61 protein-coding genes, 6 tRNA genes and 1 riboswitch are annotated in these 57,671 nt (G+C 35.9%); of the genes, 16 read left to right on the forward strand and 51 right to left on the reverse strand.

All coding sequences use genetic code 11. The annotated features are described in order from the left end of the window. Nucleotides 1-25: 25 nt before the first annotated feature. The 7 genes from JFU54_RS02815 to JFU54_RS02845 all read right to left on the reverse strand — a co-directional run bounded on the left by JFU54_RS02815 (nt 26) and on the right by JFU54_RS02845 (nt 1,108). Nucleotides 26-101 (reverse strand) — tRNA-Asp (locus JFU54_RS02815). Nucleotides 102-105: 4 nt separating this feature from the next. After that, nucleotides 106-182, reverse strand: a tRNA-Met gene (locus JFU54_RS02820). A 24-nt stretch (nt 183-206) separates the two neighbouring features. Next, nucleotides 207-282 (reverse strand) — tRNA-Val (locus tag JFU54_RS02825). Nucleotides 283-286: 4 nt separating this feature from the next. Beyond that, nucleotides 287-361: transfer RNA gene (locus tag JFU54_RS02830), tRNA-Glu, on the reverse strand. Between the two features lie 8 nt (nt 362-369). After that, nucleotides 370-460: transfer RNA gene (locus JFU54_RS02835), tRNA-Ser, on the reverse strand. Between the two features lie 3 nt (nt 461-463). After that, a tRNA-Asn gene (locus JFU54_RS02840) sits at nt 464-538 on the reverse strand. 114 nt (nt 539-652) lie between these two features. Continuing rightward, nucleotides 653-1,108 (reverse strand): SprT family protein, encoded by a 456-nt coding sequence (locus JFU54_RS02845; protein WP_016095131.1) that lies wholly within the window; start codon nt 1,106-1,108, stop codon nt 653-655. Between the two features lie 209 nt (nt 1,109-1,317). Here JFU54_RS02845 and cmpA point away from each other — a divergent pair, with 209 nt between their 5' ends. Continuing rightward, nucleotides 1,318-1,434, forward strand: coding sequence for a cortex morphogenetic protein CmpA (gene cmpA, locus JFU54_RS02850; protein WP_001143642.1), 117 nt, complete (start codon nt 1,318-1,320; stop codon nt 1,432-1,434). A 57-nt stretch (nt 1,435-1,491) separates the two neighbouring features. Here cmpA and JFU54_RS02855 read toward each other — a convergent pair whose 3' ends face one another. The 6 genes from JFU54_RS02855 to acpS form a co-directional block, all read right to left on the reverse strand. Continuing rightward, nucleotides 1,492-3,660: a Tex family protein gene (locus tag JFU54_RS02855; RefSeq protein ID WP_201063740.1), complete on the reverse strand. Its 2,169-nt coding sequence runs from the start codon at nt 3,658-3,660 to the stop codon at nt 1,492-1,494. Between the two features lie 68 nt (nt 3,661-3,728). Further along, on the reverse strand, nt 3,729-4,079 hold the full coding sequence (gene ndoA, locus JFU54_RS02860) for a type II toxin-antitoxin system endoribonuclease NdoA (protein WP_000635965.1): 351 nt from the start codon (nt 4,077-4,079) through the stop codon (nt 3,729-3,731). A gap of 4 nt (nt 4,080-4,083) precedes the next feature. Then, the gene (locus JFU54_RS02865) at nt 4,084-4,371 is read right to left on the reverse strand and encodes an antitoxin EndoAI (RefSeq protein WP_000004570.1); all 288 of its coding nucleotides are present in this window, start codon (nt 4,369-4,371) and stop codon (nt 4,084-4,086) included. Between the two features lie 311 nt (nt 4,372-4,682). Then, complete coding sequence (gene alr, locus JFU54_RS02870) at nt 4,683-5,852, reverse strand: alanine racemase (RefSeq protein ID WP_061675821.1); 1,170 nt, start codon at nt 5,850-5,852, stop codon at nt 4,683-4,685. A 117-nt stretch (nt 5,853-5,969) separates the two neighbouring features. Further along, nucleotides 5,970-6,920 (reverse strand): LolA family protein, encoded by a 951-nt coding sequence (locus JFU54_RS02875; RefSeq protein WP_002124820.1) that lies wholly within the window; start codon nt 6,918-6,920, stop codon nt 5,970-5,972. 156 nt (nt 6,921-7,076) lie between these two features. After that, nucleotides 7,077-7,436 (reverse strand): holo-ACP synthase, encoded by a 360-nt coding sequence (gene acpS, locus JFU54_RS02880; RefSeq protein WP_002029438.1) that lies wholly within the window; start codon nt 7,434-7,436, stop codon nt 7,077-7,079. A gap of 92 nt (nt 7,437-7,528) precedes the next feature. Here acpS and JFU54_RS02885 point away from each other — a divergent pair, with 92 nt between their 5' ends. After that, complete coding sequence (locus JFU54_RS02885; RefSeq protein ID WP_002167128.1) at nt 7,529-8,101, forward strand: rhomboid family intramembrane serine protease; 573 nt, start codon at nt 7,529-7,531, stop codon at nt 8,099-8,101. On the opposite strand, the gene uvsE is transcribed toward JFU54_RS02885, so the two are convergent. The 14 genes from uvsE to JFU54_RS02955 form a co-directional block, all read right to left on the reverse strand. Then, nucleotides 8,094-9,056 carry a UV DNA damage repair endonuclease UvsE gene (gene uvsE / locus JFU54_RS02890; protein WP_088038197.1) on the reverse strand — a complete coding sequence of 321 codons (963 nt, stop codon included), beginning with the start codon at nt 9,054-9,056 and terminating at the stop codon, nt 8,094-8,096. The two genes, JFU54_RS02885 and uvsE, sit on opposite strands and share 8 nt — an antisense overlap. A gap of 92 nt (nt 9,057-9,148) precedes the next feature. Further along, entirely contained in the window at nt 9,149-10,720 is a 1,572-nt protein-coding gene (cshA, locus tag JFU54_RS02895) for a degradosome RNA helicase CshA (protein ID WP_201063704.1), read from the reverse strand. 306 nt (nt 10,721-11,026) lie between these two features. Further along, the gene (gene murF / locus JFU54_RS02900) at nt 11,027-12,403 is read right to left on the reverse strand and encodes a UDP-N-acetylmuramoyl-tripeptide--D-alanyl-D-alanine ligase (protein ID WP_201063706.1); all 1,377 of its coding nucleotides are present in this window, start codon (nt 12,401-12,403) and stop codon (nt 11,027-11,029) included. Between the two features lie 60 nt (nt 12,404-12,463). Beyond that, nucleotides 12,464-13,552, reverse strand: a complete 1,089-nt coding sequence (locus tag JFU54_RS02905; RefSeq protein WP_002029433.1) for a D-alanine--D-alanine ligase — start codon at nt 13,550-13,552, stop codon at nt 12,464-12,466. A 300-nt stretch (nt 13,553-13,852) separates the two neighbouring features. Further along, on the reverse strand, nt 13,853-15,127 hold the full coding sequence (locus JFU54_RS02910) for an MDR family MFS transporter (protein ID WP_002029432.1): 1,275 nt from the start codon (nt 15,125-15,127) through the stop codon (nt 13,853-13,855). Nucleotides 15,128-15,234: 107 nt separating this feature from the next. Beyond that, a complete protein-coding gene (gene bcaP / locus JFU54_RS02915; protein WP_098635050.1) occupies nt 15,235-16,650 on the reverse strand; it encodes a branched-chain amino acid transporter BcaP in 1,416 nt (471 codons plus the stop codon). Nucleotides 16,651-16,907: 257 nt separating this feature from the next. Beyond that, the gene (locus JFU54_RS02920) at nt 16,908-18,080 is read right to left on the reverse strand and encodes a homogentisate 1,2-dioxygenase (RefSeq protein WP_002140161.1); all 1,173 of its coding nucleotides are present in this window, start codon (nt 18,078-18,080) and stop codon (nt 16,908-16,910) included. After that, entirely contained in the window at nt 18,046-19,002 is a 957-nt protein-coding gene (locus JFU54_RS02925; protein ID WP_201063707.1) for a fumarylacetoacetate hydrolase family protein, read from the reverse strand. Before JFU54_RS02925 ends, JFU54_RS02920 begins: the two co-directional genes overlap by 35 nt. A 66-nt stretch (nt 19,003-19,068) precedes the next feature. Beyond that, entirely contained in the window at nt 19,069-20,187 is a 1,119-nt protein-coding gene (hppD, locus tag JFU54_RS02930; RefSeq protein WP_000810917.1) for a 4-hydroxyphenylpyruvate dioxygenase, read from the reverse strand. A gap of 310 nt (nt 20,188-20,497) precedes the next feature. Beyond that, nucleotides 20,498-20,608, reverse strand: coding sequence for a DUF3948 family protein (locus tag JFU54_RS02935; RefSeq protein ID WP_001083697.1), 111 nt, complete (start codon nt 20,606-20,608; stop codon nt 20,498-20,500). Nucleotides 20,609-20,650: 42 nt separating this feature from the next. Continuing rightward, nucleotides 20,651-20,767 (reverse strand): DUF3948 family protein, encoded by a 117-nt coding sequence (locus JFU54_RS02940; RefSeq protein WP_002029425.1) that lies wholly within the window; start codon nt 20,765-20,767, stop codon nt 20,651-20,653. A gap of 35 nt (nt 20,768-20,802) precedes the next feature. Next, on the reverse strand, nt 20,803-20,910 hold the full coding sequence (locus tag JFU54_RS02945; protein WP_000664237.1) for a DUF3948 family protein: 108 nt from the start codon (nt 20,908-20,910) through the stop codon (nt 20,803-20,805). Between the two features lie 44 nt (nt 20,911-20,954). Further along, entirely contained in the window at nt 20,955-21,071 is a 117-nt protein-coding gene (locus JFU54_RS02950; protein WP_000654250.1) for a DUF3948 family protein, read from the reverse strand. Nucleotides 21,072-21,106: 35 nt separating this feature from the next. Next, complete coding sequence (locus JFU54_RS02955) at nt 21,107-21,217, reverse strand: DUF3948 family protein (RefSeq protein WP_001058532.1); 111 nt, start codon at nt 21,215-21,217, stop codon at nt 21,107-21,109. A gap of 473 nt (nt 21,218-21,690) precedes the next feature. On the opposite strand from JFU54_RS02955, the gene JFU54_RS02960 reads away from it, so the two are divergent. Then, a complete protein-coding gene (locus JFU54_RS02960; RefSeq protein ID WP_201063709.1) occupies nt 21,691-22,563 on the forward strand; it encodes a Cof-type HAD-IIB family hydrolase in 873 nt (290 codons plus the stop codon). A 181-nt stretch (nt 22,564-22,744) separates the two neighbouring features. Here JFU54_RS02960 and JFU54_RS02965 read toward each other — a convergent pair whose 3' ends face one another. The 6 genes from JFU54_RS02965 to JFU54_RS02990 form a co-directional block, all read right to left on the reverse strand. Continuing rightward, a complete protein-coding gene (locus JFU54_RS02965) occupies nt 22,745-23,710 on the reverse strand; it encodes an ABC transporter ATP-binding protein (RefSeq protein ID WP_088293676.1) in 966 nt (321 codons plus the stop codon). Next, on the reverse strand, nt 23,707-24,687 hold the full coding sequence (locus JFU54_RS02970; protein ID WP_002091396.1) for an ABC transporter ATP-binding protein: 981 nt from the start codon (nt 24,685-24,687) through the stop codon (nt 23,707-23,709). Before JFU54_RS02970 ends, JFU54_RS02965 begins: the two co-directional genes overlap by 4 nt. A 10-nt stretch (nt 24,688-24,697) precedes the next feature. After that, the gene (opp4C, locus tag JFU54_RS02975) at nt 24,698-25,621 is read right to left on the reverse strand and encodes an oligopeptide ABC transporter permease (protein WP_000451066.1); all 924 of its coding nucleotides are present in this window, start codon (nt 25,619-25,621) and stop codon (nt 24,698-24,700) included. Between the two features lie 12 nt (nt 25,622-25,633). Next, nucleotides 25,634-26,590 carry an ABC transporter permease gene (locus JFU54_RS02980; protein ID WP_201063711.1) on the reverse strand — a complete coding sequence of 319 codons (957 nt, stop codon included), beginning with the start codon at nt 26,588-26,590 and terminating at the stop codon, nt 25,634-25,636. A 103-nt stretch (nt 26,591-26,693) separates the two neighbouring features. After that, a complete protein-coding gene (locus JFU54_RS02985) occupies nt 26,694-28,421 on the reverse strand; it encodes an ABC transporter substrate-binding protein (protein ID WP_201063712.1) in 1,728 nt (575 codons plus the stop codon). 243 nt (nt 28,422-28,664) lie between these two features. Beyond that, a complete protein-coding gene (locus tag JFU54_RS02990) occupies nt 28,665-30,368 on the reverse strand; it encodes an ABC transporter substrate-binding protein (protein WP_201063713.1) in 1,704 nt (567 codons plus the stop codon). Between the two features lie 233 nt (nt 30,369-30,601). Here JFU54_RS02990 and JFU54_RS02995 point away from each other — a divergent pair, with 233 nt between their 5' ends. Then, on the forward strand, nt 30,602-30,799 hold the full coding sequence (locus JFU54_RS02995; RefSeq protein ID WP_201063714.1) for a hypothetical protein: 198 nt from the start codon (nt 30,602-30,604) through the stop codon (nt 30,797-30,799). Between the two features lie 15 nt (nt 30,800-30,814). Here the strand turns inward: JFU54_RS02995 and JFU54_RS03000 are convergent, their stop codons facing one another. The 7 genes from JFU54_RS03000 to JFU54_RS30185 form a co-directional block, all read right to left on the reverse strand. Then, nucleotides 30,815-31,960, reverse strand: a complete 1,146-nt coding sequence (locus JFU54_RS03000; RefSeq protein ID WP_002124789.1) for an ABC transporter permease — start codon at nt 31,958-31,960, stop codon at nt 30,815-30,817. An 11-nt stretch (nt 31,961-31,971) separates the two neighbouring features. Beyond that, entirely contained in the window at nt 31,972-33,168 is a 1,197-nt protein-coding gene (locus tag JFU54_RS03005; protein ID WP_201063715.1) for an ABC transporter permease, read from the reverse strand. Between the two features lie 15 nt (nt 33,169-33,183). Next, the gene (locus JFU54_RS03010) at nt 33,184-34,116 is read right to left on the reverse strand and encodes an ABC transporter ATP-binding protein (RefSeq protein ID WP_000960163.1); all 933 of its coding nucleotides are present in this window, start codon (nt 34,114-34,116) and stop codon (nt 33,184-33,186) included. Nucleotides 34,117-34,254: 138 nt separating this feature from the next. Continuing rightward, entirely contained in the window at nt 34,255-34,911 is a 657-nt protein-coding gene (locus tag JFU54_RS03015; RefSeq protein ID WP_201063717.1) for a response regulator, read from the reverse strand. After that, the gene (locus tag JFU54_RS03020) at nt 34,908-36,101 is read right to left on the reverse strand and encodes a sensor histidine kinase (protein ID WP_201063718.1); all 1,194 of its coding nucleotides are present in this window, start codon (nt 36,099-36,101) and stop codon (nt 34,908-34,910) included. Before JFU54_RS03020 ends, JFU54_RS03015 begins: the two co-directional genes overlap by 4 nt. A gap of 153 nt (nt 36,102-36,254) precedes the next feature. After that, a complete protein-coding gene (abc-f, locus tag JFU54_RS03025; RefSeq protein WP_201063719.1) occupies nt 36,255-38,141 on the reverse strand; it encodes a ribosomal protection-like ABC-F family protein in 1,887 nt (628 codons plus the stop codon). Nucleotides 38,142-38,265: 124 nt separating this feature from the next. Beyond that, entirely contained in the window at nt 38,266-38,400 is a 135-nt protein-coding gene (locus JFU54_RS30185) for an RAxF-45 family protein (protein WP_002139888.1), read from the reverse strand. Between the two features lie 411 nt (nt 38,401-38,811). Between JFU54_RS30185 and JFU54_RS03030 the strand changes: the two genes are divergently transcribed. Together JFU54_RS03030 and JFU54_RS03035 are read left to right on the forward strand one after the other, a co-directional pair. Next, nucleotides 38,812-38,940 (forward strand): hypothetical protein, encoded by a 129-nt coding sequence (locus JFU54_RS03030; protein WP_002029408.1) that lies wholly within the window; start codon nt 38,812-38,814, stop codon nt 38,938-38,940. 135 nt (nt 38,941-39,075) lie between these two features. Further along, nucleotides 39,076-39,870, forward strand: a complete 795-nt coding sequence (locus JFU54_RS03035; protein WP_201063720.1) for a DUF4931 domain-containing protein — start codon at nt 39,076-39,078, stop codon at nt 39,868-39,870. 11 nt (nt 39,871-39,881) lie between these two features. Here the strand turns inward: JFU54_RS03035 and JFU54_RS03040 are convergent, their stop codons facing one another. Further along, nucleotides 39,882-40,415, reverse strand: a complete 534-nt coding sequence (locus JFU54_RS03040) for a transglycosylase SLT domain-containing protein (protein ID WP_000713256.1) — start codon at nt 40,413-40,415, stop codon at nt 39,882-39,884. A 249-nt stretch (nt 40,416-40,664) separates the two neighbouring features. Here JFU54_RS03040 and JFU54_RS03045 point away from each other — a divergent pair, with 249 nt between their 5' ends. Beyond that, nucleotides 40,665-42,314, forward strand: a complete 1,650-nt coding sequence (locus tag JFU54_RS03045) for a DUF2334 domain-containing protein (RefSeq protein ID WP_201063721.1) — start codon at nt 40,665-40,667, stop codon at nt 42,312-42,314. Between the two features lie 31 nt (nt 42,315-42,345). Here JFU54_RS03045 and JFU54_RS03050 read toward each other — a convergent pair whose 3' ends face one another. From JFU54_RS03050 to JFU54_RS03070, 5 genes are all read right to left on the reverse strand, one after another. Then, complete coding sequence (locus tag JFU54_RS03050) at nt 42,346-43,116, reverse strand: TatD family hydrolase (protein ID WP_061689750.1); 771 nt, start codon at nt 43,114-43,116, stop codon at nt 42,346-42,348. Between the two features lie 745 nt (nt 43,117-43,861). Further along, entirely contained in the window at nt 43,862-44,218 is a 357-nt protein-coding gene (locus tag JFU54_RS03055; protein WP_002029403.1) for a YxeA family protein, read from the reverse strand. Between the two features lie 261 nt (nt 44,219-44,479). Next, nucleotides 44,480-45,316, reverse strand: coding sequence for a YitT family protein (locus JFU54_RS03060; protein ID WP_002009911.1), 837 nt, complete (start codon nt 45,314-45,316; stop codon nt 44,480-44,482). Nucleotides 45,317-45,433: 117 nt separating this feature from the next. Further along, complete coding sequence (locus JFU54_RS03065) at nt 45,434-45,763, reverse strand: PH domain-containing protein (protein ID WP_002139893.1); 330 nt, start codon at nt 45,761-45,763, stop codon at nt 45,434-45,436. 160 nt (nt 45,764-45,923) lie between these two features. Next, entirely contained in the window at nt 45,924-46,901 is a 978-nt protein-coding gene (locus JFU54_RS03070) for a LacI family DNA-binding transcriptional regulator (RefSeq protein ID WP_085308652.1), read from the reverse strand. A gap of 305 nt (nt 46,902-47,206) precedes the next feature. Here JFU54_RS03070 and JFU54_RS03075 point away from each other — a divergent pair, with 305 nt between their 5' ends. Then, entirely contained in the window at nt 47,207-47,299 is a 93-nt protein-coding gene (locus JFU54_RS03075; protein ID WP_012260201.1) for a DUF3948 family protein, read from the forward strand. A gap of 156 nt (nt 47,300-47,455) precedes the next feature. On the opposite strand, the gene JFU54_RS03080 is transcribed toward JFU54_RS03075, so the two are convergent. Then, complete coding sequence (locus tag JFU54_RS03080) at nt 47,456-48,061, reverse strand: lysophospholipid acyltransferase family protein (protein ID WP_002091412.1); 606 nt, start codon at nt 48,059-48,061, stop codon at nt 47,456-47,458. 336 nt (nt 48,062-48,397) lie between these two features. On the opposite strand from JFU54_RS03080, the gene JFU54_RS03085 reads away from it, so the two are divergent. Next, on the forward strand, nt 48,398-48,493 hold the full coding sequence (locus JFU54_RS03085; RefSeq protein WP_002124767.1) for a DUF3948 family protein: 96 nt from the start codon (nt 48,398-48,400) through the stop codon (nt 48,491-48,493). A 69-nt stretch (nt 48,494-48,562) separates the two neighbouring features. On the opposite strand, the gene JFU54_RS03090 is transcribed toward JFU54_RS03085, so the two are convergent. Beyond that, nucleotides 48,563-48,703, reverse strand: a complete 141-nt coding sequence (locus tag JFU54_RS03090; RefSeq protein ID WP_002063481.1) for a YrzO family protein — start codon at nt 48,701-48,703, stop codon at nt 48,563-48,565. A 21-nt stretch (nt 48,704-48,724) separates the two neighbouring features. After that, the gene (locus tag JFU54_RS03095; RefSeq protein WP_002124765.1) at nt 48,725-49,693 is read right to left on the reverse strand and encodes a DMT family transporter; all 969 of its coding nucleotides are present in this window, start codon (nt 49,691-49,693) and stop codon (nt 48,725-48,727) included. Nucleotides 49,694-49,820: 127 nt separating this feature from the next. On the opposite strand from JFU54_RS03095, the gene JFU54_RS03100 reads away from it, so the two are divergent. Together JFU54_RS03100 and JFU54_RS03105 are read left to right on the forward strand one after the other, a co-directional pair. After that, nucleotides 49,821-50,687: a LysR family transcriptional regulator gene (locus tag JFU54_RS03100; RefSeq protein ID WP_002063480.1), complete on the forward strand. Its 867-nt coding sequence runs from the start codon at nt 49,821-49,823 to the stop codon at nt 50,685-50,687. 255 nt (nt 50,688-50,942) lie between these two features. Then, complete coding sequence (locus tag JFU54_RS03105) at nt 50,943-51,044, forward strand: DUF3948 family protein (RefSeq protein WP_001060020.1); 102 nt, start codon at nt 50,943-50,945, stop codon at nt 51,042-51,044. A gap of 65 nt (nt 51,045-51,109) precedes the next feature. On the opposite strand, the gene JFU54_RS03110 is transcribed toward JFU54_RS03105, so the two are convergent. Then, nucleotides 51,110-52,057 (reverse strand): substrate-binding domain-containing protein, encoded by a 948-nt coding sequence (locus tag JFU54_RS03110; RefSeq protein WP_201063741.1) that lies wholly within the window; start codon nt 52,055-52,057, stop codon nt 51,110-51,112. Nucleotides 52,058-52,178: 121 nt separating this feature from the next. On the opposite strand from JFU54_RS03110, the gene modA reads away from it, so the two are divergent. From modA to JFU54_RS03125, 3 genes are all read left to right on the forward strand, one after another. Continuing rightward, nucleotides 52,179-52,976, forward strand: coding sequence for a molybdate ABC transporter substrate-binding protein (gene modA, locus JFU54_RS03115; protein ID WP_002140142.1), 798 nt, complete (start codon nt 52,179-52,181; stop codon nt 52,974-52,976). Between the two features lie 5 nt (nt 52,977-52,981). After that, on the forward strand, nt 52,982-53,656 hold the full coding sequence (gene modB / locus JFU54_RS03120) for a molybdate ABC transporter permease subunit (protein ID WP_002029397.1): 675 nt from the start codon (nt 52,982-52,984) through the stop codon (nt 53,654-53,656). A gap of 297 nt (nt 53,657-53,953) precedes the next feature. Then, entirely contained in the window at nt 53,954-54,805 is an 852-nt protein-coding gene (locus JFU54_RS03125; protein WP_201063722.1) for a GRP family sugar transporter, read from the forward strand. Between the two features lie 66 nt (nt 54,806-54,871). Here JFU54_RS03125 and pnuC read toward each other — a convergent pair whose 3' ends face one another. Next, the gene (gene pnuC / locus JFU54_RS03130) at nt 54,872-55,522 is read right to left on the reverse strand and encodes a nicotinamide riboside transporter PnuC (protein ID WP_088038181.1); all 651 of its coding nucleotides are present in this window, start codon (nt 55,520-55,522) and stop codon (nt 54,872-54,874) included. A 196-nt stretch (nt 55,523-55,718) separates the two neighbouring features. Between pnuC and proC the strand changes: the two genes are divergently transcribed. Both proC and JFU54_RS03140 read left to right on the forward strand, forming a co-directional pair. Next, nucleotides 55,719-56,522 carry a pyrroline-5-carboxylate reductase gene (proC, locus tag JFU54_RS03135; RefSeq protein ID WP_002029400.1) on the forward strand — a complete coding sequence of 268 codons (804 nt, stop codon included), beginning with the start codon at nt 55,719-55,721 and terminating at the stop codon, nt 56,520-56,522. Nucleotide 56,523: 1 nt separating this feature from the next. Continuing rightward, on the forward strand, nt 56,524-57,357 hold the full coding sequence (locus JFU54_RS03140; protein WP_002063472.1) for an aldo/keto reductase: 834 nt from the start codon (nt 56,524-56,526) through the stop codon (nt 57,355-57,357). A gap of 148 nt (nt 57,358-57,505) precedes the next feature. Then, a riboswitch (SAM riboswitch) is annotated at nt 57,506-57,610 on the forward strand. Nucleotides 57,611-57,671 lie beyond the last annotated feature (61 nt).

Genomic DNA, 57,671 nt, shown 5'->3' on the forward strand with positions numbered 1-57,671 from the left:
AACTGCTATATAGCAGAAGTTAAAATGGCGGTCCCGACCGGGGTCGAACCGGCGATCTCCTGCGTGACAGGCAGGCATGTTAACCACTACACCACGGGACCATTTTGGTTGCGGGGACAGGATTTGAACCTGCGACCTTCGGGTTATGAGCCCGACGAGCTACCGTACTGCTCCACCCCGCGATAATATTATTTATATAATTTATATGGTGGAGGATGACGGGATCGAACCGCCGACCCCCTGCTTGTAAGGCAGGTGCTCTCCCAGCTGAGCTAATCCTCCGAAGTGGTGACCCGTACGGGATTCGAACCCGTGTTACCGCCGTGAAAGGGCGGTGTCTTAACCGCTTGACCAACGGGCCAATATGTATGGCAGAGAAGAAGGGATTCGAACCCTCGCACCGCGTTAGCGATCTACTCCCTTAGCAGGGGAGCCCCTTGAGCCACTTGGGTACTTCTCTGTATGGCTCCGCAGGTAGGACTCGAACCTACGACCGATCGGTTAACAGCCGATAGCTCTACCACTGAGCTACTGCGGAATAATGAAGACAATTTGTATCTTATAAAAATTCTCATCGTAAGTCAAGAAGTTTTTTCACAACATCTTGCGCAAACGTGACATGTTTATAATATACTGGATTGCGTTTTCACTGTCAAGATGTTTTCACTACCAGTTTTAGTTGTCCTTTACACTTTCCACATACATATCTTTGTGTATTTATTTGACGTCTTCTTACATATTGAAAAGAACACCCCATACATTCATACATAGAAACTCTCGTTTCCTCCTCACTAATCATTCGTTTACAAAAACGTGGTGCACCTACTTTCTTTAATAACTCACGAAAATCTCTATCTCGATGCTTATACCCTTTTCCTGTGATATGTAAGTGATAATGACAAAGTTCATGTTTAACAATCCCGACTAACTCTTCTTTACCATATACTTCGTAATATCGATAATTCAATTCTATATTATGATTCTTCAATAGATAGCGCCCACCAGTTGTACGTAACCTACTATTAAACATCGCTTTATGTAAAAACGGCATTCCAAAGCATTGTAACGATACCTCTTCCACTAACCGCTGAATTTCTTGCTCATCCATTCTCATCCCTCCTAAACTAAAAAATATTTTCACACTTTTCTCCCTTCTTATACATATAGTAAATAGTACATATACCCATCCTCATTCAAGAAGCGCGATTTCTAAAAATGCAGCATTGCTAGAAATCCACTCACCAACCTCTCATCAAAGTTACTTTAACTAAAAGGAGCTACTTTTTTGAGAGCAGGATTAAACAAGGAGGGATTCCTATGCCCACGTGGCTAAAGAAACAAATGCAACGTGCATATTTTGAGAAAAACCGGTATCAAATCAAGTTACTAAATGAATGCTGGTTTTATTATAGTAAAATACATCAAAGCTCATAATCAATTAAACTTTCCAGTTCATAAAAAAAGAGCAGTTTCATCTGCTCTCTTTTCTTACTATTCAATCGGTAACATTGATAATGCAACACGACCTTTTTTCGTATCAATATCATCTACCCATACCTTTACAATTTGTCCCACGGATACAATATCTAATGGATGCTTTACAAATTGTTTGCTTAGTTTAGAAATATGTACTAAACCATCTTGCTTCACACCAATATCAACAAAGGCACCGAAATCAACAACATTGCGGATCGTTCCCTCTAGTTCCATACCACGCTTTAAATCTTCTAATTTTAAAATCCCTTTTTTCAAAAGTGGCTTTGGCAACTCATCCCTCATATCTCGCTCCGGGCTAATTAAAGCATCCATAATATCAACTAATGTCGGCTCACCAATCTCCGTCTCTTGAGATAATTTAGAAATATCTACTCCTTCGAAACTCTTTTGCAAGTTTGGTTTCCCCACATCATTCTTTGATAACCCTAAGCTCTTCAATAGCAATTCAACATTTTTATATTGTTCTGGATGAATCCCTGTGCGATCTAACGGATTCGCTCCTTCTAATATACGTAAAAACCCGATACATTGTTCATATGTTTTTGCACCTAAACGCGGGATTTTTTTTAACTCAGTTCGCTTCGTGAATTTCCCATCTTCCTCACGCTTAGCTACAATATTTTTCGCAACTGTTTTTGATAACCCCGAAACATATTGCAACAATGCAACTGAAGCTGTATTTACATTAACACCAACTCGGTTAACTGCCGTCTCTACTACAAATGTTAATGATTCATTTAATCTCTTTTGAGATACATCATGTTGATATTGCCCCACTCCAACAGATTTAGGGTCAATTTTCACAAGCTCTGCAAGCGGATCTTGTAGACGTCTCCCAATTGAAACAGCACTTCTTTCTTCAACCTGTAAATTTGGAAACTCCTCGCGAGCTACATCAGATGCTGAGTACACACTAGCACCCGCTTCATTTACAATAATGTAAAATACATCTCGCTCTACATTTTGTAATACATCTACTATAAATTCTTCCGTTTCCCTCGAAGCTGTACCATTTCCAATTGCTATCATTTCAACTTCATATTTATCTATAATTGAAATGATTTTCGTTTTTGCATCCTCATATTTACGAGCAGGCGGATGCGGATAAATAACATCTATGTGAAGAACTTTTCCTGTATCATCTACTACAGCTAATTTACAACCGGTTCTATATGCTGGATCTACCGCTAACACAACTTTCCCTTTCATTGGAGGTTGTAATAATAAATTACGTAAATTCTCAGAGAAAATATGAATTGCTTGTTCTTCGGCCGTTTCCATTAATTCTTTACGAATTTCTCTTTCTATTGAAGGTTGAATTAATCGCTTATATCCATCTTCCATCGCTAATTGTACATAATGCGCACTTTTAGAAGCTTCATCAAGAATCATTTTTTTATGTAAAAACTGAAGAATTTCTTCAATTGGCGTGATAACAGAAACTCTTAATACGTCTTCCTTTTCACCACGATTCATAGCTAGTACACGATGCGGCACTACTTTTTGCAACGGTTCTTCATAGCCATAATACATTTCATATATATTCTTTTCATCTTTTTCTTTATCTTTTACAGATGAAGACATAATCCCTTTTCGGAAAGTAGTATTGCGAATCCAACTACGATATGCCGCATCATCCGAAACAAGTTCCGCAATAATATCTTGCGCACCTTGCAACGCATCTTCTGCAGACGCCACTTCCTTTTCTGCATTAACAAATTCCATAGCCTTCTCTGCTGGATTTTCTTTTTTATATAATAATAGCCACTCAGCTAACGGTTCTAATCCCTTTTCTTTAGCAATTGTAGCTTTCGTTCTTCTTTTTTCTTTATATGGACGATATAAGTCTTCTACTTCTTGAAGTTTTATTGCAGCAACAATATGACGACGCAACTCTTCGGTTAGTTTACCCTTTTCACCAATAAGACGAAGAACCTCTTCTTTCCTATCTTCTAGTTGCATCATATATTGCCATCTTTCTAAGATTGCACGAATTTGCACCTCATCAAGAGACCCTGTCCATTCTTTTCGGTAACGAGCGATAAATGGAACTGTGTTACCTTCTTCTGTTAATTGAATAACATGACGAACTTGCTTTTCTGTAAAGCCTAATTCTTTCACTAACATTTTCATTAACCCTTGTCGATTATCTACCATTTCCATATCCAACCGTAACCTCCTCTATAATAAAAAAAAGTTGCCCTGTAAAGAGAGCAACTTAAACTGCCGATTTAAAAATCTATTAGTCCTAAACTAATTTGTAACGCTTCATCTACACGACTCATCATCACTTCATCCAAATGAGTGATTTTGTCCGTTAAGCGTTGCTTATCGATTGTTCGAATCTGCTCAAGTAAAATAACAGAATCCCTCTCAAAACCGTACTTTTTCGCATCAATTTCCACATGAGTGGGTAATTTCGCTTTTTGAATCTGTGCAGTAATAGCCGCTACAATCACAGTCGGACTAAAACGATTTCCGATGTCATTTTGAATGACAAGAACCGGACGAACGCCTCCTTGCTCAGAACCAACAACTGGGGAAAGGTCTGCAAAATACACGTCGCCGCGTTTTACAATCAAAATATTACCCCCCGCTAACTAAGCGTTCTACTGTATGAGCTGCTTCATACTCTGCTAAGAAAGCTTCAGATGCAATACCAAGATTAATTTTTCCCATTTCAATGTACCCACGTCGCATTGATTCATGTTGGTAGCGTTTCTTCGTCTTATGTTGACGCAATAACAGTTGTGTTGCCTGGCAAATTAGTTCATGGCGATTCTTATTCTCTTGTTTTCCAATTCCGTCCAATTCCGTTACCATTTGCTTTGGTAACCGAACCACGATTTCAGTAGTTACACTTGATTCGGACACAAAAATACACCTCCACCGTCAACTACACACCCAAATATATATATGACACCTATTGTAATAATACCATTGTATGGAGCCTGTTGCAAAGACTTCCTTATTCCTTGCTTATGTTTTCCAATTCATAAATAAAACATTCATCTTCTTTTACTTTTTATCTCTTTCAAACAAGAAATAAAGCAATCCTTCAGTAATATTTCATTGCAACTTATATTAATAACAAGTATAAAAAGAAGCTCCCCAGCGAAAAAGAGCCTATTCTTTATTAGTGAAACTCCTCCAAATCACGAGATGCTGAGTAATAATACCTTCTTCTATATATCGTTCAAATAATTGATTACTTCTACAACTTTACCGTGTCGTATAAATATTCTCGGTACACGGAAGCTTATCGTTGCAATAATTTCATAATTAATAGTCCCGGAATATTCAGCAACCTCGGTAGCACTAATATACTCATCACCTTGTCTCCCAATGAGTGTAACTTTCGTACCAAGTGGCACTTCACAAGGAAGATGTATCATGAATTGATCCATTGTCACTCGCCCTACAATCGGTACTCTTTCACCGTTTACAAGTACCTTAAACCCTTGCAATCTTCTAAGCCAGCCATCTGCATACCCAATCGCAACTGTCGCAATCCATTCTTCGGTTCTCGTTCGGTATGTGACATTATAACTAATCCCATCCCCTTTAATCACTTGCTTAATATGAGCAACTTTCGTATGAAGTGACAACGCCGGTTCCAATTTAAACGGTAAAAAAGGACGTATTTCTACAGATGGGGATAGTCCATACATCGCAATACCAATTCGCACTGCATTAAATGTAATCCCTTGAAATCTTAACGTTGCAGCACTATTGGCTGTATGGACAAATTTAGGGTTCACTCCAAATTCTTTCAACCAACGTAACTGCTGCAAGAACGTATTATATTGCTTATCAAAGTAAGAAGTCTCAACCTCATCGGATGTTGCAAAATGTGTATATACTCCTTCTAACTCTAAAAATGGCGCGCCTTCTAAACTCTTTAAGAACCCCTTTAATTCTTTGCGTTCGCGTATTCCAATTCTCCCCATACCACTATCAAAATTAATATGGAATTTCATTATTGATGAACCATCCCAGAGCTTTATCGCGTCTTCTACCCATTCTTTTTGAAAAACAGTTAATGCTACATCATTTTCAGCAGCAACATTTACATCACGGGGAGGGGAAGGACCTAATACTAAAATCGGTGCAGTAATACCAGCCCTCCGAAGCACTAAAGCTTCATCTAAAAAAGCAACTGCTAATCTTGTTGCCCCTGCTTCTAATGCGGTTTTAGCCACTGGTACATAATCGTGCCCATATGCATTCGCTTTAACTACAGCAAAAATTTCTACATCACTTGGAATGAACTCTTTAATATGCGTAACATTGTTATAGATCGCATCTAAATCCACTTCCACCCACGTGTCACGGTAAAACGGTGCTTCTTCCATAAATACACTTCCTTATACACGATATGCGAAGCTTATTCTTTTATATGCTTCTTTTATGAAATCCACCTTCAAACTAAGAAAAGACGTGGTGCACATATATCACCACGTCTAAGAAGTTTACTTCACCTGCTTCGCTGTAACCGAACGAGCAACCATCAACAACTCATTCGTCTCTAAACCTTTAGACACGAGCATATATTCTACTCCGTTATGTGACCACGTTACAGAGTCTTTCGTCAATGCACCAATCGTGAAACCAAGATCAACCGGCTCTCCACTTACACTTACCGCCGATGAGGCCTCTGCAACTTTTGACTTTTCTTGTATTAAAGTAAAGGATTTCTTACTTCCAGTGTATGTGAGTATTGCACGCTTGCCACTGTCTGTCTTCAACTCTTCTTCCTCTTTCAAAGTCATACCTTGCGGTGTATCACGTGGATACAAAATAGCAAACGGTTTGTCTTCCTTCGCTGCCGTCTGAACATCTACTTGTGCTCTAGACATATTTTGTTTCGTATCAAATGCACCTTTATCAAACTTTGCATCAAACTTTACTTTAGTGAAATCTACTTTTACAAGGACATTTTGATCATTATCCATCAGTTTCACAGAAACTGGTGTTAAATCACTTTTATTCAGCTTAATTTCTTGTTTCGGTAACATATTTTGATGTTGATAATTTGTTTTTGTTTTAAACACATAATACTTATCCGTTTTCTCGAAAGAGAGATTTTTCTTATCTTGCAAAATATCTCTTACAAGTGATTCATATAAATAAGCCTGGCTACTATTTTGCGGCCAATCACTTTGAAAACGGAAACTCTTATTAAGTGCCGGTGTTAATACAAATACACCCTCATCATTCCTTAAAATAATTTGACTCTGATCCTTTTTCGCATTCTGCAAATTCACACGATAATACGAAGGTTCTTTATGCCAAATTTCTACATTGTACTCTTGAGGTTCATTTCCTGTTTTAATAGATAATTTCGCTTCAGCTTGATAACTCTTCATACTTTTAACTTTCGTTTCTAAATCTCTCACAACATCTTCCTGTTTCTTTTCCATACAACCCGCCAACACAAAAACGGTCAATAAACCGACAAGAACTAAAAACAGACGCCTTTTCATCACTTCAGCCCCTTTGCCCCTATAAATGAATGGAAGATATGCCTTCCTTATCGCTACCTCAAATATATGAGACAAAGATATAAAATATGCAGACTAGCGTGACGAGCTTTCCAAAACAACTTGAGCAACGGCAAATTCTTTACTATGACTAATTGATAAATGAACAATATGCTCTGTATTTGTAATGATAATCGGCTTACCTCTATCATCATTCCTTACTTCAATATCTAAAAAACTCACTTCTTTCCCGATACCGGTCCCTACCGCTTTAGAATACGCCTCTTTTGCTGCAAATCTTCCAGCTACGAATTCTGTAAGACGACTTCCTTTCAGCCCCTCGGCAACACCACGTTCTCTTTCAGTTAAAATACGTTCCATAAATTTAAGCTTTCCATCTAGCATTTTTTCAATTCGATTTAACTCAATAATATCGATTCCAATCCCTATAATCATTTCAAAATCCCCTTCTTCTATTTAGCTTTCTTCATTCATATTGTAAGAATAACAGAGAATCTTTCTGATGCAAAAGGAGTGATACTAACAACATGCTAATACCATCCACTCGCATTTCCTTACAACCGATTATCATTTCTTTACTTCTTATACAATTAGTCATGATTATATTGAGCGACTTTTCCCTCTTTCACCTGGCAGCCTACAATGAATATATCGCTAAAGGAGAATGGTGGCGTGTCATAACTTCCTTACTTGTACACGTAGACTTACAACATTTCCTTTCTAATAGTATTTGTTTATTCGTATTTGGTTCTTCTATCGAAAAACAACTAGGACACTTTTCTTTCATCATTATTTTTTTCCTTTCTGGCATTCTCGGGAATATTTCTTCTTATATTATTATGCCTCTTGAATATATTCACGCCGGAGCATCTGGTGGTATTTTCGGATTACTAGGCGCCCAATTATTTTTATTGTATAGTCGATATCGTTCTTCAAAACCAAGAGACATCGCTATTTTTTCAATAATGATACTTATATTACTACTATTTACTTTCTTTAATCCCTCTGCCAATCCTATAAGCCATTTAACAGGACTAATCATCGGCGGCATGTGCACCCCTTTTTTAACAAAAAAAAACGATGGCGCAGAGCTTATTTAATATAGAAGCTCGCACCATCGATAATTTCCACATCTGTTTGTTTACTTAACTCTCTCATTAGTTGAAATAAAGACTCGTCCTTTTTCTTCGCCTCAATCATACAATCAATTCGCGGAACACTCCCCTTTATCTTTTTCAAAAAAGATAAGAAAGTATCTACATCAATAAAATCTGCATGTGCTCTCGGGTTTTTTCCATCTCTAGGACTGGAGATGTGCATTTTAACCGGTAACAAAGACGATTCCCACGTATGTACAACACGCGCCCAATCTTCATGCCAATCTTCCTGGTCATTATTCATCATATGATGGTGCAAATCAAACACGACTGGAATGTCTAATTTCTCACCTAAATACAATGTTTCTTCTAAAGAAAAGGTCGTGTCATCATTTTCTAATATAATCATCTCTTGAATACCTCTTGGAACAGTTGACCAATTTTCTATAAAGCGTTCTAATGCAAGCTCCTTATCTTTATAACCTCCTCCCACATGTAATACACATCGTTGCTTATGTTCAATTCCCATACCCTTTAACAATTTTTTGTGCATCTGCAATGTCTTTACAGATTGTTTGAGAACACTCTCCTCAGGTGAATTTAGTACAACAAAGTGATCTGGATGGAAGTCAATTCGCATATTCATACGAATTGCATATTCACCTAATTCTTTCAGATTTTCTTTTAACGGACGAATATAGTTCCAATCTAACAACTCCTCATGATTCGCTAAAGGAATAAGCTTGGAACTAAGTCGAAAGAAAGATATATCATGCCCTTTATTATGTTTTAATAACCGTAAGCAATTTTCCAAATTCGAATTAGCGATTCTTTCAAGTTTACGAATCGCAGCCTCTCGATCATCAATCCGCTGAAACTGTGCATACGTCATCGTTTGAGATGGAGAAGCATTCTTCAAATGTACACTCATCGCAACATACCCAAGTCTTACAAGCATATAGCACCTCATTTCTATACGAGTTACTATGTAGTATGCACAATTACAGAAATAAAAAAAGAGAATGCCAGCAAAGGGCATTCTCTTTTTTATTAAGCTTGTGGACGGCTATGATGTTTTCTTTCGCCGCGTCCATTTGAAGATCCAGGGCGACCTTCACCTTTACGACCACGGTTGCCATCACGGCTACCAGCATCACGGCTACCGCCATCACGATTACGATCACGGTTACGACCATCGCCACCGCCGCGTCCATCACGACTACGATTACGATCACGGTTACCATCACGGTATCCACTTCCGTTACCACCGCGTTTTTTAGAACCGCCACCGCCACCTCTTGAAACAACTGGTGGTTCTGATGTTAAAGCGATCGGAGTTGTATCCGGCTCTTTTGTCATCATTTTTAAAGCAGCAGCTACTACTGTTACAGAATCATTCTCTTCTAACATTTCTTCTGCAATACGCTTGTAGTATGATAAGTTATCATTTTCAATTGTGCTTTGAAGTTTTTCAGCGATTAAACGTTGTTGACCTTCTAACGCCTCGTCAAGTGTCGGTGCGTCCATACGATCAACTTTACGTTTTGTTGTACGCTCGATATTTTTTAATTGTCCTGATTCACGTGGTGTTACAAATAACATTGCAATACCTTTTTTACCGGCACGGCCAGTACGACCGATACGGTGAACGTATGATTCTGGATCTTGTGGGATATCGAAGTTGTATACGTGTGTTACGCCTGAAATATCAAGACCACGTGCAGCAACGTCTGTTGCAACAAGAACTTCAATAGTACCTTCTTTAAATTTACGTAATACAGACATACGCTTCGCTTGTGTTAAGTCACCGTGAATACCTTCTGCTGCATAACCACGTAAGTTTAATGCTTCTGATAATTCATCAACACGACGCTTTGTACGACCGAATATGATTGCAAGCTCTGGAGATTGAATATCTAGTAAGCGTGTTAACACGTCAAACTTTTTCTTTTCTTGCACTTCTAAATAGAACTGCTGAATGTTTGGCATTGTTACTTCTTTTGCTTTTACTTTAATGTGTTGAGGCTCAGTCATGAAACGCTCAGCAATACGACGGATTGGATCTGGCATTGTCGCTGAGAATAATAATGTTTGATGTGTTTCTGGCACATCTGTTAAAATCGCTTCAATATCTTCAATGAAGCCCATGTTTAACATTTCATCCGCTTCGTCAAGAACAACAGTCTCTACGTTTTGTAAGCGAAGTGTTTTACGGTTGATATGATCTAAAATACGACCCGGCGTACCTACAATAATGTGTGGGTGTTTTTTTAGAGCACGAATTTGGCGGTTAATATCTTGACCACCATAAATTGGTAGAATACGAACACGTTTATGTTTACCAATTTTGTATAGCTCTTCTCCAACTTGAATTGCTAATTCACGCGTTGGCGCGATAACAATACCTTGAACTGCTTCTTTATTTGTATCCACTTTATCTAATAGTGGTAATCCGAATGCTGCTGTTTTCCCTGTACCTGTTTGCGCTTGCCCAATAATATCCTTACCTTGCAATGCATGTGGAATTGTTTCAGCTTGAATCGGCGTAGCCTCTTCAAAGCCCATACTTTCAACAGATTGTAGTAAAGACTCACTTAATCCTAGTTCTCGAAATGTTGTCAATGTTACTTCTCCTTTTCTATCCTATACTTATCATTTAAAAAAAGGCGTTTTCCGAACTTGCGGAAAAGCCATTTTCCTGAATACTTACGTATATAACCGGGCGTATATTCTTCACGAAAATACTTCTAAACGTTATTACACTTTATCAATTATAAGTTTTGTAGGTGTAAAAAGCAAACCCCAACTGTTACCTTATTTCATATTCAGAGCTTTTTTCTTTACTTTTATTTTTTTATCGTTTACTGTAAGCGCTTATTATAAGTTTCCACTATTTTCGTGGCTATCATCCCTATTTATATACACCAATTATTTCAACATCGTAATTACTTCTTCTAATTTCATGCCGCGAGATGCTTTTACTAATACAACATCTTTCGTACCGACTACTGCTTGCAACTCTTTTATTAACTCTTCTTTACTATCATACGCTTTTACACGGTCTTTAGGGAAATTAATTTTTGCACCTTCAGCAATTTGAGCCCCTAATTTACCATATGTGAATACATATGAAATTTTTGCTGGATCAATTAATTTACCTACTTCATAATGAAATTGCACTTCTTGATTTCCAAGTTCTAACATATCACCAAGCACAACAATTTTTTTAGCAAATCCATCTAAACCATTCATTAGGTGGAACGCAGCTTCCATAGCTGTTGGACTAGCATTATAAGCATCATTGATAATTGTTAAACCACTATCTGTTTTTACAATTTCCATACGCATACCTGTCATTTGAAGTGTTACTAAACCTTGTTTCATTTCTTCCCACGTTACACCAAAATGTTTTGCAATTGCCATTGAAGCAAGCGTATTATATACATTATGCTTTCCTAGTACTGGCAAATAGAATGACGAAGTTTCATCCCTGTTCATCTTAAAGTGTGTCCCAGTAGCCTGCAATGTTACAGTAGTTGGATAGTAATCATTTGCTCTCGCATCACCAAATGTAACTGTTTCAGCTGCTAAATTCATTTCTGGAACACGATTCGTTAATAGCGGCTCATCTCCATTATATACGAACACGCCACCCTTTTGTAAACCTGTAACAATTTCTAACTTCGCTTCAGCAATCGCCTCACGAGAGCCTAAATCCATTAAGTGCGCCTCACCAATGTTCGTGATAATAGCTGCATTAGGACGAGCTAACTTAGATAGAAATTCAATTTCTCCTCGGCTTGACATGCCCATTTCTAATACAGCTACTTCTGTATTTTCCTCTAAATTTAAAATAGTAAGAGGTAAACCGATGTGGTTGTTGAAATTACCTTCTGTTTTTTGAACTTTAAATCTAGTCGCAAGAATACTTGTTACAATATCTTTCGTAGATGTTTTACCATTACTACCCGTTACACCAATAACTTTTACATCCAATTGATCACGATAGTTTTTCGCTAACATTTGCAATGCTGCTAGTGTATCTTCTACAAAAATAACCGGAAGATTTTCAGGTGGGTTTTCTAAATCTTTCATCCATAATGTAGCAATCGCCCCATTTTCAACAGCTTTGTCTACAAAAGCATGTCCATCGAAACGTTCACCTTGAATTGGAACATATAAATTTCCATTTTCAATTTTCCTCGTATCAATAGACACTCCTTGTATAGTAATTCCCTCATACTGCTCTGCTAATCCAGTACCATTTATCATCTGCTCTACTTGTTTTAACGTTCGATTTATCATGAAAACACTCCTTACATAGAGGAAGCACTATTCCTTCGAATAGTGCTTCCTCCTTTTTTGTTAGATTGTATATTTAATTTTTTGTTTTTCTTCGTGACGCTCAATCGCTAAGCGAATTAGCTCTTCAATTAATTCCGGATACGGTAACCCTGTATGTTGCCATAATAGAGGGAACATACTAAACGGCGTGAATCCTGGCATTGTGTTTACTTCGTTAATATATACTTCTCCATCTTTCGTTAAGAAGAAATCAGCTCGTGTTAAGCCCGAACCATCTAATGATTGGAATGCGATAATTGCATCTCGCTTAATTACATTAGACTCTTCTTCTGTCATTTCAGCTGGAATAATTAACGCTGTATCACCATCGATGTATTTCGATTTATAATCATAAAAATCTTTTTTCGGTACAATTTCACCTACAACTGAACATTTCGGCTCATCATTACCTAATACACCAACTTCTACTTCACGACCTATAATATTTTCTTCTACAATAATTTTACGGTCAAATTGGAATGCCTCTTCGAATGCATTCTCAAGCTCTTCACGATCATTACACTTATTAATACCAACACTTGAACCAAGGTTTGCTGGTTTTACGAAGCAAGGATATCCTAATACTTCTTCTACTTTTTCATACGCTGTTTCACGATCTTTTTCCCATGCGCTACGAATGAAAGATGCATATTTCGCTTGTTTCAATCCAGCTTCTGCAAAGATATTTTTCATAACAACTTTATCCATACCAGCAGATGATGCTAATACACCGTTACCTACATATGGAATGTTTAGTAATTCTAATAACCCTTGTACTGTTCCATCTTCGCCATTCGGTCCATGTAATAATGGGAAAATAACATCAATTGCATCTTCTTGTTTAGAAGTTGCCGTTGGGATAATTTCTGTACTTAATGATACAGGAGAAATTGTATTCTCTTCCCCACTCATTTGTAATGCCTCAACATTTGTTACTTCGCCTTCAATACGCTCTCCACGCATCCATTGGCCTTGTTCTGTAATATAAATTGGATGAATCTCGAATTTATCTTGATTTAATGCTTTAATAGCAGCAAGAGCCGTTTGTAACGAAACTTGATGCTCAGCTGATTTTCCACCGTATAATAAACCTAATTTAATTTTTGTCACTGAAATCACCCTAACCAATTGTTTTCATTTTTCTATTTTAGCACTTTTTATAAAAATAGGTAGTTCCTATTTGAAATAAAATGTAACTTCCACAAATAATTAAAAGACACCACTTATTGGTTTTCTACACTTTTTCTCTTTAATTTCTACACACCTAAACACAATTAAACTTTAGAGCAAAATTGCTATCTAATCTAGTTATGTACCTAAAATATGTAGAAATCCACTTTGTGTGTATGTCATCTATATTACCCTACCATTTGTGGAGAATGAAAAAACACTGATTAAAGTTTCATTTTATTAAGAAGACTGTTTTGTAGGCGTATCTTTTTGCCTCTGCTCAACAAGACGATCTAAAGAAACATATACAAAGCCTGCAACTACACACCCTACACTTAAAATTGTAAATAAGTAGTGACCAAGCAAACGATCCAATAAAAAACCACCAAGAAGTGGACCGAATGCACTTCCTGTAATCCACTGCAAACTCGCCGCCCCCATATAGGTTCCTCTCAAATGCTCAGGGGCCAAATTCGCTACAAACGTCATCTGTACAGGTGACATAATCATCTCGCCTAACGTATATATGGCATAAACAAACATTAACGTCATTAAAATAATTGTAGCATTTGTATCATATTCTCCAAACCACTTCGGTAACCATCCTATAAAAAACAAACCAATTCCGAACAAACACGCACCGTATAACATCGTCTTTCCAACAGGTTTATCTGTCGCCCATTTTGAAATTTGAAATTGAAATAAAACAACTAATAGACCATTTAATGCCATTAAATATGGGTATGGATTGTTGACTCCAAAAATATCCTTCATTTCGTTATCAAAGTGAAGCGGTAACATGCCTTCTGTTTGAGAAAACCCCATAGAAATAATGATCCCCGCTAACAAATAAATCATTAACGCCTTATCTCTCATTAAAATTTTCCAAACTGCTCCGGATTCCTGCTCTTTACTTTTTTCCGTCATATCCGTAATTTTTGGCATTGTTTCTTTAATAAGTACTAACACTAGTAGCGCATAAAACAACATAGCGGATGAAGCAATAATAAACACGAGGTTCTTTGATAAAACAACTACTGATGCTCCCATTATCGGTCCAATTGCAGCACCAATATTGTGTCCCATTCGCAATAAACCATATGCTTCTGTTCTTTTTTCTGGCGCCGTCACATCTGCAACCATCGCTGATGCCGCTGGGTGGAATAGCGAATTACTTAACCCTAAAAAAATAGATAAAATGGCATATGGAATAAACCCTTCTATAAATAAAAAACCGAGCATTAGTAATGCATTACTCGCCATTGAAAATATCATAATTGGCTTTCTTCCATATATATCAGCTATTCTTCCGCCTATAAGCGAACCAAAACTTGCAGCTATTGGAGAAAGCGCCATAATGATTCCAACTTGTAATAAAGAATCTACCTTATCTTTTAAATATAGTGCAAAAAAAGGCATTAACATCATCATCGCAATTCCGTTCAAAGTCTCACCGATAAATCGAATCCATACGTTACGATCCATCCCTCTTAACTCACGCCATGTATTTTTCACATTTTCACCCCTTTAGTTCGCCAACAATTATCTTATAATACATTCAGAAAAATGTAAATTTTCAAAATAAAAATCCATCCTAACAGAATTAGAATGGATTTTTCCATTTATAAATTTGCTACATCTTCTTCTTTTTTACTATTATTTAAAACACTACGCTTTCTACTATAGGCGAAATAAACTACTATACCGATAACCATCCAAACACCAAAACTAATCCAAGCTGTCGCTGATAATTGAAGCATCAAATATAAGCAAAAGATAACTGTTAATGCTGGTAAAAATGGTACGAGCGGCGCCTTAAACGCCCTTGGTAAATCAGGATGAGTTCGTCTCATCACAATGACAGCAACAGCTACAAGTGCAAATGCTGACAAAGTTCCCATATTTACAAGATGTGCTAAAACATTTAAATCTATTAATCCTGAAATAAGTGCTGCAATAATACCTGTTGTCCATGTATTTAAAAATGGTGTTTTAAATTTCGGATGAACTTTAGCAAGACGCTTCGGTAACAATCCATCTCGGCTCATTGCATATGAAACACGAACTTGCCCATACATCATAACTAGCATTACAGTTGTAATTCCTGTAATTGCTCCTACTGATATCACTCCCGCCAAACTATCTTGTCCAATAAATTGAAGTGCGAAAGCAACTGGATCTGATATATTCAACTGACCGTATGGAACAATCCCTGTCAAAATAAGTGAAACAACAATGTAAAGAACCGTACAAACTAGTAATGATGCAATAATTCCAATCGGCAAATCGCGTTGTGGGCGCTTCACTTCTTCTGCGGCTGTTGATACAGCATCAAATCCAATGAATGCGAAGAAAACTGTAGCTGCTCCAGCCATTACACCATCTAACCCAAATGGCATAAAAGGTGTCCAATTTTCAGGTTTTACATAATTAAATCCGGCGAAGATAAAAATGAGAACAACTGCCAGTTTAATAAATACCATTATATTATTTACACGTGCACTTTCACGAACACCTCTAGATAAAAGAGCCGTCATAACTAGAATAATTAGAACTGCAGGTAAATCAATTATTCCACCCTTTCCAGTACCAGGGGCCGAGGAGAGAATGGTCGGAATATGAATCCCAAATCCCTTTAATAACGATTGAAAATACGCTGACCATCCATTGGCTACAGCAGATGTGGCTAATAAATACTCGAGCATTAAATCCCATCCAATTAAGAAGGCAAATACTTCTCCCATCGTCGCATACGTGTACGTGTAAACACTCCCTGAGACAGGAACTGAAGAAGCAAATTCAGCGTAACAAAATGCAGCAAAGGCACAAGCTAATGCAGCTATAGCAAATGATAATATAATAGCTGGTCCAGAATGTTTCGCTGCTACAACGCCAGTAAGAACAAAAATACCAGTTCCAACAATTGCTCCGATTCCAAGCATTGTTAAATCAAGTGCCCCTAACGTTCTCGATAATGTCTTTTGCTTACTTTCTTGCAGTAACGTTGAAATCGGCTTCTTTTGAAAAATTTGCTTCATACTGTGCTCCTCCATGATTTTAGTTTTCTGAAAATTTAATTTACTTTTTTCATTTTACCCACGGCATGTTTTTTAGTCAATACTTTTGTCGAAATAAACAGAAAACTACCGAGATACATACTATACTCTTATCATCCTTTCGATAAAAAGATTCAGACAATCATATCTATATATATTTTCATAACTTTTTTTGTATTATTATACATGCCGATTCGATAAAAGAGGCATGCTCCCGTAGTGAGCATGCCTCTTTTTACTTATTTCACAGTATATGAACCCTCTTCAATCCAGCTATACATATATTTTTCATCTTCCGTCTCATGTGCTTGTTTTACAATACGAAGCGGACGGAATGTATCTATCATAACAGCCAGTTCAAGTGTCTCTTTCTTCCCTATACTCGCTTCTGTTTTCCCTGGATGTGGCCCATGCGGGATCCCGCTTGGATGAAGCGTAATAGAACCTTCTTCTACACCTTTTCGGCTCATAAAATTACCTTCTACATAGTACAGTACCTCATCACTATTCACATTACTATGATAATATGGTGCCGGAATAGATTCTGGATGATAATCGTATAAACGCGGTACGAAAGAGCAAATGACGAAATTATGCCCTTCGAATGTTTGATGTACTGGTGGTGGCTGATGAATACGACCTGTAATTGGTTCAAAATCCTCCACATTAAAGACCCACGGATATAAATACCCATCCCATCCAACAACATCTAACGGATGGTGCCCTAACACATGCTTGTGCATATAACCTCTCGACTTTGTCATTACGACAAACTCACCTTTTTCATCATATGTCTCCAATTTCTCCGGTCCACGCATATCTCTTTCACAAAACGGACTATGTTCTAACAATTGCCCATATTCATTGCGATAGCGACTTGGTGTTGTAATTTGGCTATTTGCCTCTACAACAAGAAACTTAGTCTCTCCCTCATCTGGAATAACACGATAAATCGTTCCAATTGGAATTGTTACATAATCACCTTTTCTATAGTGAATCGTTCCAAACATCGTTTCAATTTTTCCTGTTCCATAATGAACAAATAACATTTCATCGCCATCACCATTACGGTAAAAATAATCCATTTTTTCTGTTGGACTCACTACTCCAATTAATAAATCCTCATTCCCAAGCATAAAGTTTCTTCCGCTTACTGCATCACCAGTTTTTTTATTTTCTTTCGTACGGAAGTGGCGATGAGCAAGAAGGGCATCCTCTTCATACTGTAACTGACAAGAATGCGATAATGCCGCGTGCCCTACTTCTGTTGGCATATAATGATGATACAAAATAGATTGGGTACCAGAGAAACCTTTTGTCCCCATTACCTGCTCACGATAAAGCGATCCATCTTTTTTACGAAATTGTACATGTCGTTTATGAGGTAGCTCCCCCATGTGACGATAAAACATGCCCATCACCTGCTTTCATGTCTTTTTTGACCGTATTACGTAACGTACCTAAACCAGTAATCGACAGCTCTACAACATCTCCATCTTGTAGCCACTCTTCTGTACCAAGTTCTAAAATACATCCTGTTCCTACTGTCCCAGAACCAATCACATCTCCTGGATATAACGTAACGTCTTCCGAAGCACGTTCAATCATTTCAGCAAATGTATAGTAAATATCTTGGAAGTTTCCCTTTGATAATATCTTTCCATTTACATGAGCAGTCATCTCTAAATCATAACGATCACCGTTACGATAAACGTCTAATTCCTCTTTCGTAACGAGATACGCTCCTAATGAAGTTGCAAAATCTTTTCCTTTCGCTGGACCGAGTCCCACTTTCATTTCTGTTGCTTGTAAGTCCCTTGCACTCCAGTCGTTCATAATGCAGTAACCAAAAATATATTCCTCTGCTTGTTCACGAGAAATGCTTCGTCCTTCTTTCCCAATTACGCAAGCAATCTCTAACTCATAATCAAGCTTTTTAGACTTCTTCGGACCAATAACAAAATCATCTGGCCCAATAACAGCACGGTGGTTCGTAAAATAAAAAACCGGGATATCATACCATTCAGGTACAACATCTAGCCCTCTTCTCCCGCGGGCTGTTTTTACATGCTGCTCAAATGCATAAAAATCTCGAATGCTACTCGGATTAGGAATTGCCGCTGCTAATTGAACTTCCTCTAAGGAATATATACCCTTTTCAGGATTCTTAATATTACGCAATACTTCTACATACTCATCTGCTTTCTCTAAAAAGGCGAGCATAGAAGAAGGTAATTGTCCATTACTTGCAAGATTCATATCGATTACTTTGTCACCTTCAAGCCATCCAGCTCGCATTTCTTTCGATGGGAGACGAAATGTAACAAATTTCATCTTGATTCCTCCCTATGAAAATGAAATTTCCACCAACAAAGGAACTCTTGCTGGTGGATACAAATTTTATAAATTTCCGCGACGCTCTTGTTCTCTTTCAATTGATTCGAATAACGCTTTAAAGTTCCCTTCGCCAAATCCACGAGAACCTTTACGTTGGATGATTTCAATAAATAGAGTTGGACGATCTACAATTGGTTTCGTAAAGATTTGTAATAAATAACCTTCTTCGTCACGGTCTACTAGAATCTTCAATTCTTTTAATCTATCAATTTCTTCATCAATTTTCCCCACTCGTGCAGTTAACTCATCGTAATACGTATCTGGCGTATCTAAAAACTCCACGCCATTCGCACGAAGCACTTCAATTGTTTTTACAATGTCACTTGTTAATAAAGCAAGATGCTGTACACCCGCTCCGTTATAGAACTCTAGATATTCTTGAATTTGTGACTTTCTTTTTCCGTCTGCTGGTTCATTAATTGGAAACTTAATACGGCTTCCATTCGTCATAACTTTTGACATTAATGCCGAATACTCTGTGCTAATATCATCATCGTCGAAATGGATCATTTGTTTAAAGCCCATAACATTCTCGTAATAACTAACCCACTCTTCCATTTTCTCAACGTTACCAACTACATGGTCTACAGCAATTAAACCGGATTCTTCAAATGGAATATTGAACTCTACCTTTTGAAATCCTGGCATGAATGTTCCTTTATAATTTTTACGCTCTACAAGCGTGTGAATTGTATCACCATACGTACCAATAACCGCTTTTTTCAATGTACCGTCCTCATCTGTTAACTCTTCAGGAGGAGCAATCGCAACAGCGCCACGTTTTACAGCTTCAGAGTATGCTTTATCAACATCATCAACAAGTAAAGCCACATCTTTCACTCCATCACCATGAGTCTTTACAAACTCTGCAATACGACTATCACTACTTAAAGCTCCAGACACAACAAAACGCATATTTTTTTGCACAAGAACATAAGATACCTTTTCACGGTTTCCTGTTTCTAATCCAGAATAAGCTACAATTTTGAATCCAAACGCTCTCGCAAGATAATAACTTGATTGCTTTGCATTCCCTACGTAAAATTCCAAATGATCTACATCACGTACCGGAAAAAAGTCCTCCATTTGTGCAGCTAGCGTATCCATAGATTTTTGTTTCATAATATCTTCATCCCCCTGTAAATAGATTAAATGGTCCATACTTAAAACCAACCGAAAACGCTTCCAACATCAATTAATAGAAATTAGTTAGCAAGCTAACAATTTCCGACCTTTAAAATTTTCTATCTTTTCTGTCAAATTCCTCTTTTTTTCTTACATATAAAATTCGACTTTTTTCTCTTTAAAGTAAGGGGAAAATATTAATACTTGAAGTTATATATGAGAGGAAAACAAAAAAGACTCCAACATATTAACTACTTACTAATACGTTAGAGTCTTTATTTTTTTTGAATGATTGTATTTATATTTTTCATACTAATATATTTGCAAGGAATAGAATAAATGATGTTAATATTACCGCTCCGCCTAATGATCCTAATAAATCTGTTTTTGTTACTTGTAACACTTGTTCACTGTTCATATTCCTCATTCTCCTTTCATTTTGTACAATTTAAAACTTTTATTATACTAATACGCTTGATAGAAATACGATTAATGCTGTTAATACTACTGCTCCGCTTGCTGATCCTAAGAAATCACCTTTTGTTACTTGTAATACTTGCTCTTTCATATCTTTCATTCTCCCTTCATTTATCTTTTGTTACAAAACTTCTATTATACTAATACGCTTGATAGAAATACGATTAATGCTGTTAATACTACCGCTCCACTTGCTGATCCTACGAAGTCACCTTTTGTTACTTGTAATACTTGCTCTTTCATATCTTTCATTCTCCCTTCATTTATCTTTTGTTACAAAACTTCTATTATACTAATACGCTTGATAGAAATACGATTAATGCTGTTAATACTACCGCTCCACTTGCTGATCCTACGAAGTCACCTTTTGTTACTTGTAATACTTGCTCTTTCATATCTTTCATTCTCCCTTCATTTATCTTTTGTTACAAAACTTCTATTATACTAATACGCTTGATAGAAATACGATTAATGCTGTTAATACTACTGCTCCGCTTGCTGATCCTAAGAAGTCACCTTTTGTTACGTTTAATACTTGCTCGTTGTTCATATCATTCATTCTCCTTTTTTATAAGTTATCTATATGTAATTACTAAGAAATGATTAATTCATAGTTTTCATGTTAACGTTACATTGAAATTAATTACGTAACGTTTGTAACATTAATGTAACATAACTATTATTACGTTGCAATATAATTACGTAAATTTTATTACACTTTTTTTACGTTTTTTTAAATAAACACTCAAAAACCTTGTTTTAATGCGTTTTCTACTACAATCACATTTGTAACACTAGTGTAACATTAAGGTCATAAAGCGAAATATAATATTATTCATCTCTATTTTGTTAAAAACCAAAGTGAAACTTTAATCAACGAGAGTTCCATCCCCTATTAATTATTCCCCTCACCAATCGCACTTTTACTAGAAATTAATGCGGGATAAAATACTATCTTTCCAAGATAAGTTTATATGTTTCCTCTATATAACTATGTATAATGGAAACAAAGAGGTGGTCATTTTGAAATTAATCGCACTAGATATGGATGGTACACTACTATCATCTAATCTTGAAATCTCCAAAGAGAACTTACAAGCTATCCAAACCGCAAAAGAGGCTGGTCATATTGTAATGATTTGTTCTGGCCGCGCGAAAGAGGATACTTTGAAATTATTGGAAGAATATAAACTATCTCTTCCAGTTGGAGCAAGCAATGGGGCAATTGTTTATGTGGACGGAAAAGTAATTAACTCGCGTTGTTTACAAAATGATAAAGTATACAAGCTTGCAAAATTACTAGAATCTGAAAGTTTTCCATATAAGTTGTACACAAATAAAGGGGTTTACTCTCCTTATACATGGCAAGATCAAGTTATGCAGGCATTCGAAGAAAACAAGCATACACTAGATGTTACACTTGAGGAACTTGAAAGAATTACAGAAAAACAAAAGAAATCAAACTTAATTACTGATTTCCAAAAAATCGAAGATGTCGTAAATAATCCAGAATTAGAAATATCTAAATTCTTCATTTTAACATTTAATGCTGCTCATCGTTCACAGCTATTGCAAACTTTACAAGAAGATACGGATATTTCAGTTACCGCATCAGCTCCTACTAATGTAGAAATTATGGATAAGTATGGCCATAAAGGCAATGGTTTGCAAGAAATGGCAGCTTATTTCAATATACCAATTGAAGATACTGTTGCAATCGGTGACAACTTTAATGATGTGCCAATGCTACAAGTAGCCGGCTTATCAGTTGCAATGGGAAATGCCGAAGAAGATGTCAAAAAACTATGTGACGTTGTAACATTAACAAACAATGAACATGGTGTTGCTCATGCAATCGAGCAGTTTGTATTGAAACAAACTTCATCTAGTAAATAAAGTTCAACTTTAATCAGAGGTGGGGTTCCTCTGATTATTAGTTGAACCAATCGGGCTTTTACGGGCAGTTAATCTCCCACCTAACTTCCCCGCATGTGTCGAATTTTCAGGTGGGAGTCTTACTGCCCACAAATAGCGGGGTAAAAAAAGGACTCTTTCACTTTTTGAAAGAGTCCTTTTTTTACACATGGTGACAAGCAACAAAATGATCTTCACCCACATTACGAAATTCTGGTACATTCGTTTTACAAACATCTGTAGCAAAGGGGCAGCGCGTATGAAAACGGCAACCTGACGGCGGATTTGCCGGACTTGGAATATCCCCTTCTAAAATAATCCGTTCTCGCTTAACTGTTGGATCCGGTATTGGCACTGCTGATAACAATGCTTTTGTATATGGATGAAGCGGATTCGCAAATAACTCATCACGTGGTGCTGTTTCCACAATAGTTCCTAAATACATAATTCCAATTTTCGTACATAAGTGCTCCACAACACTTAAATCATGTGAAATGAATAAATAGGATAATCCCTTTTTCTCCTGTAATTCACTAAATAAATTAATGATTTGCGCTTGAATAGATACATCTAATGCCGCAACAGGCTCATCAGCCACAATAAATTCTGGATCTAATACCATTGCCCTTGCAATAACGATACGTTGACGTTGCCCACCGGAAAACTCATGAGGGTACCGGTCAATATGATACGGCGCTAAACCACATAACTCCAATACTTCTATCACCTTTGCACGGACATTTTCTTTCGTCGCTAGTCCGTGAGCCAACATTGGCTCACCAAGCGCTTCTCCAATTCTCATTCTTGGATTTAATGAGCTAAATGGATCTTGAAAGACGAGCTGCATATTAGGACGATGCTTTCTCAGCTCTTCTTTTGATAAAGCATGAACATCTTGACCTTTAAATTTCACTTCACCTTCTGTTTTTTGAACGAGACGGAGAATTGTTTTTCCTATCGTCGTTTTCCCACTTCCAGACTCTCCTACAAGGCCAAACACTTCTCCTTTATCAATTGTAAAGCTTACCCCATCTACCGCTTTCACATGTCCAATCGTTCTACTAAATACGCCGCCCTTAATCGGAAAATACGTTTTTAAGTTCTTCACTTCTAATAATGGTTCACTCATTGCCCAGCACGCTCCTCATATAACCAACAAGCTACTTTATGATCCTCGTCATGCACATTAAGATTTGGCGCTTCATTTTTGCATATTTCCATGCAATGTTCACAGCGACCACTAAAGTAGCAAAACTCATCTAAGCCAACTAAATTTGGAACTTGCCCTGGAATAGAATAAAGTTTATCTGTTCGTTTCCCCATTACTGGTTTTGATTTTAGCAACCCTTGCGTATATGGATGTTTCGGATTTTGAAATATTTCTAGTACCGGTGCCTCTTCAATAACTTTTCCACCATACATAACAACAACGTAATCAGCCATTTCCGCTACAACACCTAGATCATGTGTAATTAATAAAATGGACGTTTTAAATTCCTCTTTTACTTGTCTTAGTAAGTCTAATATTTGCGCTTGAATCGTAACGTCTAGAGCTGTTGTCGGTTCATCTGCAATTAATAACTTTGGATTACAGCTAAGTGCAATAGCAATCATAATACGTTGTAACATACCACCGCTTAATTCGTGCGGATAAGAATGGACAATTTCATCAGCACGAGCAATACCAACTTTACGAATTAATTCAATTGCTTTTTTGTATGCTTCGTTTTTGCTAAGTAGTTCATGCTCTCTTAACGTCTCAACAATTTGCTCTCCAACAGTAAAGACCGGATTAAGTGATGTCATCGGTTCCTGGAAAATCATCGCGATATCATTTCCTCTTAAACTACGAAGTTCTTTCTCTTTCATTCCTAAAAGACTTTTTCCTTCATAAAGAATATCACCACCAACGATGCCGCCAGATTCAGCAATAAGTCCCATAATAGATAAAGCCGTTACACTTTTCCCGCAACCTGATTCGCCTACTACACAAACTGTTTCACCTTCTCGAACTGAAAAGCTAACATGATTGACAGCCTTTACTGTACCTTCTTCCGTCTGAAAGTGTGTTTGTAAATCCTTTAGCTCTACTACTGCTCTACTCATGCTTTCTCACCTACCGCTTCATCTTTGGATCTAATGCATCACGAAGTGCATCGCCAAGTATATTAATTGATACAACTGTTATAAAGATTGCAAAACCAGGCGGGATCCATAACCACGGACGCTTTTGGAAATCGATTAATGAGTTTGCTGCACTAATCATATTTCCCCACGATGGTGTAGGCGGGACAACGCCAAGTCCTAGGTAACTTAGTGCAGACTCTCCTAAAATAGAACCTGCAACACCTAATGTGGATACAACAATTAATATCGGCAGAACATTTGGGATTAAATGATATACAATTTTCCGGTAATCGTTTATCCCGAGTACATCAGCAGCTTGCATAAACGATTGTTCTCGCAGCGATAAAATTTGACCTCGTACGAGGCGTGCAAGTCCTGGCCAACCTACTAAACTTAAAATGATCATAATGACATAAAGACGATAATCAGATGGTACTTTCCATTCTGATAAAATAGCTCCCATTATAATAAGTAACGGTAATCCTGGCATCGACATTAAAATATCCGCGAGACGCATTATAATATTATCGACGATACCACGGTAGAAACCTGCAATCGCTCCTAATAAAGCACCTAGTATAACGGATAACACCATTGAGGCTAAGCCAATTGTTAATGAAATCCGTCCTGCTTGCATAAGCCTCGTTAAAATGTCTCTTCCTAATTGATCTGTGCCAAGCCAATGAGAAAAACTAGGTGGTTTGTTAATTAGCGTAACTTGTATTTTTCCTGATGCATACGGTGAAAAGAATGGACCAATAAAACAAAATAAAAACATAAAAACTAATGCGTAAAATCCTATAAGTGCCATTTTATTTTTCTTTATCCTTTTAAAAGCTTGCCTCCACGGCGATGATTCATTCCTTCTTTTCTTTTTTTCTTTTTTTTCCGTAGTTGCTGTAACAGTTTCCATCTCTTTCCCCCCTTACTTCAACCGAATACGTGGATCAACAACTGCATATACAATATCCGCTAAAAAGTTTGAAACAATTGTCAAACACGAAAGAAACATCGTAAATGCCATTAATACCGTATAATCACGAAAATTTAATGCTTCTAATTGAATATTACCGATACCTGGCCAGTTGAAAATTTGTTCTATAATAATTGCCCCTGAAAACAACCCTGGTAATTCAAATGCAAGCAATGTAATAGCCGGCAAAATTGCATTTTTTAATGCATGTTTATAAATAACGGTCTTCTCCTTTAAACCTTTTGCTCTAGCCGTTCGAATGTAATCTTGCCGTACAACCTCTAACATACTCGTTCTAAAATAACGAGTTAATGAGCCAACTCCTAGAAGAGTTAAAATAAATACGGGTAAAACCATATGCTTTGCAACCTCTATTCCGTAAGCAAGCCCAGTTGAATTACTCCCAACATCAATCATCCCGCCTATCGGTAACAGCTTAAAGTCAACCGCAAACACTTTAATTAAAAACAAACCGATAAAGAATGAAGGAAATGACATCGCTGCAAATACACCAATTGTTACAAGCTTATCGAATAAAGAATGTTGCTTTGTCGCTGAAAATACACCGATAATAAGTGCAATTAGCCAAATAAAGAACAATGCATTAATCGCAACAATAAACGAATTCCATATAAATTTATTTAATAATGACGTTACAGATTCTTGATATTGAAGAGAAAAACCAAAGTCCCCCTGCAATGCATTACCTAGCCAGTGAAAATATCGCTCAACAATGGGTTTATTCAATCCATACAATTCCCTAAGTTCAGCTGCTCTTTCCGGTGTAATCTTCGGGTTTGAATCAATATAATCTCCTGGAAGAAGTGCGAACAGGAAGAAGATAATAATCGATGTCCCCAACAGTGTAGGAATCATTTGTAACAGCCTACGAATGATATATGTTTTCACCCTTTTTCTCTCCAATCTTATGCTTAAAATAGAAGAACATTTTTTCAAAGCGGCACACTACTTGCCGAATGAAAAAATGTCTTCTACTTATACATTCTTCTCGTTATTTTTCGATAGATAGAGCTGGTAAGTTTGCACTAATACTATTGTATTTTTCAGGGTCAATTCCTTTTATATTCCCGTTATAACCAGTAATTGTTCTACGATAGTTTAATAGAATTACTGGTGGATCATCACTTAATTCTTTATACAGTTCTTTATAGATTGGTTTACGTTTTTCAATATCTACCGTTTCAATACCTTTTTGAATTAACTCATCTACTTTTGCATTTTTATAACCAAGACTCTTCTCATTGACACCCGACAAATATTCACCAGCTGTTTCACTCGGATCACTTGTAATCGGTGTCGAAACAGAAGCTAAATCATAGTCACCTTTATTTACCTTCGAAAGCATAGTATTAAAGTCCATAAATTCAGGGTTAAATTCTACACCTATTTCTTTATAATTCTCTTTTGCAATCGGAATTAATAAATCGCTATCTTTAGCCGAACTTGGGCCGAAATAAGAAAGCTTTAATTTTTGACCATCTTTTTCACGAATTCCATCCGAACCAACTTTCCATCCTGCTTCATCTAATAATTTTTTCGCTTTTTCTTTGTCGTATTCATATTTATTAACTCCTTCTTCCGTATAAGCCCAAGAAGTTGGATGAATTGGTACATTAGCTACCGTACCGTATCCTTTCAATGCTGTATCAACATATTTTTTACGATCTAATCCGTAAATAAGTGCTTGACGAACCTTTTTATCCTTTAAGTACGGCTTATTATTATTCATATAAATATAACTAAATGACGCTGCTGTTTCGATTTGGATATTTGCAAATTCTAAAGCCTTAGCCTGTTCAAGAACTTCGTCACCAGTACCTAGGCCAGTGTAGTCAACCTCACCTGTTTGGAATAATTGAAGCTTCGTATCACCAGAAGTAATTTTATAAATGAAGTTTGGAATTTTTGGTTTACCCGCATAATAATTTTCATTTGCTACAAATCGCACTTCTTGCCCTGGGATATACTTTTCAAATTTATACGGACCCGCAGCTATCGGTTTTTCATATAACGCTTTTAAGTAATCTAAACTTGCATTTTGTTTATAATCTTTTCCATAATAAGCTTTTGATAATACCTCTCCACCTAAGGCTGTTAGTGCCTGTGAATTAACTTTTTCAGTTGTAATTTTAATTGTCTGTGGATCAACAACTTGAATTCCTTCAATAGAAGTTGCTTTTCCTTCTTTATATTCTTTACCACCTTTAACAGCATATTGAGAAATGTCTTTGTCACCCTCATATGCCTTATCATGTAAAAGCGTCAATGTGAACGCTACATCATCTGCTGTTAATGGTGAACCATCGCTAAATTTCAAATCTTTACGTAAATGGAATGTATATGTTAACTGATCAGAGGAAATATCCCACTTCTCAGCTAATTCTGGAGTTGGTTTTCCTTGTTTATCTGTAGATACAAGGGATGCAAAAATAACTGAAGTGACGTTTCCATCCCAACCATTTTGTTGGAAATATGGTAAAAATACGCCGCCTGGTTTACTAATGCCAACTACTAACGTATCTTTTCTATTCTTCGCTTTATCTGGTACTTTCGTCTTATCTGTCGCAGCAATATTTTCAACTTTTATATTTTTTAAATCTTGCTGTTTTACTGGTTCTGTAGAAGCCGTATCCTCCTGTCCCCCACAAGCAGATAACACAAGCGAACTACTCAGTAATACCGAAAATACACCAGCCCATTTTTTTGTCTTTTTCTTCATTGTCCCCACCCTAACTTTTTTTTAATAATTACACCTTATGAACTGCTTGCCTAATGTATGCCTCCCACAGCAACATTTTATAGCCAATCGGAAAAGTCGGTTTTGGTTATAAAAAAATAGTTGTTTTTGAGGGGTAACAATCTTATTCCGACCTTTCCGGTAGACTTTATGGTTATTAGCTTATATCTTTCAGTATATTTTGTCAATTATTTCTATATAAATATTTCGATAATTCCCCAAAAATTATTGAGCAATATTCAATTTAGGTAAACTTAACAAAATACCATTATAATTATCTTCTTGTAATCCTTGAATTCGTGCATTATGTGCAGACACGACTTTACTATTGTTTAAGAAAATAACAGGTGGATCTTCACTTAACTCTTGATATAGTTTTTTATAGATTTCTTTTCGTTTTTCAATATCCAATGTTTCTAATGCCTGCTTAGCTAATTCATCTACTTTCGGATTATGATATCCATCATAATTACGCTTACTTGTCGAAACAAACTCCTCAATTGTTCCGCTCGGATCATCAATCATCGGTGTGGAGACCATCGCTAAATCATAATCTCCTTTAATTACCTTGGAAATCATCGTATTAAAGTCCATGTATTCAGGATTGAAATCTACCCCAATCTTTTTATAATCCTCCTTCATAACGGGGATCATCACATCATTGATTTTACTTGCAGAAGAAGCAAAATAACTTACCTTCAATTTTTGGCCATCTTTTTCACGAATACCATCTGATCCAGCTTTCCACCCAGCTTCATCGAGCAATTTCTTCGCCTTTTCTAAATTATATTCGTATTTATTGATTCCTTCTTCTGTATACGCCCACGAAACTGGTGTAATTGGTACATTAACGAGTGAAGCGTATCCTTGGAAATATGTATCAATGACCTTTTGACGCTCTAATCCATAAATAAACGCTTGGCGTACACGTTTATCTTTAAAGTATGACTTCTTATAATTCATTTTAATGTAACCGTATGAACTTCCCGTATACACATTAACATTAGCAAAGCCTAACTCTTTTAATTGTTCAATCGTCTCCGCATTTGTCGTGAAGCCATCATAATCTACTTCGCCCGCTTGAAATTGTTGCAGCTTCGTATCACCTTTTGTAATTTTATAAATAAAGTGCTCAATCTTCGGTTTACCTTCAAAATAATTTTCATTTGCTACAAAACGAACTTCTTGACCTGGAATATATTTATCTAGTTTATAAGCTCCTGCTCCCATCGGTTTTCCATATAACTCTTTTAAATACTCTAAATTCCCTTGCTTATATTCTTTACCGTAATAAGCTTTTGATATAACTTCTCCACCAATTAACGATAATGTTTGGGCATTTACCTTTTCAGTTGTAATCGTAATTGTTTTCGGATCGATGACTTGAATCCCCTCAATAGATGTAGCCTTTCCTTCTTTATATGCTTGCCCACCCTTTATTGCTGTTTGGCTTATGTCCGTTGCACCACTATAAGTTGGATCATGTAGTAAAGTTAATGTAAATGCTACGTCATCCGCTGTTAACGGTGAACTATCACTAAACTTTAAATCATCTTTCAAATGAAACGTATATGTAAGCTGATCCTCCGAAATATCCCATTTCTCCGCTAGAATTGGAATTGGTTTCCCCTCCTTATCCAATCCAACGAGAGGAGCAAAGATAGCTTGTGTTATATTACCATCCCACCCATTTTCCATAAAATGCGGAAGGAATATCCCGCCAGGGCTCGGCATTCCCACTACAAAGGTATCCTTTCTTTCTTTTGCCTTTGCTGGACTTTTTGCTTTGTCACTCGCTTTAATAAACTCATCTTTTACTTTCGGCATCTTTGTTGCTTCATTTGTACTTGTCTCTTCTTGAGCACATCCTGCTAATAAAACCGATGTACTAAAAAACGTAAAAAGTAACCCTTTAAAAACCTTTCGCATAATTCTCACCCTTACTTTCCTGTTTTTTTATTAAGTGGTAACATAACGCCAATTCTGTAACTATCTTTACTTTACCTATAAAAATAGTATGAATTAATTTCAAGATTATTCCTTTTCACTAGTTATGTCAATCCTTGCTAATTGATGTCTTTCAAAAAATAAAAAACACCTTCTATTACCTAATAGTCCCGCATAGAATAATAACAATTAACTACCAAGAAGGGGGCGAAAATATGGACAACCTATTCCAATATGTCCTGCACTATGTATTATTAACAATCATAATAGTCGGGGCGTTATTACTATTCCCTTTCTTCCCAAAGTTCGTCCTCTTTTTAGCTTTTTTTATTATGCTCGGGATCGCTATTATAATTTCAACAAGGGAAGATACCACACAAAAAGAAAGCAGAGTTCAGCGCATAAAGCTGTAACTCTGCTTTCTTTTTTCAGTCATAACGTATTCTTGTTAAACCAATTACGAAAAATACTCCTGCAAATAAAATGAGTATACCAATATATCCTCCTATATCAGCTAATGTACCTCCCCTTACAATTAACTCAGTAAAGCCACGCATCGCCCACGTTTGCGGAACAAAATTTGCCGCCGCTTGCATCCATGAAGGCTCAATTTCAATTGGCCAATAAAGACCACCAATCATACACGTTGAAATTACAACGATATTCCCTAGTGCGGACTGCTGTTCTGTTGTTTTCACGATACTTGCCAATAATAAAGCTAGACCAATAACCGCTAATAGCAATACTGAAACGAGTGTAATAACCCCTAATAAATTTCCCCACTGCACATCAAATAATGAATGCGTTAATATCATTAAGACACCAAATTGAATCCACCCTATTAAAAAGAAGGAAAGGATATATCCTGCTAGTATTTGAACTTTTGAAACTGGTGCCCCTAATAAACGAGACCAAACACCAAGTTGTCTAGCTTTCAAAATAGTTCCCGTCGCACTTAACATGACAATCATGACGAATAGAATTGAAAAACCTGCCGCTCGCCCTGTAACGTTATTTAACTTTTGATCATCGTGTAAAATCAATTCTTTTTGAATCGAAACAGGATCTATTTTTGTATAAATTGTTTCATACATCGTTTCCCACGAAGTGTTACTTTTCTTCTCAAAATCTCTTGCTGCACTAACTTCTATCTCCATCTTTTTTAATGCACTTGCTAATACTTGCTCTACAGAAGTTCCACCCGTAAAATCAGCACTGGCTTGAAATTGGATATTTTCTACTTTTCCATCTAGCATACTCTTTTGAAAATCTTTCGGAATGATGATTATACCAGATGCTTTCTTATCTTCGATCCTCTGTGTCCCTTCCCTATACGTTACCTTTTCTATAGAAATTAAATCACTTTTCTTTATTTCCTCATAATACTTGCCAGATAATACAGAACCATCTTTATCTACTAAACTAATATTTACTTTCTCATTCCCACTTCCGCCTAAAAGTCCACCGAATATGAGTGTAAAAATAATAGGCATTCCAAACATGAGTATATAACTTTGTGGCTTAATTAAAATTTGTTTTAATTCTAGCCAACAAAGCGCCCAAACTTTCTTCATCATTTCCCCTCCTATCTCGTACGTAAACGTAACGTTCCAATCATAACGGAGATAATTCCTGCACTACATAAACTTAAAATGACAGGGAATAGCACATCCCAAGATGTTCCCGACATAATATTTAAAAAGCTCGTAAGTGCCCATTTATTCGGAGCAATATTTGCAACTGTTTGAAGTGTATCGGGAAATACGTAAATCGGTAACATTGATCCTCCTAATATAGCTAGTATTTGAATACCGATTCCCCCCATTAAATCTGCCGTTTTTTCCTCACGAATAAAAGCGGCGATTAACATAGATAAACCAGAAACACAAATTGCATAAGAAATTCCCAACACTACTATTTGAGACACATCTTCGCCCCATTCCACATGAAACATAAAGTGTGTAGCAACTATAAATATTCCAAATTGTATACAGGCAAATAGTAATGTACCTAAAAACTTCCCGAATAAAATTGAAAATGAGCTCGTCGGTGTACTGAACAAACGCGCCAATGTTTCAGTTCGTTGCTCTGTTACAACTGACTTTGCACCTACTGTTATGTTATATAGTAAAAACATGACTAACATTGCTGCTGCATAATATTGCATCGCTGCAACTGTTTTTTTGCCTATCGTTCCTTTTTGGATGTTATCCATACTTGCAGTTGCTATCGTCTGTAGACTTCCACTTACCTCTTTTGCAACTTGTGCTACATCACCATGTTGAGATTTCGCTAATTCTGTTACAACACTTTTAGTAGATACTGCGACTGTTTGAACACGTTCTGAAAAAGAGCGGATCATTGACTCAGCAATTTTTGCTTGTATATCTTTTGATGGGTCTATAAGCACCTTTGGTTCTTTTAATTTTCCATCTTGTATTTGTTCGCTCCATTTATTTGGGATGACAATTCCTACATCTATTTTCTTTTCCTTTAACATATCTTCAAGCTCTTCCCGAGAGTTAACTACCTTTACTTTCACATCATCTTTTATTTCTTTAGATTGCAATACATCTTTTTGAAAGACATCTGCAAACTCATCCGTTCCCTCTTGATAATAGCCAATTACTGTTTTCGGTAGTCCACCACTCTCAAATACATTACTTAATGCTGAACCTAAAATGGCCGTTAATACAAGTGGCATAATTAACATCATCATAAATCCGCGCCGATCAATTAAACGGATTTTTAAATCTTTCCATGCAATAATGAAACTTCTCATCTCGTACTAACCCCCTTAATCACGAAGTGAACGTCCTGTTAATTGTAAAAAAAGTGCCTCTAAATTCGGTTCTTTTACTTCCAGTTTTAAAATTTGAGCTTTGTTTTCAACAACTTCTGAAACAACTATGCCAATTGCCTCGCCACCATTTAGTCCAATATCAATCGTGCTACTATCTTCGTCAAAAATAATCCGCTCAACAACAGGTAGTGCCTTCAACTTTTGTAGCAGTTCCGTACTGTAGCGATTTAATTGCAATTTCACCATAAACCCATCTGTTAGACGATTACATAGCTCTCTTTTCGTTCCTAGTGCAATTACCTTTCCATGATCAACGATGGCAATTCGCTCACATAAATACTCAACTTCTTCCATGTAATGACTCGTATAAATGACCGTCATACCTTTTTCATTTAACTTTTTAACAGTCTCTAAAATATGATTTCTCGATTGCGGATCAATCCCGACTGTCGGTTCATCCATAATTAATAACTCTGGTTCGTGCATAAGTGCTGCACCAATATTAATACGCCTTTTCATTCCACCTGAAAATGTTTCAATTTTATCTTTTCCCCGATCCTGTAAACCGACGTAAGCTAACACTTCCTCTGCTCGCTCTTTTGCAACTTTCCCATTTAAACCGTACATCTTTCCCCAGAAGATTAAATTTTCCTTCGCTGAAAGTGTCGGATACAGCGCAATGTCTTGCGGGACAATACCGATTTTCTTTTTCGCTTCTAATGGATACTCTTTTACAGATTTCCCACCAACTTTTATATCACCACTATCGTATGGAATTAACCCGCAAATCATTGATATCGTCGTTGATTTCCCAGCTCCGTTTGGTCCAAGCAATCCAAATGTTTCACCTTTTTTCACTTCAAAAGAAACATTCTTTACGATTTCCTTCTTGCCAAATGATTTCGTAATATGATCTATGACTAACATATTGATTCAGCCCCTTTGTATTCATCTACACTTTCATTGTAGAAAAATTTCTTCTTCTCTCCATCACCCTTAAGATAGAAATACAAAATAAAAAAGCAGCAAATTCTGCTGCTTTTTCACACTTATATATGCCAAAAGTCATGTGTACATCGTGACGCCATACCTTACTGCGTATATTGCGGCTTGTGTTCGATCTCTCAGTTCTAGCTTACTAATCAAATTAGAAACATGATTCTTAACAGTTCCCTCTGTAATAAATAGCTTTTCGGCAATCTCTTTATTATTTAACCCCAGTCCAATTGCTCTTAAAACATCTACTTCTCGCTCAGTTAATTGTTTTAGTTGTTCTGGTGGGTTACACTCTACTGCCACTTTCGTCTTTTTTAATTCCTCTATAATTTGTGCTGTTATATCCTGAGGAAGCACAACCCCGCCACTATGCACCGTTAAAATTGCTTGCGCGATTGCATCTGTCTCCATATCCTTCAATAAATAACCACTCGCTCCTTGCTCTAATGCCTCAAAAATAAGCTCACTATCACTAAAAGTTGTTAACATAAGAACCTTTATATAAGGAAACTTTTCTCTAACTAAACGAGTTCCTTCAACACCATTCATACGAGGCATCCGAATATCCATCAAAATAATTTCAGGCTGTAATTGTTTCACCTTTTTTACAACTTCATCCCCATCACTAGCCGTCCCTACCACTTCCAGTTCCGGACGTAAATTTAATATCATTGCCAATCCATCACGAATCAGTGATTGATCATCAACAATCATAATTCGAATCATAACGCTCCCCCTATTACCCATGTTTTTTCTCGGAGTGGAAATTCGATTTTTAGGCGAAAACCTTTTTCTATTTCACCCTCAAATTGAATGATTCCACCATGCTCCTCTACACGTTCTTTCATATTAAGTAAGCCAAATCCAGGGCTTACTTCATTGACTCCCATACCATTATCCAAAATACATAACTTAACTTGTTCCACTGAACAAACTAAACTCACTTCACATAAACTAGCTTTTCCGTGACGTTTTGCATTCGTTAAAGACTCTTGCATAATACGAAGCAACGTAGGCTGTAGTGACAACGGAATCAAAACCGGATCTCCTTGTAATTGAAAAGATACTTGTACTTTCGTCACTTTAGAATATCCATGTAACATTTCACGCATATTCTCTATTATGTTCCCTAGTTTACTTTCCTCTTTTAAGGCATGCACAGAAGCTCTCACTTCTTGAAGTGATTTTCTAGCTAACCCATGGCATGTATGTAAAACCTCTTCTGTAGCGTCCGATTTTTGTTTCCATAAAACCTCCGCCAATTGTAACTGAACAAGTAATGCCGTCATATTATGACCAACAGTATCATGAATTTCTCGGGCAATATCATTTCGCTCCCGAACAGCTGTCAATTCTTCTACCTCTTTTGCATATAGACGTAATTGCTCATGTGCTTCTTTTAAAGCAGTATGAGATAATGCTAATTCCCCATATTGCTCATCTACCATTTGCCGAGCAGCTGTAAGTTTTTTTATTAAGTTTCCAGCTAAAGCACTGAAAATGATAAACATAAAGTTAATTGCATTACTCTCCAATTCCAGACTCTCTGTATGTTGATACGTATGTAGTATATTTATAAACCAACAAAGAAAGAAAAAAGCGATAAAAAAATAAGTCATCCTTTTACGCCAATCATGAATAAATAATCCTACCGCATCAATTCCAAATATAATTAAATACAAACATGTCTCGGGAAATAAAAACCCTAATAACGCTGTGACAATACCGTTTGTGAGCAAGGTATAAAAAACAAGTTTCCTACTCCCTTTTGCTTTTACAAGCAAAATATGATTCACAATATAAATAAAAAGTGCAATACCGACAAAAATTTGTAAATTTTCTGTTTCACGTGAAACATGATTTGCGTAAACTAAGCAAATCATGACGATTGTAGCAATCCGCGCATATCCTAACATAAAATTCTCCCCACGTTTTAGTGACCTAAAGTGTATTCTCTTATCACAGCAATAAGAAAATTATACCAATTTTTCTACTTTCATTATACTAAAAAGAGCAAGCTCTCTCCCAAAATATGAGGAAACAACTTGCTCTTTTTCATTCTATTTTCTTTACTCCACAATATTCTCTAACTCATTATATAACTCCGCTCGTAAAAACTCTTTTTTCTTTTTTTCTTCATATAATTGTTCAAGCATTTCAACATCAACTACATTTTCCATTTTACATTCGAGTGCATATATATCTTCTTCTATATGCATTAACTCATTTTCAACTGCCTCTAAATCCCTAGACTTCTTCTTTTTTATAGGCATTACTTCTAACGCTTTATTCCCTTGCTGTTGCTGCTTCTGTTTTATTACCTGTTTCTCAATTTTTTCTTCCCACTTTTGACGAGCCCATGCATAGTTCCCTGCAAACTCAAATAATTTGTGCTCATCAATCCAATATGTCTTTTCAAACAATTTATTTAAGAAATAACGATCATGTGAAACAGCTAAAATCGTCCCATTATATTGTTCAAGGGCCTCCTCTAAAACTTCCCTTGATTCAATATCAAGATGATTCGTCGGTTCATCTAAAATAAGAAAGTTAACATCTTGATACATAAGTTGCGCGAGCCTTAACCTCATTTTTTCTCCACCGCTAAGTTGTGTTACTTTCTTAAAAACAGCTGGACCATAAAATAAGAAACGAGCTAATATATGTCTTGCTTCTCCCTCTGTTACAGCCACGCAATCTCTGAAAGCTTCCAATACATTGTTCTTCATATTCCCGTACGCATGTTGCGATAAATAACCGATTTTCACACTACTACCAATCCGAATTTCTCCAGCATCTTGCTGCATTTCTTTTAGTAATAGTTTTAATAACGTAGTCTTTCCTGTACCATTACGTCCAACGATAGCTGCGCGCTCCTGAAAACGAATATGCAAATTTACTTTCTCGAATAAAGATCGTTCATCAAATCCTTTACTCACTTCTTTCATTACAACAACATCTTTCCCGCTTCTCTCTTGCCCTTCAAACTGAAGTCCCATCTGTTTTCTATCCAAAATGGGTCTCTTTAGTTTCTCTATGCGCTCTAATGCACGTTCCATATTTCTGGCTCTCTTATGCAATCCTTCATTCGGCGGATTCGCTTGATTTGCCCATTCACGTAGACGCTTAATTGCTTCTTTCATTTTCTTTATTTTCTTTTGCTGTTCTTGATACGCTTGAAATTCTTGAAGCAGCCTTTCTTCCTTTTCCTCAACAAACTGTGAATAGTTCGTATGATATACGTGAATTTCTCCATCTTCTAAATCAAAAATTTTCGTTACAACTTCATCAAGGAAATAGCGATCATGCGAAATGACCATAACTGTTCCTGTATATTCTTTTAGAAATTGCTCTAACCACTCGACTGCAAATAAGTCCAAATGATTTGTTGGTTCATCTAACAAAAGTAGATCTGGTTTCTGCAATAGCATATACGCAAGGCTTACTTTTGTTTGTTCTCCACCACTTAACTCCATAAATGATCTTGGAAATAGTTCCGTCACCTGTAGACCATTTGCTACCTTCATAATATTCGCTTCTATTTCATAACCACCGAGAAACGCGTACCTTTCTTGAATTACTCCGTATCTCTCCATCAATTTTTGTAAAGCAGATGATTCCTGTTCTTCCGCCATATTTTTTTCTAAAGCATGCATTTCTATCTCCAACTCTTTTTCCTTTTTAAACGCGGAGCTTAATACATCATATACATTCATTTCATTGTTAAATTTCGGAATTTGTGCTACATGACCAATGCGCGTACCTTTCTTCACATGAATAGCCCCTGCATCCAAACCCTCAATTCCTGTTAAAAGCTGAAAGATAGTTGTCTTCCCACTACCGTTACGACCAACTAATCCAATACGTTCTCCATTCTTTATTTCAAGCGATATATTTTCAAATATGATGTTTCCACCAAAAGATTTCTTTACATTATTTACACTACAAATTGTCATTTTCCGTACTCCTTTCAATATAAAAAACCATGGGAAAGAAACATTCCCCATGGTTTTTGTCATAGAAAAAGGAAGCCAAATAGCTCCCTTTTCACACGTTTATCAAAAATGGGTGAAGAGACTTCTATCGTTCAATAGCTACTATGCAATTGTTAAAAAAGGGCATACGTATCCCGTTAACAACTACATCATGAAAAATCGCACGACAAATATAGATATAATCTAAAAATTTTGCGCGCGTAGCTAAAGAACATTTCATCTCATTCACTCCTTTCGTACGGAATTTAATACTTACTTCTTTATTATACTTCCCCGATTTATGTTTGAATAGTCATTTTTCTGAAAATAATAAAGATAGACTAAACATTTCAATAAGTGACATCAAATCTTACAAAACTGTTATGTTCACGTAATGGAAAGCGATAGTACGAAAAGATACCTCCCTATACAATAAAGATGTAAACAAGAGAGACAAAAACAAGGAGGAAACAATCATGATGAAAGAAATCGTAAAAGCAATCTTTGAGGTATTAGTGAACGGACAAGCAGTTGTAAAAGAACTATAAAAGGGAGGAAAGAACTATGATGAACATGGTAAAAATGATCTTACATGCTTTAGTTGATGCGAAAGCAGTTAGCCAAGAATTAAACCAACAATAAAAAGGGGTATATGAATATGAAGAAAGCCATTATTGTAATCGCAAGTACAGCAATTGCCTTATACACAATAAAAAATAGAAAAAAGAAACAAAATGAAAATGCTCTATATTATCCATACACACTATTAAAGAAAAAATAAAAGACAAGGTACCCTATTGCAATGAGGATATCTTGTCTTTTATTTTTCCCTATTCCCTTTAAAGGATTTCCTTCTCCTTTTCCCGAATGTATTAAGCGGGATTTTTACATATATTTTAAAGGGGCATAAATACAAATGGATACACAACAACTATATTTTTTAAACGATATCGGTAAACAAAAACCAGAAAGTATTCGGAACAGAAACACTGCATGTCCTTTTTGTGACAGAGAAAATTTAACGGATATTTTAGCAACTGAGGGCTCTATTATTTGGTTAAAAAATAAATTCCCTACATTACAGGATACCTTTCAAACCGTGCTAATCGAAACAGATAATTGCGAAGACCATATCGCAACATATACAGAAGAACATATGAGAAAACTAATTCGCTTCTCTATTCTCCATTGGTTAAACTTACAGGAAAATGAAGAATTCACTTCTGTGATTTTATACAAAAATCATGGTCCATTTTCAGGCGGAAGTTTGCATCATGCACATATGCAAATTATCGGAATGAAACATGTAGACTATCTTGAAAATATTGAGGAAGCAAATTTCCAAGGGGTAATTGTTCAAAAAAATGAACGCATTGAACTCAACATTTCAGAGCGTCCTATTATTGGCTTTACTGAATTTAACATAGTCATTGAAGATATTGCATTTATAGATGAAATGGCAAATTATATTCAGCAAACTGTACGTTACATACTGACAGATTTCCATAAAGGATGTAGTAGTTATAACTTATTCTTCTATCATCTAAATGGAAAAATCATTTGTAAAGTTGTTCCTAGGTTTGTCGTTTCACCGTTGTATGTAGGATATAAAATACCTCAAGTTTCTACAAAACTAGAAGATGTGAAAATACAACTAGCGCAGTATTTCATGAAAGAAAAGGATGAAATTATTCATAAAAAAACAGAGTAGGTATAGAAAACCTACTCTTTGATTACACCTTTATTTCGATAGTATACATCCTCTAATCCGATGTTATACTTCATATTGTTATCCGTCCACTCTGGTCCTAAATTCCCTGGCCATCCAGATGTATTCGCTATATATTTCAGTAATGCAAAATCAGTCAAACCTTTTTGCACCCCGCGCTTATAACCTTTCATTAAATGCGGCATTGCAATTTGCGCATTTGTACGTGGATCTTTCAGCTCTTCATCAGTTAAATGATCTGGCGCAAGCCCACCACCGCGGTGTAATTGAAACAATCCGAATGAAGTTCCGTTATCTCCAACACTTCTTGGATTTAACCTACTTTCGTGTTCAGCAATTGTAAGAGGTATCCATTCCGGAAGGTTTACTTTCTTTGCTTCCTCTATAATGATTTGTTTCATCTGTTTTGCTTCTTCTGAATCAACATAGCTTGTCTCATTCATTAGCTTACCCATTCCTTCAGACTTTCCTTGGAAATATAAATACACTCCAAGAACAACTAAAAATCCTACAAAGAATTTCTTCACTACCTCTACCTCTTTCTCCGCTGAAATTTGTCCCCTTTCAGCCTTTCTTTTACAATTACCAACACTCTATCATTCTCTTACCTTTCAATCATAGCAAATTACTATACATATTATCATCATGCTTTAGACCGATTTTGCGAAAAAAACATATGGTAAATACGTGCAAAAATGTAACTTACATGGACTATAACTTATTTCTTGTATATAATTGTAAATTGAATTCTATATATAGAATAGGAGCATAAATAAATGAAAAGAACTCTACTAATCTTTTTCAGCATTTTACTACTCATTCCTATACATACCTCTGCACAAACATCATCAAAATCAAAAGTACTCGTTTTGTATAGTACAGAAGACAACAAAATTACAAACAATGTACAAATCCTTAATACTCAGTTAGGGCACTTTACAAAAGATATAACAGTAAAAAGCTTAAAGGAAGTAAAGGAAAGTACTGAATCATCTTCTTATACACATATTGTTTATATCGGAGAGAAAAAAGAAGATTTTTCTATTGCAGCAAAACAATTTCTAGAAAACTTCTCAGGTCCCGTATTAGTTTTAGGACAAAATGTTGAACAATTATCTAATCGTTTTTCTTTCATTACCTCGAAAGAAACCGATATACGAATTCACACCATAGAATATCCGACTAACCAGTTAAAAAATGAATTACATGAAGAACGCTTAATGAAGAAAATTGAAACAAAAGGAACAACTCTTGCTTACGCCTTGAGTGCTGATGGAACTCATCCGTTAATCATTCAGCAAGGAACATCCTATTATGTTGCAACTCCAAACCTTTTCGATTGGATGTCTCATTACGTCGGTGAAATGTTATTTTCTTATTTCGGACAAAAACCTGAAACAAATAAAACTTCAGCTTATTTACGCCTTGAAGACGTTCATCCAGCTGTAGATGTAAAGCAATTAAAAGAAATCGCTGAATTACTAAAAGAGAAAAAGCTCCCTTATATGATTACCGTTATCCCTGTTTACAAAGATCCAGACACAGGAAAAACAGTACATTTAAAGGATAACTCTGAATTAATCGATGTTTTACACTTTATGCAAGATAATGGTGGCTCTATCGTTATGCATGGTTACACACATCAGTTTTATGATAGTGAAACTGGCGAAGGTTTTGAATTTTGGGATGTAAAAACAGATCAACCAATTCGCCAACCAAACCATGAAAAATCAAAAACAAAAAAAGATTTTCAGTCTACAGAAGACTATAATAAATACGTAAAAAACGGGAAAGCCTTCGAAGAAAAATATATTAAAGATCATATTGAAAAAGGGATTACAGAGCTTGTAGAAGCTAAATTATATCCAGTTGCCTTTGAAGCTCCGCACTATACAATGTCTCAAAAAGGATATGAAATACTATCACAATATTTTTCAACTTATGTAGGACAAATACAACTAAACGATACAACTTGGAAATCAATGCACTCACCGGCTTATATAAGTACACCGTCATTTTTACATGGGATGAAATTAATTCCTGAAACTGTTGGCTTTATTGAAGAAGGGAAGCCACAAGCTATAGCAAAAATGAAAGAACGTGCTTTATCTATCACTAAACTATCTGATGGAATTATCGGTGCATTTTATCATCCTTACTTGGGCGTTGAACCATTAAAAGAAGTATTAAAAGAACTAGAAAGTATTCCAAACATAGAGTGGATTGATTTACAAAAAGACATGAATGAAGTAAAAATGAAAGATATTCATATTACTACTAATAAAGAAGGCATTCACGTTGAAAAACCAACAAGTGCGAATGACATAATTGATTATATAAAACAATATGGGTTCTTCCTTATAATTGGGTTCATTATAATTGTCTTTCTTTTATTATTAAGACGTGCGAAAAAATTAGAGTCATAAAAAAACACCAAGCGAGATGCTTGGTGTTTTTTTATGACTCACTAACTTTATAAAATCGCACCGTATTCGCATATATTTGCTCAGTAACTTTCTCTACTGATATTTTTTTTATTATACTAATTTCTTGTAATACATCTTTTATCATATAAGGATGTGTCATCGTATCCTTCTGAAATTCCCACGGCCCATCTGTTTCTACCATCATATATTCAAGCGGATAATACGAAACTATTTTTCTAATTTTCTCCTTATGTAAAACATCCGGTGTGATAGAAATATAATAACCGTTCCTCATCATCCGTTTCATTGTCTCTTCACTTCCTTTAAACCAATGAAAGTGTGCACGCGAAACTTTATATTCTTCAAGTAAACCACATACAGTGTCAGTATCTTCATAAACCGCATGCAATATAATTGGTAAATCGTATTTACTAGCTAGTTCCACAAACTTTTTTAACACCGCTATGTATGGATCAATAGCAATATTTTCATCTTCTTTCCTTAAATAATATGGCAAGCCCACTTCACCAATCGCAACGATTTCCTCTACATGATCTTCAATTAATTTATAAATTTGCTCACATTCCTCTTTATGAATCGGCTGCTCCGGATGAAAACCTATTGCTGGATGTACAAAAGGATATCGCTTTGCTAAAGATAAAGTTTCTAGACATGATTGATAATTCATAGATACTGCAATAAGCCCTTGTATCTCTTTACTGTTTTCCACATCTATAAATAATCTACTTTTCTCTTCATTCTCATATTGATCAACATGTATATGACTATCAATCAATTTCATCTTTATGCCCCCATAAAAAAAACAAGAAAGGGTCTTCCTTCTTGTTTTATCATCTATATTAGTTAACAATTAAATTTGTTATTATATCAAATAATCCAATACATACTACGGCAACAGTAAAGTAGCTACAGAAATCTTTAATTGGAAACTTCACTACTTCTTCTTTACGCATCCCAGTTTTCTCCCTTCTTAATATATCCCTAATTATTTTTTATCTATTTGTATCTATTATGCAAAAAATATGACAAATTTACTATCGAATTAACTTACGTAAACCTTACAATGTTGTAAGGTTTGAAAAAGAGCCTCATCTAAATAGAGATGAGGGCTATTAAAAATTAGTTGGTTTTTCATTCTTCATTAACATTACAAACAGAAAGTGATACAGTGAGACTTTCTAGTTACACTATATGAAATTTACTATATTTTAACCATCGAATTACATTACAGAAGGCTTACATGTTTGTAAGCTATGTGTAATGTAATTCGATAGTTTCCCTTACCTATATTTCGTACAATAAAGTTAGAAAGTAAGCCAAATAAGAAGAATACTCACATAACCAAATTACATTGCTAGTAGCCGACTCTTCTTATACCTTTCACTCATGCTACTACAATGTACCCCCTTCCCCTTTATATAATAAGAAAAACCTTAGTCCATATGGACTAAGGTTTTTTCACGAACCTAAAATACTCCTACCTAGTATTTTTATTTTCGACAAAAAATAGGCGGGGGTATAATTCGCTATCTCATCGTTAAAAGTTTACTCTTCGCATTAATAGGAATATTTACAGCTTCAATTTCTTCAATTGCCTCGCCGTAGCGTCCTTTTGCGTACACCTTTAATGCTTCATCTCTCTTTAACATATGCTTAACAGTCTTCTTTATTTTTTGTTCTCTTCCACGTTCATCAAATGCAATAAATTCATATTCATACCATTCATCACCGACATGCTGACCAATCGCATCCACAATTGTATAGTATTCTTTCGTCGTATAAAGCGGATTATATTTATCAATAACTGGTCCAAGTTTCGTAGGTAGTAATACTACTACTATCACTACCATAGCTATTACAGTAGTAATTATTTTTTTCTTCATAATACTGATCTTCCTCCTCTGCAGGATACTTATACATCCATTCTAAAGAGCAGGAATTTAATCTACCATTCAATCCCATTACATTACCCTTACATTTTTGTAAGAATAAAGTGAAACTTTAATCAGCCCTCACCAATCGGGCGTTTACGGGCAGTTGATCTCCCACCTAACTTCTTTGCTCCAGCTGAATTTTGAGGTGGGAGTTCTACTGCCCGTTAATGCGGGATAAAAAAAAGATGAACGAATTTTCTCGTTCACCTTTTAGCTTGCTTTAAAGCCACCGCCAAGTACATCACGCACATCGTGAATGACAACGAAGGCATCTTCATCAACTCTACTAATAACTTGCTTTAACTTAACAAGCTCTTGTTTATTAATAACGATATATAAAACTTCTTTATTTTTGCCAGTATATCCGCCGCGTCCTTCTAATACAGTGACACCGCGCGTCATGTTTTTCGTAATAGTCTCTCGAATTAAGTCTGGTTGATTCGAAATAATCGTAACAGCTGTTTTTGTATCCATACCTTCCACGATGAAATCAATTACTTTCGCTCCGACAAATACAGCTACAAGTGTATACATTGCCTTTTCTTGTCCTATTATAAATACAGAGCCAGCAATTACAACGATATCAATAATAAGTACACCTTTACCAACGCTCCAACCTAAATATTGATTTGCTAGTCGAGCTAAAATTGCCGATCCTCCTGATGTACCTCCAGCTTTGAACATACAGCCTAATCCGATACCTACAAATACACCAGCAAATAAAGCTGCTAGTAACGTATCACTATTTACTTGATATTCGATATGTTCTGTAACATATAAAAACAAAGATGTTTCCACAATACCTATAATTGTGTAAACCATCGTTTTCTTATCAAAAAATTTATAACCTACAGCTAATAAAATTGCATTCAAACCAAAATTCACAATTCCCGGTGACCAATCAAATAAATAGTACGTAACAACTGTTAAACCAATAATTCCACCCTCTGATAAACGGTTTGGAATTGCAAAGTAATTAATACCAATTGCGAATAATAATGAACCAATTGTAATTAGTGTTATTTCCTTTATACGTTGATTAACCATAGTTCATACCTCCCCCCATTTGACATTGTATCACTATCTCCTAGAGGTTTAGAAGTTGTTTTTATTCCGCATTTCCCCTCACAAAGACCAAGATATTATGTTTAAACAAAGGGGTGATTAATTATTCATATTCGCTCTAACTGTACGGACAAAGCGCTCCACATTCCCACTCTGAATATACTTAGCTCTAATGGTTTCACGATTACAAGTACATTCGAAATATGGACGGAAATCTATGTCATCTATATGCAAATACGAATACTCTTCAAATATCGCAGGATAGCACGGAAATTTCCCGTAAAATAGAAGACGTCTAGTAGTGGCAACAAAAATCCCATGTTGATAACATAAAGTAAAGTCATCCTTTTCAAATATCCCTACGACAAACGCTAAAATCTTTTCGTCATCCTCTACATATTTTTTCATACTTAATAAAAGCTCATTCATGCATATCCCTCCAAATTCTATTCATTGTTTTAACACTTGAAAAGAATCCATGGATTATTACAGACCGGTGTAACTCTTTTATAAAGTATGAAACGCGTTTCCTGTCAAAGACATTTCAAAAAATAATCCGTTATGTGATTATACACATAACGGATTATGACTAAACTGTAGAACGTTCCACAAGTTTATATGGAATTTCCATCTTTTCTTGTTTAGAACTCTCATCACTTACTTGCCTGTAAAACATTTCAAAAGCCGTCTTACCTATTCCCTTTAAATTTTGGTCAATGGTTGTCAGTTGTAAAACTTGAGAAATCGGTTGGTTATCAAAACCAATAATCGCTAAATCCTCTGGAACTTTAATACCTAATTTTTCAACTTCTGTCATGATCCCAATAGCGACCTCATCTCCTGCCACTATTAATGCTTCAGGAGGATTCTCCATCTCCTTGAATTGATGTGCAACTCTTACACCATCTTCTAACGTAAAGCATTCTGTGAAAATCCGATCTTCCATCACTTCTTCATCTATTAATTGTAGCTGTTGTTTATAAGCATCAAAACGTTTCTTACTACTTGGCCCTAACTTTCTTCCCGTACAATATCCAATCTTCTTATAACCTTTTTCAATAAGGTAACTCATCCCTAATTGAAAGGCATTAAAATGATCTGTATATACACTCGATATGCTTTCAATATCATTATCCTCACAAGCAATAACCGCCCCATACGCTGCATAAGGCTCTATAGTTTCCCACTCATTAGCACGAGAACAAATGATAAGACCGTCTAGTTGCTTTGTTTTCAACATATGTAAACTTTTCATTTCTTCTTTTTTATTGTAGTTCGTTTGACAAAGAAGTACTCGATAGTTGTGAGCTAACGCAACTTCCATCATTCCACCCACCATCGCATCAAAAGACGGATGATTAATATAAGGTAAAATCACGCCAACAATATTCGTCTTCCCTTTTGATAAATGAACAGCATTTGCATTTTGCGAGTAATTCAATTTCTCAACTATTTCTAAAACAACTTTCCTTTTTTCTTCACTTACATATGGATGATCATTTAATACCCTCGAAACAGTCGTAACTGAAACCCCAGCCATCTTTGCAATATCTTTAATATTAGCCATACACTCACCTCTACTTTTAACTTAATGAATCACATGAACATATGTCAAATCTTCTCATCATGACACTTTCATTCGTTTTTCTTACAAAAGTGTAATTTCCCTGTAAGCTAATTCGATAGTGACTCTCCGCAACATTTCATATAATTAAGTCAGAAACAGGGCAACAACCATTTGAAAAGGAGCGGATCTATATGATGAACAAAATGAAAATGAACAATTTCTTAAATACAATGAGCTTGGTATTTTCCGCTCTTATCGATGCAAAAGCTGTTGCTTCTACATTAAACAAGTAAGGAGAATACATTATGAACAACATCACTTTTAATAAATTAGATTTTTTAGGACTAGCTAGCGGCACGGTTCTTCTTACTGCTTTCATTTACGCTGCTACATTATAACTTCGTGTCCCCTTTATCCCGCTTTAACGGGCAGTAACTCCCACCTCAGAATTCGGCGAATGCGAGGAAGTTAGGCGGGAGATCAACTGCCTGTAAAAGCCCGATTGGTTCAACTAATAATAGAAAAGACGACCGTCTATGCACGATCGTCTTTTCTTATTTTTGATTTGGCTGCAAAACTTCCTTTAGTTCTTCAAACTTTGCATTTAATTCATCTGTCATCATCTTCATAGCCGTTTTTCGATCTATTTGTTCTTCAGCATCAATTTGAATTGGGTCTCCAAAAACTAATCGCGCTTTTTTTCCTTTTATCAATTCTTTTATACTTGATGGACCAACATAAGCTGCCGGTATTAACGGAACGTTAGAACGCATTGCAATCGTAACAGCCCCAGCTTTTAGTGAAACGTCTTCTGATGACCTCGTCCCACTCGGGAAAATCCCTACTACTTTTCCTTCTTTTAATAAACGTGATGGAATTTTTAATGTGCTTGGCCCTGGATTCGCACGGTCTACAGGGAATGCATTTACATTTTTAAAAAACCAATTTTTAAATTTCCCTTCAAACAATTCTTTTTTTGCCATGTAATGAATTTGGGTTGGGTACATTCCTGCCGCTAACATTAAAACATCCATAAAACTTGTATGTGTACACGCAACAACATAAGGGCCATCTTCCGGTAATTTCTCTCTCCCTTGTACTTCTACCTTCCCAGCCATTTTAAATATATATTTCAACGAAAATGTAATTGGTTTATACATTTGTTTCGTTCCTTTCTGAATATCCGAAGTATAATTATTTTCTTACAACGATTATAACACTAAGTTTTAGGAGTTGGTAATAAAAATAAGTATTTATTGTTAAATTTCAATTCTTACAAAAGTGTAATTTTCTTGTAAGCTAATTCGATAGTGGCTCCCTTCACTATCTTATACAATTAAGTCAGAAAGTAACAACAACCATTTGAAAAGGAGCGGATCTATATGATGAACAAAATGAAAACGAACAATTTCTTAAATACAATGTGCATGGTATTCTCCGCTCTTATCGATGCAAAAGCTGTTGCTTCTATATTAAACAAGTAAGGAGAATTTATAATGAATAACATGACTTTTAATAAATTAGATTTTTTAGGACTAGCTAGCGGCTCGATTCTTCTTACTGCTTTCATTTACGCTGCTACGCTTATATAACTTTGTGTCCCCTTTCCCCTTTATATAAATAATAATTAAAAAGACGACCGTCTATGCCCGGTCGTCTTTTTAATTTTTTCTTTCCTTCAAGTCTTTTAAAAGCTGTATCAGTTCAGCTTGTTGTTTTATATTTTTACGACCGTTTCGATTAATTGCTGCAAGCTCGCAGGCAACTCCAGCAGCAAAGAAAAACAATAAACTTTCTAACATATAAAATCCTCCAGTTGCCTATTAAACAGCTTGACGCAATTGCTTTTCTTGCAAAATTTGTTTATTTATATTTTCTTCTTTTCTCTGACAAACATTATTACGAATAAGCGCTGCAATAACAAATAATGTTCCTACAATATCAAATGTTGTTATTTTATACCCTTGCATCATCATAATAACTAAAGTAGTAATTGGCACAAAGTTAATAAATAAAATACCATTAATGGATGATAAGATTTTCACACCATAGTTCCAAGCAAGTAGTGCTACGATACCTGGTAATGTCATCATAAATAACAAATCATACTTCACAATAGAAATCGTTTCCATACTTGGAACAGATACATATCCAAGCACTGTAATGACCACAGTTATAATCCCTGTGACAGTTGTACCCAATACACATGTCAAAGTAGAATAGCGTAATGTTGACCAATCGCTACACGTTTGACCACCCATCGTATAAATAACCCATCCTACAACACCAACAAATATAAATGCTAGCGAAAACATGTTATCTTTCAATGTTAAAAAGAAACTCATATCACCTTTCGTAATAACAAATACAGCCCCTACAAACGCGATAATCATGCTCGTTATCATATATTTCTTCGGCTTTATATTTTTATATCCCCATAAAATACAAATTGAAATCATTGGCATAAGCGCCTCCATAATAGAAGCTACCATTACACCTGATTTTCCCATTAACATTTGTCCTAGAAAAATTAATACATTATATACGGTAAAAGCCATTGTTCCAAAAAAGACGAGTAACTTCCCTCTTCCTTCTAAGCGAAATGCCTTCTTTCCTTCTTTCATTAGCAATAATACAATCAATACAATTGCTACCGCACCATAACGAATAAACGAAAAATAAAATGGATCTATGTATTCTAGAGCATGATCAGCAACCGGAAACATCGCTCCCCATGACATACTTGCAATTAAACATGCCAAAGCACCTATTATCATTTGACCTTTTCTCACCACAATCCCCCGCTTCTTTCTATTTGCACAAAGAGAATTGTAAAAGAAAAAATATATCACGTAAAATGATTCAAAATGATGTTAACTATCATTTATAATGATAGTTAACATCAAGGAGGAGCATAAAATGGAATTACGAGACTTACAAATCTTCCAGAGCGTTGCCGACCGCGGTAGTGTAAGCGGCGCAGCAAAGGAATTAAATTATGTACAATCAAATGTAACCGCACGTATTAAACAATTAGAAAACGAGCTGAAAACACCTCTCTTTTACCGTCATAAGCGAGGCATGACTTTAACAGCTGAAGGAAGAAAAATGCTCGTTTACGTTCATAAAATTTTGCAAGATGTTGAAGAGCTAAAACAAGTGTTTTTAGATAGTGAAACACCATCTGGCATATTAAAAATTGGTACAGTCGAAACAGTCAGTACATTACCTACCATTTTGTCTTCTTACTATAAAAGCTATCCAAATGTCGATTTATCATTACAAGCTGGTCTAACGGAAGAGCTTATTAGAGAAGTACTCGATCATCAATTAGATGGCGCCTTTATATCAGGTCCTATTAAACATCCACTAATTGAACAATACGATGTTAGTACTGAGAAATTAATGCTTGTTACACAAAATAAAGCTTTTCATATAGAAGAATTCACTACGACGCCCCTACTCGTTTTTAATCAAGGATGTGGATACCGTTCCAAGCTTGAACGATGGCTTAAAGATGAAGGTTTGCTACCAAAAAGAATTATGGAATTTAACATATTAGAAACTATATTAAATAGCGTAGCGCTCGGTCTTGGGATTACACTCGTCCCCCAGTCTGCGGTGCAGCACCTTTCTACAGCAGGTAAAGTACACTGCCATCCAATTCCGGAGAAATACGGCAGTATTTCAACTGTTTTCATACGCCGTAAAGATAGTTACATGACCAATTCGATGCGCAGCTTTTTAAAAACAATTAAAGAGCACCATCATATCAATATGCTTTAAAAGACATTCTTACATGAATGTCTTTTTTTCTTACAAAAGTGTAATCCTCCCGTAAGCTAATTCGATAGTTGTAGGCGGCCATATTTCATATAATTAAGACAGAAAGCAGGGCAACAACAATTCGAAAAGGAGCGGATACACATGATGAACAAAATGAAATCAAACAAATTTTTCAATACAATGGGCATGGTGCTATCCGCACTTGTCGATGCAAAAGCTGTTGCAACAACATTAAACAAATAAGGAGAGATTATGATGAACAACATTACCTTCAACAAATCAGACTTTATCGGACTTGCAAGTGGAGCTACTCTTCTTACTGCATTCATTTACACACTTGCTCAAAGTCTCGTTTAACAATTTGTTTCCCCAACCCCCTTTATATATAGAAAAGGCTGCTCGTCTTATAGACAAGCAGCTTTTTAGTTTGTTTCATATATAATTTGGCCTGTTTTGCTTATATCATATCCACCAATTGCTTTTAATTCATTGTGAAACTCTTCAGATTGCAAAACCTCTTTTATAACCTCAATAAGTTCCTCATCTTCTCTATTCTTCAGAAGTACTAAATCATACTGTTCTTTCATTATTGGAATAAAGTCTACGTTCACAATTTTGGAAAACTTTTCTGATCCTACCCCAACATCAGCTTTTCCATTCGCGACTTGCGAGGCAACGCCAAGGTGATTCGATTCTTCCCATTCATACCCGTTAATATCTTCTTTACTTAATTTTTGAATTCGCAATTGCTCATCCACTAACACCCTAATACCAGAACCTTTTTCTCGATTTACAAATCGTATAGATGGCTGAGCTAAATCAGCCCATGTTTTTATATTTTGTGGGTTCCCTTTTTGCACATAAAACCCAACATTTCTTGCTAATAAATTCATCATAATATATGGTTGTCCAACTAAAATACGTTTTACGTAAGGAACATTATATGTACCCGTTTCACCATCAAATAAGTGTAAACTAACGACGCTTCCTTCTCCTTGGTACATCTTCACTAAACTCGTTAAACTACCTTGATACGCTCTCAATATATTAGAATTTGGCAATCGATTTTCTATATGCTTTGCCAACATATCTAACGTTAGTTCTTGACCACTAATGATGCGTGTATTCGAACTACTAATTTCGTCCTTCTTTACAGGAGTAAATTGTACCTTCCCTGTTTTCATTTGCTTTATATATTGTTCTAAATCAGCTGCATCAATGCGCATTTGTCTACCAACCCTATAAGAAGGAAGTTCTCCTTTTTTAATCAGGTCGTATACAGTTAATTTTGATACTTTTAATTGCTTTGCTACTTCTTCCGTTGTGTAGGAATGATGATCCATAGACGATTCCTCACTTTCTTCCTTCATTGTAACAAAGAAAAGAATATTTCTCCTAGTTTTTAAAAACAACTATATCGTTCAAATTATATTCAATTATAACTAGTTATAATTAGTTATAATTAATTTAGTAAACGAAGGGAGATTTTTTATGAACAAATTTACTTTACGATCCATTGGGGTACTTATACTTTCTTTTCTTCTTATATTCAGTGTAGCTTGTTCAAGTGAAGAAAAGTCAGCTGCTAAAGAGGGAGAATCAGTGGAGCTGACTATATCAGCTGCTGCAAGTTTACAAGATGCATTAAAAGAAATTGAAAAGCAATATAAAGAGAAAGAACCAACTATTCAACTTTCTTTTAACTTCGGTGCTTCTGGTGCACTTCAACAACAAATTGAGCAAGGTGCACCTGCTGATTTATTCTTCTCTGCAGCAGAGGATAAATTCCAAACTCTTGTTAAAAAAGGATTTATTAATGAAAAAGAAGGGAAAAACCTTCTTGGAAATGAACTAGTTCTAGTCATTCCAAAAGATAGTGCTCTTACAAAACTTCAAGATTTAAAGGATGAGAAAATCAAGAAAATCGCACTTGGTACACCCGAATCTGTACCTGCAGGAAAATATGCAAAAGCTTCTCTCACATATGAAAATCTTTGGAATGACGTTCAAAATAAAATCGTATTTACAAAAGATGTTCGCCAAGTGTTAACATATGTAGAAACAGGTAATGTTGATGCTGGTATTGTATATAAAACAGACGCTCTCGTTTCAGACAAGGTAAAAATTGTAGAAGCGGTAGCAGCTAATTCTCATGAGCCAATCCACTATCCTTTAGGTGTTATAAAGGAATCTAAGCATAAGAAAGAGGCGACTTCATTCTATGAGTATTTACAATCAAAAGATGCACAATCTATCTTTAAGAAATATGGATTTACAATCCTGCCATAATCGCTATGAGCTTTGATGCAATTTTGTCACCTGTCTTTCTATCCTTGCGAGTAGCTGCGTGCGCCACAATAATCGTTACGATCTTAGGAACGATTATTGGACGAGCATTAGCGCGCTCCTCGTGGCGATATAAAGTACTACTAGAAACTATTTTCTTATTACCAATGGTGCTTCCACCAACTGTTATCGGCTTTTTTCTAATTATCATTTTTGGAAATAACAGTCCCATTGGAAAGTGGATTGAATCATTATTTCAGCAGTCCATTATGTTTACATCTACTGCTGCTATCATTGCTTCTACAGTCGTTGCATTTCCGCTCATGTACCAATCAGCAAAAACAGGATTTTCTATCGCAAATGTACAAATTGAAGATGGCGCGCGCGATCTTGGTGCAAGTGAATATCAAGTTTTTCTACATGTTACACTCCCGCTTGCATTCCCCGCACTACTTAGCGGTATGATTTTAAGCTTTGTTCGCGCACTCGGTGAATTTGGTGCAACTTTAATGTTTGCAGGAAATATACCTGGCAAAACTCAGACGATTCCAACGGCGATTTATATGGCTATTGATGCGAGTAATATGCAACTAGCTTGGACGCTTGTAATCATAACGATTAGTATGTCCCTTCTATTCTTACTATGCATTCAACTCATTAATAGAAGAATTACTACTTCTTAAAGCAACTTTCGACAAAAGTTGCTTTTTATTTCCCGGAAAATAAAATGATTTGATTAATAACTGAATTTTTTACCTTATTTAAATATACATTTTATTTGAATTCACTTTCTAAAATAGGTAATTTCCTGTTATTATATGAAAGTGTTTCAAAAAATGAAGAAATGAAAACGCATTTATATCGTAAATTCTTCATCCTGTTTTAGCGATCGGTAATCTTCTACTCTATTAGTGGGGCATTACCGATCGTTAGAACGCTATGTAATTATATTGGTATAGAAAACCGAAGGGAGTCTTGTAATGGACATTTTATTAGCGCTTCTTCCTGCAATCGCATGGGGAAACATCTTATTAGTAAGCGTAAAAATGGGCGGTGGTGCATATAGCCAAACGGTAGGTATGACAATCGGTGCTCTATTCTTCGCAACAACTATGTATGTATTTACTCAACCAGCTTTAACAATGACAGTCTTGATTGTTGGCTTTATTTCAGGTTTATTCTGGGCTTTAGGACAAGTAAACCAATTAAAAACAGTTGAAAAACTAGGTGTTTCAACTACTGTAACTATTTCTACTGGTATGCAACTTGTTGCAACTTCTATCTTTGGAGTTATCGCTTTTCGTGAGTGGACTACTACTACAACGATTGTTCTGGGAACGATTGCAATCCTATTAATCGTAATTGGTGTAGTATTCACATCACTAGATGATAAAGAAAATGCACAGCCACCAGGACAATTGAAAAAGGGACTTCTTACTTTAATTGTTTCTACTTTCGGCTATCTTGTATATGTAATTATTATTCGTTGGTATAATATCGATGGTTGGTCTGCTATTTTACCACAGGCAGTTGGTATGTTCGTTGGTGCGGTTGTACTGACGTCTAAACATAAACCATTTAACAAATATGCAATTCGTAATGCTGTATCTGGTTTACTTTGGGGAACAGGAAACTTATTCTTACTTCTTTCATTACCACGTGTCGGAGTAGCGACAAGCTTCCCATTATCTCAAACTGGAATCGTTATCTCAACATTCGGTGCGATTGTCTTCTTAGGTGAAAAGAAAACAAAACGTCAATTGATCTTTATTGCCCTAGGTAGTGTTTTAATTATCGGCGGCGCTGTATTGCTTGGTATGACAAAAGCATAAATTCACACTATATTTAAACCCCCTGAAACGTATATGCTTCAGGGGGTTTTTGATTACAATTATTTTCTAAATATAATTTTTTACACGTTCTCGCTCTTTATGGTTTTTCTTCCATTCTAGCAAGCCATCGATACATAAAAATAGATTAATAATAGCTAATACTAACATGACGTATAAGCCCGTTGAAATATAAATCACAATGCTAACTATGTTATACAAAATCCATAAATGCCAATTTTCTAAGATTTTTCGGCTCAGCATAAATTGAGCTACTAATCCTAATACAGCGTTTAAAGCATCTAAATATGGACTTGTCGATTCTAAATAACGGACTTGATAATATCCCCAACCAATCCAAGCAACTAAAATAAAAAATATATAAATAATCCATCCTTTCAAATCTAAGCGAACTGTCGGTTTTACCTTCTCCTCCCCACTACGCGCAATCCAGTAATACCAACCGTACACATTAAATATAAATTGGAAGGCTGCTAATACTGCCATTGCGTATAAGCCTTGTGTAGTGAAAATATACAGAAATACCGCAACTGTAATCATCCCAAATAAAAAGTTTGATACCTTTTCCCTTGCAAGTAACCAAACATTAATAATCCCCATAACCGATGCGAAAATTTCAATATAACTTGATCGGATATAGAACCCAACTAATATGCAAATAATACTAGAAATGAGTAAAAAAAGTGGACTTCTAACCATATTTATCTCTCCCCAGATATGTAATAAACTCCCTATCAACAGTATAAGAAATAACTCTTATACTTACTATAAATTTTCTCCTGTAAAACTCCCCACTCATCTATTCCACTTACGATAAGCCGTTTCTTTTTACAAAATTCTCTTAAAAATGGTATCGTTTTTTATAACATATTCTCATCAGAAAGGAATAAAGGATATGCCTAATAAACATCGAATTTTATTTATTGGTGCCGGTCGTATGGCAGAAGCTATATTTGCTGGACTACTTACAACAAGTAAAGAATACATCGAAGAAATTATTGTTTCCAACCGAAGTAACATAGAAAAACTAACGCAATTACAAACTAAATATGATCTATCGATTACAACAGATTGGAAACAGCATATTAAATCTGTAGATACAATCGTTTTAGCAATGCCGCCTGTCGCACATGAACAGCTATTAGCGGATCTATCCCCTCTTCTAACTAATCAATTTGTCGTGACAGTTGCTGCCGGAATCGGACCATCTTATCTAGAAGAAAGACTTCCCCAAGGGACACCTGTTGCTTGGATTATGCCAAATACAGCTGCTGGGATTGGAAAGTCTATCTCCTTATATACGACGGGACATTCTGTAGATGAAACACATCAAGAAACGTTACAACTTCTTTTAAAAGGTATCGGTACCTCACAGTTTTGTACCGAAGAGGAAGTTCACCAACTTACCGCAGTTACTGGTAGTGCACCCGCTTTTCTCTATCACTTTGCTGAAGGTTTAATTGAAGCAACGAAAAGCTATGGTATTGATGAGGAAACAGCAAAACACCTTGTCATTCAAATGATTGCTGGCTCTGCCGCTATGCTCCAGCAAAATCAGGATCCAGCTATGCTCCGCGAACAAGTAACAACACCAGGAGGTTCAACGGCTGAAGGCTTAAAAGTTCTATATGAAAATAATTTTTCAGAAGTCATTCAACAAGCAGTTGAAGCGACCAATAAAAAAGCTAGGGGGAATTAATATGACTTTAACAAGTTTAAACGACTATACAACATTACATAACGGCGTGAAAATGCCTTGGTTCGGCTTGGGTGTTTTTAAAGTTGAGGATGGTACAGAAGTAATTGATTCTGTAAAAGCAGCTATAAAAAATGGGTACCGTAGTATCGATACTGCTGCGATATATAAAAACGAAGAAGGCGTTGGACAGGCAATTCAAGAATCTGGTATTCCTCGTGAAGAGTTATTCATCACTTCAAAAGTGTGGAATAGTGATCAAGGTTACGAGTCAACACTACAAGCATTTGAAACTACATTAGAAAAATTAGGTCTAGAATATTTAGATCTATATTTAGTACATTGGCCTGTAAAAGGAAAATACACTGAATCATGGAAAGCTTTAGAGCAGCTTTATAAAGATGGTCGTGTTCGTGCTATCGGTGTGAGTAATTTCCATATTCACCATTTGCAAGACGTATTTGAAATTGCAGAAATTAAACCAATGGTTAACCAAGTGGAATACCACCCACGTTTAGCACAAGAAGAATTACATGCCTTCTGTAAAGAACATAACATCCAGCTTGAAGCTTGGTCACCATTAATGCAGGGGCAGCTGCTTAATCACCCAACATTACAAGAAATCGCTACGAAATATAATAAATCGACTGCACAAGTTATTTTACGTTGGGATCTACAAAATGAAGTTGTAACAATCCCTAAGTCTATTAAAGAACACCGCATTATTGAAAATGCAAACATCTTTGACTTTGAATTAAGCTCGGATGATATGAAAGCAATTCAAGCTTTAAACGAAAATCATCGCGTTGGTCCAGATCCAGATAACTTTAACTTCTAGTAGGGAAACCACTGCCATATGCAGTGGTTTTTTTACTTTTAATAAAACTGAAAATTTGAACTATATTCCATTTGATTGACACTTCATTATCTAAGGTGTAAGATTTTGAATTATCAAAGAAACACAAAAATTAATAAAATTTATTCTCATTGTATCAAGAGAGGTGGAGGGACTGGCCCTTTGAAACCTCGGCAGCAGGTTCATTTTGAATACTGTGCCACTTCCTGCAAGCTTTGTGCTTGAAAGATAGAATGAGGGACTTCGTTTATATACGGGTGCATAACTTGTACGTAAAAATCCCTCTTTCTCAATAC

It is taken from the genome of Bacillus sp. TH19 (assembly GCF_016651075.1).
Lineage (GTDB): Bacteria > Bacillota > Bacilli > Bacillales > Bacillaceae_G > Bacillus_A > Bacillus_A mycoides.

Excerpts from the sequence above, each read along its gene's own strand:
- JFU54_RS02955 (WP_001058532.1), bottom strand. The coding sequence starts at position 21,217 with ATGAACAACGAGCAAGTATTAAACGTAACAAAAGGTGACTTCTTAGGA.
- JFU54_RS03010 (WP_000960163.1), bottom strand. The coding sequence starts at position 34,116 with ATGTTAGTCATAGATCATATTACGAAATCATTTGGCAAGAAGGAAATC.
- JFU54_RS02885 (WP_002167128.1), top strand. The coding sequence starts at position 7,529 with ATGCTAATACCATCCACTCGCATTTCCTTACAACCGATTATCATTTCT.
- proC (WP_002029400.1), top strand. The coding sequence starts at position 55,719 with ATGCCTAATAAACATCGAATTTTATTTATTGGTGCCGGTCGTATGGCA.
- JFU54_RS02970 (WP_002091396.1), bottom strand. The coding sequence starts at position 24,687 with ATGAGTAGAGCAGTAGTAGAGCTAAAGGATTTACAAACACACTTTCAG.
- JFU54_RS03015 (WP_201063717.1), bottom strand. The coding sequence starts at position 34,911 with ATGATTCGAATTATGATTGTTGATGATCAATCACTGATTCGTGATGGA.
- JFU54_RS02875 (WP_002124820.1), bottom strand. The coding sequence starts at position 6,920 with ATGGAAAAGAAACAGGAAGATGTTGTGAGAGATTTAGAAACGAAAGTT.
- JFU54_RS30185 (WP_002139888.1), bottom strand. The coding sequence starts at position 38,400 with ATGAAATGTTCTTTAGCTACGCGCGCAAAATTTTTAGATTATATCTAT.
- JFU54_RS03050 (WP_061689750.1), bottom strand. The coding sequence starts at position 43,116 with ATGAAATTGATTGATAGTCATATACATGTTGATCAATATGAGAATGAA.
- JFU54_RS02965 (WP_088293676.1), bottom strand. The coding sequence starts at position 23,710 with ATGAGTGAACCATTATTAGAAGTGAAGAACTTAAAAACGTATTTTCCG.
- JFU54_RS03085 (WP_002124767.1), top strand. The coding sequence starts at position 48,398 with ATGAATAACATGACTTTTAATAAATTAGATTTTTTAGGACTAGCTAGC.
- JFU54_RS03060 (WP_002009911.1), bottom strand. The coding sequence starts at position 45,316 with ATGGTTAATCAACGTATAAAGGAAATAACACTAATTACAATTGGTTCA.
- JFU54_RS02855 (WP_201063740.1), bottom strand. The coding sequence starts at position 3,660 with ATGGAAATGGTAGATAATCGACAAGGGTTAATGAAAATGTTAGTGAAA.
- bcaP (WP_098635050.1), bottom strand. The coding sequence starts at position 16,650 with ATGAAGCAAATTTTTCAAAAGAAGCCGATTTCAACGTTACTGCAAGAA.
- JFU54_RS03005 (WP_201063715.1), bottom strand. The coding sequence starts at position 33,168 with ATGAGAAGTTTCATTATTGCATGGAAAGATTTAAAAATCCGTTTAATT.
- abc-f (WP_201063719.1), bottom strand. The coding sequence starts at position 38,141 with ATGACAATTTGTAGTGTAAATAATGTAAAGAAATCTTTTGGTGGAAAC.
- JFU54_RS03035 (WP_201063720.1), top strand. The coding sequence starts at position 39,076 with ATGGATACACAACAACTATATTTTTTAAACGATATCGGTAAACAAAAA.
- JFU54_RS02925 (WP_201063707.1), bottom strand. The coding sequence starts at position 19,002 with ATGAAATTTGTTACATTTCGTCTCCCATCGAAAGAAATGCGAGCTGGA.
- JFU54_RS03000 (WP_002124789.1), bottom strand. The coding sequence starts at position 31,960 with ATGAAGAAAGTTTGGGCGCTTTGTTGGCTAGAATTAAAACAAATTTTA.
- JFU54_RS02935 (WP_001083697.1), bottom strand. The coding sequence starts at position 20,608 with ATGAACAGTGAACAAGTGTTACAAGTAACAAAAACAGATTTATTAGGA.
- JFU54_RS03020 (WP_201063718.1), bottom strand. The coding sequence starts at position 36,101 with ATGTTAGGATATGCGCGGATTGCTACAATCGTCATGATTTGCTTAGTT.
- pnuC (WP_088038181.1), bottom strand. The coding sequence starts at position 55,522 with ATGGTTAGAAGTCCACTTTTTTTACTCATTTCTAGTATTATTTGCATA.
- JFU54_RS02845 (WP_016095131.1), bottom strand. The coding sequence starts at position 1,108 with ATGGATGAGCAAGAAATTCAGCGGTTAGTGGAAGAGGTATCGTTACAA.
- cmpA (WP_001143642.1), top strand. The coding sequence starts at position 1,318 with ATGCCCACGTGGCTAAAGAAACAAATGCAACGTGCATATTTTGAGAAA.
- JFU54_RS03045 (WP_201063721.1), top strand. The coding sequence starts at position 40,665 with ATGAAAAGAACTCTACTAATCTTTTTCAGCATTTTACTACTCATTCCT.
- acpS (WP_002029438.1), bottom strand. The coding sequence starts at position 7,436 with ATGATTATAGGGATTGGAATCGATATTATTGAGTTAAATCGAATTGAA.
- JFU54_RS03125 (WP_201063722.1), top strand. The coding sequence starts at position 53,954 with ATGGACATTTTATTAGCGCTTCTTCCTGCAATCGCATGGGGAAACATC.
- JFU54_RS03055 (WP_002029403.1), bottom strand. The coding sequence starts at position 44,218 with ATGAAGAAAAAAATAATTACTACTGTAATAGCTATGGTAGTGATAGTA.
- JFU54_RS03080 (WP_002091412.1), bottom strand. The coding sequence starts at position 48,061 with ATGTATAAACCAATTACATTTTCGTTGAAATATATATTTAAAATGGCT.
- JFU54_RS02940 (WP_002029425.1), bottom strand. The coding sequence starts at position 20,767 with ATGAAAGATATGAAAGAGCAAGTATTACAAGTAACAAAAGGTGATTTC.
- JFU54_RS03030 (WP_002029408.1), top strand. The coding sequence starts at position 38,812 with ATGAATATGAAGAAAGCCATTATTGTAATCGCAAGTACAGCAATTGCC.
- JFU54_RS03105 (WP_001060020.1), top strand. The coding sequence starts at position 50,943 with ATGAACAACATTACCTTCAACAAATCAGACTTTATCGGACTTGCAAGT.
- JFU54_RS02950 (WP_000654250.1), bottom strand. The coding sequence starts at position 21,071 with ATGAAAGATATGAAAGAGCAAGTATTACAAGTAACAAAAGGTGACTTC.
- JFU54_RS03090 (WP_002063481.1), bottom strand. The coding sequence starts at position 48,703 with ATGTTAGAAAGTTTATTGTTTTTCTTTGCTGCTGGAGTTGCCTGCGAG.
- JFU54_RS03065 (WP_002139893.1), bottom strand. The coding sequence starts at position 45,763 with ATGAATGAGCTTTTATTAAGTATGAAAAAATATGTAGAGGATGACGAA.
- JFU54_RS02920 (WP_002140161.1), bottom strand. The coding sequence starts at position 18,080 with ATGTTTTATCGTCACATGGGGGAGCTACCTCATAAACGACATGTACAA.
- murF (WP_201063706.1), bottom strand. The coding sequence starts at position 12,403 with ATGATAAATCGAACGTTAAAACAAGTAGAGCAGATGATAAATGGTACT.
- hppD (WP_000810917.1), bottom strand. The coding sequence starts at position 20,187 with ATGAAACAAAAATCTATGGATACGCTAGCTGCACAAATGGAGGACTTT.
- JFU54_RS02945 (WP_000664237.1), bottom strand. The coding sequence starts at position 20,910 with ATGAAAGAGCAAGTATTACAAGTAACAAAAGGTGACTTCGTAGGATCA.
- JFU54_RS03075 (WP_012260201.1), top strand. The coding sequence starts at position 47,207 with ATGAACAACATCACTTTTAATAAATTAGATTTTTTAGGACTAGCTAGC.
- JFU54_RS02995 (WP_201063714.1), top strand. The coding sequence starts at position 30,602 with ATGGACAACCTATTCCAATATGTCCTGCACTATGTATTATTAACAATC.
- JFU54_RS03070 (WP_085308652.1), bottom strand. The coding sequence starts at position 46,901 with ATGGCTAATATTAAAGATATTGCAAAGATGGCTGGGGTTTCAGTTACG.
- JFU54_RS03100 (WP_002063480.1), top strand. The coding sequence starts at position 49,821 with ATGGAATTACGAGACTTACAAATCTTCCAGAGCGTTGCCGACCGCGGT.
- modA (WP_002140142.1), top strand. The coding sequence starts at position 52,179 with ATGAACAAATTTACTTTACGATCCATTGGGGTACTTATACTTTCTTTT.
- JFU54_RS02985 (WP_201063712.1), bottom strand. The coding sequence starts at position 28,421 with ATGAAGAAAAAGACAAAAAAATGGGCTGGTGTATTTTCGGTATTACTG.
- opp4C (WP_000451066.1), bottom strand. The coding sequence starts at position 25,621 with ATGGAAACTGTTACAGCAACTACGGAAAAAAAAGAAAAAAAGAAAAGA.
- modB (WP_002029397.1), top strand. The coding sequence starts at position 52,982 with ATGAGCTTTGATGCAATTTTGTCACCTGTCTTTCTATCCTTGCGAGTA.
- alr (WP_061675821.1), bottom strand. The coding sequence starts at position 5,852 with ATGGAAGAAGCACCGTTTTACCGTGACACGTGGGTGGAAGTGGATTTA.
- uvsE (WP_088038197.1), bottom strand. The coding sequence starts at position 9,056 with ATGCTTGTAAGACTTGGGTATGTTGCGATGAGTGTACATTTGAAGAAT.
- JFU54_RS02990 (WP_201063713.1), bottom strand. The coding sequence starts at position 30,368 with ATGCGAAAGGTTTTTAAAGGGTTACTTTTTACGTTTTTTAGTACATCG.
- JFU54_RS03110 (WP_201063741.1), bottom strand. The coding sequence starts at position 52,057 with ATGAAGGAAGAAAGTGAGGAATCGTCTATGGATCATCATTCCTACACA.
- JFU54_RS03140 (WP_002063472.1), top strand. The coding sequence starts at position 56,524 with ATGACTTTAACAAGTTTAAACGACTATACAACATTACATAACGGCGTG.